53 protein-coding genes (1 of these 53 running past the window's edge) are annotated in these 56105 nt (G+C 71.1%); 26 read left to right on the forward strand and 27 right to left on the reverse strand.

Annotation, left to right across the window (positions count from 1 at the left end; all coding sequences use genetic code 11):
* The 3 genes from ACIRF9_RS44590 to glgB form a co-directional block, all read left to right on the forward strand.
* Window positions 1-699: alpha-glucosidase C-terminal domain-containing protein (locus ACIRF9_RS44590; RefSeq protein ID WP_403834986.1), on the forward strand; the 699-nt coding region annotated here is incomplete at its 5' end.
* A gap of 87 nt (window positions 700-786) precedes the next feature.
* Complete coding sequence (locus ACIRF9_RS44595; RefSeq protein WP_403834989.1) at window positions 787-2166, forward strand: maltokinase; 1380 nt, start codon at window positions 787-789, stop codon at window positions 2164-2166.
* Between the two features lie 13 nt (window positions 2167-2179).
* The gene (glgB, locus tag ACIRF9_RS44600; protein WP_403834991.1) at window positions 2180-4681 is read left to right on the forward strand and encodes a 1,4-alpha-glucan branching enzyme; all 2502 of its coding nucleotides are present in this window, start codon (window positions 2180-2182) and stop codon (window positions 4679-4681) included.
* A 139-nt stretch (window positions 4682-4820) separates the two neighbouring features.
* Here the strand turns inward: glgB and ACIRF9_RS44605 are convergent, their stop codons facing one another.
* The 5 genes from ACIRF9_RS44605 to ACIRF9_RS44625 form a co-directional block, all read right to left on the reverse strand.
* Window positions 4821-6224, reverse strand: a complete 1404-nt coding sequence (locus ACIRF9_RS44605) for a cytochrome (RefSeq protein ID WP_403834993.1) — start codon at window positions 6222-6224, stop codon at window positions 4821-4823.
* A gap of 75 nt (window positions 6225-6299) precedes the next feature.
* Window positions 6300-8579, reverse strand: coding sequence for a HelD family protein (locus ACIRF9_RS44610; RefSeq protein WP_403835182.1), 2280 nt, complete (start codon window positions 8577-8579; stop codon window positions 6300-6302).
* Window positions 8580-8698: 119 nt separating this feature from the next.
* Window positions 8699-9031: a thioredoxin family protein gene (locus ACIRF9_RS44615; protein ID WP_403834996.1), complete on the reverse strand. Its 333-nt coding sequence runs from the start codon at window positions 9029-9031 to the stop codon at window positions 8699-8701.
* Complete coding sequence (locus ACIRF9_RS44620; protein ID WP_403834999.1) at window positions 9028-9414, reverse strand: MerR family transcriptional regulator; 387 nt, start codon at window positions 9412-9414, stop codon at window positions 9028-9030. The genes ACIRF9_RS44615 and ACIRF9_RS44620 overlap by 4 nt, the downstream gene beginning before the upstream one ends.
* A gap of 29 nt (window positions 9415-9443) precedes the next feature.
* On the reverse strand, window positions 9444-9953 hold the full coding sequence (locus ACIRF9_RS44625) for an Lrp/AsnC family transcriptional regulator (protein ID WP_403835002.1): 510 nt from the start codon (window positions 9951-9953) through the stop codon (window positions 9444-9446).
* Between the two features lie 45 nt (window positions 9954-9998).
* On the opposite strand from ACIRF9_RS44625, the gene ACIRF9_RS44630 reads away from it, so the two are divergent.
* The gene (locus tag ACIRF9_RS44630; RefSeq protein WP_403835004.1) at window positions 9999-10913 is read left to right on the forward strand and encodes an NAD-dependent epimerase/dehydratase family protein; all 915 of its coding nucleotides are present in this window, start codon (window positions 9999-10001) and stop codon (window positions 10911-10913) included.
* A 1-nt stretch (window position 10914) separates the two neighbouring features.
* Window positions 10915-11835, forward strand: a complete 921-nt coding sequence (locus ACIRF9_RS44635) for an aldo/keto reductase (protein WP_403835007.1) — start codon at window positions 10915-10917, stop codon at window positions 11833-11835.
* Window positions 11836-11989: 154 nt separating this feature from the next.
* Here the strand turns inward: ACIRF9_RS44635 and ACIRF9_RS44640 are convergent, their stop codons facing one another.
* On the reverse strand, window positions 11990-13414 hold the full coding sequence (locus ACIRF9_RS44640; protein ID WP_403835185.1) for a cation:dicarboxylate symporter family transporter: 1425 nt from the start codon (window positions 13412-13414) through the stop codon (window positions 11990-11992).
* A gap of 122 nt (window positions 13415-13536) precedes the next feature.
* Here ACIRF9_RS44640 and ACIRF9_RS44645 point away from each other — a divergent pair, with 122 nt between their 5' ends.
* A complete protein-coding gene (locus ACIRF9_RS44645) occupies window positions 13537-15165 on the forward strand; it encodes an ATP-binding protein (RefSeq protein ID WP_403835010.1) in 1629 nt (542 codons plus the stop codon).
* A complete protein-coding gene (locus ACIRF9_RS44650) occupies window positions 15162-15878 on the forward strand; it encodes a response regulator (RefSeq protein WP_403835013.1) in 717 nt (238 codons plus the stop codon). Before ACIRF9_RS44645 ends, ACIRF9_RS44650 begins: the two co-directional genes overlap by 4 nt.
* A 45-nt stretch (window positions 15879-15923) precedes the next feature.
* Here the strand turns inward: ACIRF9_RS44650 and ACIRF9_RS44655 are convergent, their stop codons facing one another.
* The 3 genes from ACIRF9_RS44655 to ACIRF9_RS44665 are packed head-to-tail and all read right to left on the reverse strand — an operon-like array spanning window position 15924 to window position 18045.
* The gene (locus ACIRF9_RS44655) at window positions 15924-16475 is read right to left on the reverse strand and encodes a hypothetical protein (protein WP_403835016.1); all 552 of its coding nucleotides are present in this window, start codon (window positions 16473-16475) and stop codon (window positions 15924-15926) included.
* 47 nt (window positions 16476-16522) lie between these two features.
* On the reverse strand, window positions 16523-16972 hold the full coding sequence (locus ACIRF9_RS44660; RefSeq protein WP_403835019.1) for a PPOX class F420-dependent oxidoreductase: 450 nt from the start codon (window positions 16970-16972) through the stop codon (window positions 16523-16525).
* 47 nt (window positions 16973-17019) lie between these two features.
* On the reverse strand, window positions 17020-18045 hold the full coding sequence (locus ACIRF9_RS44665) for an ATP-dependent 6-phosphofructokinase (RefSeq protein ID WP_403835021.1): 1026 nt from the start codon (window positions 18043-18045) through the stop codon (window positions 17020-17022).
* A gap of 187 nt (window positions 18046-18232) precedes the next feature.
* Here ACIRF9_RS44665 and pta point away from each other — a divergent pair, with 187 nt between their 5' ends.
* The 3 genes from pta to pyk all read left to right on the forward strand — a co-directional run bounded on the left by pta (window position 18233) and on the right by pyk (window position 23048).
* Window positions 18233-20323 (forward strand): phosphate acetyltransferase, encoded by a 2091-nt coding sequence (pta, locus tag ACIRF9_RS44670; RefSeq protein ID WP_403835024.1) that lies wholly within the window; start codon window positions 18233-18235, stop codon window positions 20321-20323.
* Window positions 20320-21531 (forward strand): acetate kinase, encoded by a 1212-nt coding sequence (locus tag ACIRF9_RS44675; protein WP_403835027.1) that lies wholly within the window; start codon window positions 20320-20322, stop codon window positions 21529-21531. The genes pta and ACIRF9_RS44675 overlap by 4 nt, the downstream gene beginning before the upstream one ends.
* Before the next feature lie 89 nt (window positions 21532-21620).
* Window positions 21621-23048, forward strand: coding sequence for a pyruvate kinase (pyk, locus tag ACIRF9_RS44680; protein WP_403835030.1), 1428 nt, complete (start codon window positions 21621-21623; stop codon window positions 23046-23048).
* A gap of 104 nt (window positions 23049-23152) precedes the next feature.
* Here the strand turns inward: pyk and ACIRF9_RS44685 are convergent, their stop codons facing one another.
* The 4 genes from ACIRF9_RS44685 to ACIRF9_RS44700 all read right to left on the reverse strand — a co-directional run bounded on the left by ACIRF9_RS44685 (window position 23153) and on the right by ACIRF9_RS44700 (window position 27597).
* A complete protein-coding gene (locus ACIRF9_RS44685) occupies window positions 23153-24508 on the reverse strand; it encodes a hypothetical protein (RefSeq protein ID WP_403835033.1) in 1356 nt (451 codons plus the stop codon).
* Window positions 24498-25118, reverse strand: a complete 621-nt coding sequence (locus ACIRF9_RS44690) for a DUF6114 domain-containing protein (protein ID WP_403835035.1) — start codon at window positions 25116-25118, stop codon at window positions 24498-24500. The genes ACIRF9_RS44685 and ACIRF9_RS44690 overlap by 11 nt, the downstream gene beginning before the upstream one ends.
* A 194-nt stretch (window positions 25119-25312) precedes the next feature.
* A complete protein-coding gene (locus tag ACIRF9_RS44695) occupies window positions 25313-25957 on the reverse strand; it encodes a DUF6230 family protein (RefSeq protein ID WP_403835038.1) in 645 nt (214 codons plus the stop codon).
* Between the two features lie 662 nt (window positions 25958-26619).
* Complete coding sequence (locus ACIRF9_RS44700; RefSeq protein WP_403835041.1) at window positions 26620-27597, reverse strand: tetratricopeptide repeat protein; 978 nt, start codon at window positions 27595-27597, stop codon at window positions 26620-26622.
* Between the two features lie 251 nt (window positions 27598-27848).
* On the opposite strand from ACIRF9_RS44700, the gene ACIRF9_RS44705 reads away from it, so the two are divergent.
* A complete protein-coding gene (locus ACIRF9_RS44705) occupies window positions 27849-28478 on the forward strand; it encodes a TetR/AcrR family transcriptional regulator (protein WP_403835044.1) in 630 nt (209 codons plus the stop codon).
* Between the two features lie 43 nt (window positions 28479-28521).
* Here the strand turns inward: ACIRF9_RS44705 and ACIRF9_RS44710 are convergent, their stop codons facing one another.
* The 4 genes from ACIRF9_RS44710 to ACIRF9_RS44725 form a co-directional block, all read right to left on the reverse strand.
* A complete protein-coding gene (locus ACIRF9_RS44710) occupies window positions 28522-30222 on the reverse strand; it encodes a methylmalonyl-CoA mutase (RefSeq protein WP_403835047.1) in 1701 nt (566 codons plus the stop codon).
* A 103-nt stretch (window positions 30223-30325) separates the two neighbouring features.
* Window positions 30326-30664 (reverse strand): DUF3817 domain-containing protein, encoded by a 339-nt coding sequence (locus tag ACIRF9_RS44715; protein WP_403835050.1) that lies wholly within the window; start codon window positions 30662-30664, stop codon window positions 30326-30328.
* Window positions 30665-30727: 63 nt separating this feature from the next.
* Complete coding sequence (locus tag ACIRF9_RS44720) at window positions 30728-31237, reverse strand: MarR family winged helix-turn-helix transcriptional regulator (protein WP_403835053.1); 510 nt, start codon at window positions 31235-31237, stop codon at window positions 30728-30730.
* A gap of 64 nt (window positions 31238-31301) precedes the next feature.
* On the reverse strand, window positions 31302-32306 hold the full coding sequence (locus tag ACIRF9_RS44725; protein WP_403835056.1) for a matrixin family metalloprotease: 1005 nt from the start codon (window positions 32304-32306) through the stop codon (window positions 31302-31304).
* A 313-nt stretch (window positions 32307-32619) separates the two neighbouring features.
* On the opposite strand from ACIRF9_RS44725, the gene ACIRF9_RS44730 reads away from it, so the two are divergent.
* Entirely contained in the window at window positions 32620-33273 is a 654-nt protein-coding gene (locus ACIRF9_RS44730) for a TetR/AcrR family transcriptional regulator (protein WP_403835058.1), read from the forward strand.
* Here the strand turns inward: ACIRF9_RS44730 and ACIRF9_RS44735 are convergent.
* From ACIRF9_RS44735 to ACIRF9_RS44745, 3 genes are read right to left on the reverse strand one after another with little or no spacing between them, the layout of a single operon-like run.
* Window positions 33247-33414: a hypothetical protein gene (locus tag ACIRF9_RS44735; protein ID WP_403835060.1), complete on the reverse strand. Its 168-nt coding sequence runs from the start codon at window positions 33412-33414 to the stop codon at window positions 33247-33249. The two genes, ACIRF9_RS44730 and ACIRF9_RS44735, sit on opposite strands and share 27 nt — an antisense overlap.
* Before the next feature lie 4 nt (window positions 33415-33418).
* On the reverse strand, window positions 33419-33721 hold the full coding sequence (locus ACIRF9_RS44740) for an MTH1187 family thiamine-binding protein (RefSeq protein ID WP_403835062.1): 303 nt from the start codon (window positions 33719-33721) through the stop codon (window positions 33419-33421).
* Window positions 33718-34062 carry a DUF3817 domain-containing protein gene (locus ACIRF9_RS44745; protein WP_403835064.1) on the reverse strand — a complete coding sequence of 115 codons (345 nt, stop codon included), beginning with the start codon at window positions 34060-34062 and terminating at the stop codon, window positions 33718-33720. The genes ACIRF9_RS44740 and ACIRF9_RS44745 overlap by 4 nt, the downstream gene beginning before the upstream one ends.
* Before the next feature lie 179 nt (window positions 34063-34241).
* Here ACIRF9_RS44745 and ACIRF9_RS44750 point away from each other — a divergent pair, with 179 nt between their 5' ends.
* The 4 genes from ACIRF9_RS44750 (at window position 34242) to ACIRF9_RS44765 (ending at window position 36904) form a co-directional block, all read left to right on the forward strand.
* Window positions 34242-34874 (forward strand): AIM24 family protein, encoded by a 633-nt coding sequence (locus ACIRF9_RS44750; protein ID WP_055635098.1) that lies wholly within the window; start codon window positions 34242-34244, stop codon window positions 34872-34874.
* A 1-nt stretch (window position 34875) separates the two neighbouring features.
* Window positions 34876-35526 (forward strand): AIM24 family protein, encoded by a 651-nt coding sequence (locus ACIRF9_RS44755; protein WP_403835066.1) that lies wholly within the window; start codon window positions 34876-34878, stop codon window positions 35524-35526.
* 2 nt (window positions 35527-35528) lie between these two features.
* A complete protein-coding gene (locus tag ACIRF9_RS44760) occupies window positions 35529-36335 on the forward strand; it encodes an AIM24 family protein (protein ID WP_403835188.1) in 807 nt (268 codons plus the stop codon).
* Between the two features lie 92 nt (window positions 36336-36427).
* Window positions 36428-36904: a MarR family winged helix-turn-helix transcriptional regulator gene (locus tag ACIRF9_RS44765; protein ID WP_403835069.1), complete on the forward strand. Its 477-nt coding sequence runs from the start codon at window positions 36428-36430 to the stop codon at window positions 36902-36904.
* A gap of 35 nt (window positions 36905-36939) precedes the next feature.
* On the opposite strand, the gene ACIRF9_RS44770 is transcribed toward ACIRF9_RS44765, so the two are convergent.
* Together ACIRF9_RS44770 and ACIRF9_RS44775 are read right to left on the reverse strand one after the other, a co-directional pair.
* Window positions 36940-38310: a sensor histidine kinase gene (locus ACIRF9_RS44770; RefSeq protein WP_403835072.1), complete on the reverse strand. Its 1371-nt coding sequence runs from the start codon at window positions 38308-38310 to the stop codon at window positions 36940-36942.
* A complete protein-coding gene (locus ACIRF9_RS44775; protein WP_403835074.1) occupies window positions 38307-38975 on the reverse strand; it encodes a response regulator transcription factor in 669 nt (222 codons plus the stop codon). The genes ACIRF9_RS44770 and ACIRF9_RS44775 overlap by 4 nt, the downstream gene beginning before the upstream one ends.
* Before the next feature lie 175 nt (window positions 38976-39150).
* On the opposite strand from ACIRF9_RS44775, the gene ACIRF9_RS44780 reads away from it, so the two are divergent.
* On the forward strand, window positions 39151-39729 hold the full coding sequence (locus ACIRF9_RS44780; protein WP_403835077.1) for a PepSY domain-containing protein: 579 nt from the start codon (window positions 39151-39153) through the stop codon (window positions 39727-39729).
* Between the two features lie 61 nt (window positions 39730-39790).
* Here ACIRF9_RS44780 and meaB read toward each other — a convergent pair whose 3' ends face one another.
* Window positions 39791-40747, reverse strand: a complete 957-nt coding sequence (gene meaB / locus ACIRF9_RS44785; RefSeq protein ID WP_403835079.1) for a methylmalonyl Co-A mutase-associated GTPase MeaB — start codon at window positions 40745-40747, stop codon at window positions 39791-39793.
* Between the two features lie 32 nt (window positions 40748-40779).
* On the reverse strand, window positions 40780-41991 hold the full coding sequence (locus ACIRF9_RS44790; protein ID WP_403835081.1) for an acetyl-CoA C-acetyltransferase: 1212 nt from the start codon (window positions 41989-41991) through the stop codon (window positions 40780-40782).
* 151 nt (window positions 41992-42142) lie between these two features.
* On the opposite strand from ACIRF9_RS44790, the gene mce reads away from it, so the two are divergent.
* From mce to ACIRF9_RS44825, 7 genes are all read left to right on the forward strand, one after another.
* Window positions 42143-42583 (forward strand): methylmalonyl-CoA epimerase, encoded by a 441-nt coding sequence (gene mce / locus ACIRF9_RS44795; protein ID WP_403835083.1) that lies wholly within the window; start codon window positions 42143-42145, stop codon window positions 42581-42583.
* A 233-nt stretch (window positions 42584-42816) separates the two neighbouring features.
* On the forward strand, window positions 42817-46698 hold the full coding sequence (scy, locus tag ACIRF9_RS44800; protein ID WP_403835086.1) for a polarized growth protein Scy: 3882 nt from the start codon (window positions 42817-42819) through the stop codon (window positions 46696-46698).
* A gap of 183 nt (window positions 46699-46881) precedes the next feature.
* Window positions 46882-47820: a cellulose-binding protein gene (locus ACIRF9_RS44805; RefSeq protein WP_403835088.1), complete on the forward strand. Its 939-nt coding sequence runs from the start codon at window positions 46882-46884 to the stop codon at window positions 47818-47820.
* A 102-nt stretch (window positions 47821-47922) separates the two neighbouring features.
* Window positions 47923-48876, forward strand: coding sequence for an ABC transporter ATP-binding protein (locus ACIRF9_RS44810; RefSeq protein WP_403835091.1), 954 nt, complete (start codon window positions 47923-47925; stop codon window positions 48874-48876).
* A 2-nt stretch (window positions 48877-48878) separates the two neighbouring features.
* Window positions 48879-49649: an ABC transporter permease gene (locus ACIRF9_RS44815; protein WP_403835093.1), complete on the forward strand. Its 771-nt coding sequence runs from the start codon at window positions 48879-48881 to the stop codon at window positions 49647-49649.
* A 111-nt stretch (window positions 49650-49760) separates the two neighbouring features.
* Window positions 49761-51161: an ABC transporter ATP-binding protein gene (locus ACIRF9_RS44820; protein ID WP_403835096.1), complete on the forward strand. Its 1401-nt coding sequence runs from the start codon at window positions 49761-49763 to the stop codon at window positions 51159-51161.
* Window positions 51158-52060, forward strand: coding sequence for an ABC transporter permease (locus ACIRF9_RS44825; protein WP_403835098.1), 903 nt, complete (start codon window positions 51158-51160; stop codon window positions 52058-52060). Before ACIRF9_RS44820 ends, ACIRF9_RS44825 begins: the two co-directional genes overlap by 4 nt.
* A gap of 180 nt (window positions 52061-52240) precedes the next feature.
* On the opposite strand, the gene ACIRF9_RS44830 is transcribed toward ACIRF9_RS44825, so the two are convergent.
* Complete coding sequence (locus ACIRF9_RS44830; protein ID WP_403835101.1) at window positions 52241-52573, reverse strand: ATP/GTP-binding protein; 333 nt, start codon at window positions 52571-52573, stop codon at window positions 52241-52243.
* A gap of 232 nt (window positions 52574-52805) precedes the next feature.
* On the opposite strand from ACIRF9_RS44830, the gene ACIRF9_RS44835 reads away from it, so the two are divergent.
* Window positions 52806-53834, forward strand: a complete 1029-nt coding sequence (locus tag ACIRF9_RS44835; protein WP_403835103.1) for an LLM class flavin-dependent oxidoreductase — start codon at window positions 52806-52808, stop codon at window positions 53832-53834.
* Between the two features lie 101 nt (window positions 53835-53935).
* On the opposite strand, the gene ACIRF9_RS44840 is transcribed toward ACIRF9_RS44835, so the two are convergent.
* Window positions 53936-54328, reverse strand: coding sequence for an SCO5389 family protein (locus tag ACIRF9_RS44840; protein WP_403835106.1), 393 nt, complete (start codon window positions 54326-54328; stop codon window positions 53936-53938).
* A 266-nt stretch (window positions 54329-54594) separates the two neighbouring features.
* Between ACIRF9_RS44840 and nucS the strand changes: the two genes are divergently transcribed.
* Window positions 54595-55266 (forward strand): endonuclease NucS, encoded by a 672-nt coding sequence (nucS, locus tag ACIRF9_RS44845; RefSeq protein ID WP_403835108.1) that lies wholly within the window; start codon window positions 54595-54597, stop codon window positions 55264-55266.
* A gap of 71 nt (window positions 55267-55337) precedes the next feature.
* On the opposite strand, the gene ACIRF9_RS44850 is transcribed toward nucS, so the two are convergent.
* A protein-coding gene (locus ACIRF9_RS44850) for an ATP-binding protein (RefSeq protein ID WP_403835111.1) crosses the window boundary here: on the reverse strand, window positions 55338-56105 show its 3' end. It continues 1743 nt past the right edge of the window; 768 of the gene's 2511 nt are visible here — the last part of the coding sequence; its start codon lies off the right edge, out of view; its stop codon occupies window positions 55338-55340.

Consider the following 56105-nt stretch of genomic DNA (forward strand, 5'->3'; position numbering starts at 1 on the left):
GAAATGGTGACGGACGAGGAACGCGACTACATGTACGCGGAATACGCGAAGGACCCGCGGATGCGCGCCAACATCGGCATCCGCCGCCGCCTCGCGCCCCTCCTCGACAACGACCGCAACCAGATCGAGCTCTTCACCGCGCTCCTGCTGTCCCTGCCCGGCTCGCCGATCCTCTACTACGGCGACGAGATCGGCATGGGCGACAACATCTGGCTCGGCGACCGCGACGCCGTGCGCACCCCCATGCAGTGGACACCTGATCGCAACGCGGGTTTTTCGTCCTGTGACCCCGGGAGGCTGTTCCTGCCGACCATCATGGACCCCGTCTACGGCTACCAGGTCACCAACGTCGAGGCGTCGATGTCGTCGCCCTCGTCGCTGCTGCACTGGACCCGCCGGATGATCGAGATCCGCAAACAGAACCCGGCCTTCGGGCTGGGGACGTACACCGAACTGCAGTCCTCCAACCCCGCTGTCCTCGCGTTCCTGCGCGAATACGAGGACGACCTGGTGCTGTGCGTGCACAATTTCTCGCGTTTCGCACAGCCCACGGAGCTGGATCTGAGCCGGTTCAACGGGCGCTACCCGGTCGAGCTGTTCGGCGGGGTGCGTTTTCCGGCCGTCGGTGAGCTGCCCTATCTGCTCACCCTGGCCGGGCACGGCTTCTACTGGTTCCGGCTCCGCAGGGAAGCCGCCTAGAACTCCGATCGCGGGGCGGTTTCCCCCGCCCCGCCCGGGGCACGCATCAGTAGCACCCCGCCCTCCCGGGGAAAGGAATGTGACGCCATGGCGAAGACTGTCACACGTTCCGGCAGCTCCGGCACGACAAGCCCGGGCCTCCTCGCGTCACTGGACCCACTGCTGCGGGAGTGGCTGCCCCGGCAGCGCTGGTTCGCCGGCAAGGGGCGTCCGGTCACCGGGTTCTCGCTGGTCGCGGCCACCGAGCTGCTGCCGGCCGGCACCCGGCTCGGCCTGTACCACCTGCTGCTGCGGGCACACCAGCCGGAGAGCCCCGGCGACTGCTACCAGCTCCTGATCGGTGTGCGCGAGGCCCTGCCGCCCCGGCTGGCGCCCGCGCTGATCGGTCATGTGACGGACGGACCGCTCGCCGGACGGACCGTGTACGACGGCCTGTACGACACCCGGCCCGCCGAGCTGCTCCTGGAGGCGCTGCGCAGCCGGGCCCGGATCGGCGCCCTGCGCTGCGAACGGGACCCCGACCAGGAGATCCGGTCGGGTCTGGTGCCGCGGCTGATGACCGCCGAGCAGTCGAACTCGTCGGTCGTCTACGGAGATACGTTCATCCTGAAGCTGTTCCGCCGGGTCGCCCCCGGCGTCAATCCCGACCTGGAGCTCCCGCTGGCGCTGGCCCGCGAGGGCTGCCCCCGGGTGCCGGCGCCGACGGCCTGGATGGAGACGGACGTCGACGGCGACCCGTACGTTCTCGGTGTGCTCCAGCCCTACGTCCAGGGCGCCACCGACGGCTGGGAGCTGGCGCTGCGCGAGCTGGCCAAGGGGGAGGACTTCGGCGAGGAGGCGCGGGCGCTGGGGCGGGCCACCGCCGAGGTGCACGGGGCACTGGCCCGGGCGCTGCCCACGGCGACGCTCGGACCCGCGCAGATACAGCCGATGGTCGACGGCATGACCGTACGCCTCGACGCGGCGGCGCAGGCGGTGCCGGCGCTGCGGCCGTACGCGCCCGCGCTGCGCACCGCCTTCACCGCGCTCGCCGATCTCGCCGTCGAGGGGCACACCTGGACCGCCCAGCGCGTCCATGGCGACCTGCACCTCGGTCAGTGCCTGCGGGCGCCGACCGGGCAGTGGTCGCTGATCGACTTCGAGGGCGAGCCGGCCCGGCCGCCGGCCGAGCGCAGGATGCCGCAGCCTGCGGTGCGGGACGTGGCGGGGATGCTGCGGTCCTTCGACTACGCCGCCCACTCGGCCGACCCGCCGGCCCCCGGCTGGGCACACGCCTGCCGCGCGGCGTACTGCTCGGGGTACGCCGAGGTGGCCGGCCGCGACCCGCGCACCGATCCCGTCCTGCTGCGGGCCTTCGAGACGGACAAGGCGGTCTACGAGGTCGTCTACGAGGCCCGGCACCGCCCCGACTGGCTCCCCGTCCCGCTGTCCGCGATACACCGCCTCGCCGCTCCCGACCTGCCTTGAGGAGGCCCCGCACGTGACTCCCCCGAAGAAGAAGGCCACCGAGAAGAAAGCGGCAGCCGAGGAGGCGGCGGGCAAGAAGAAGGCGGTGGCGAAGAAGACAGCGAAGACCACAGCCGCGAAGACCACAGCCGCGAAGAAGACGGCGGCGAAGAAGGCCGCGCCGGCCAAGACGGCGACGGCCAAAGCGGCGGCGGCCAAGACGGCGACGGCGAAAAAGGCGACAGCCGACGCCGCTCCCGCCAAGACGACCTCCGCGGCGAAGAAGGCCCCCCTTGCCAAGAAGGCGCCCGCGGCGAGGAAGACGCCCTCCGCCCCGAAGCTCCCGAGCCGGCCGCCGGAGGCACCCGCCGCCGACCGTGGGCGGCTCCTGCACGGCACCCATCACGACCCGCACTCCGTGCTCGGCGCGCACCCGGTGCCGGGTGGGGTCGTCTTCCGTGCCCTGCGCCCGTACGCGCGGTCGGTCACGGTCGTCGCGGGCGGGCTGCGGGCCGATCTGCACGACGACGGGGACGGTTTCTTCTCCGGGCTGCTGCCCCTGACGGAGGTCCCGGCCTACCGGCTCCTCGTGGCGTACGAGGGCACGACCGTGGAGACCGAGGACGCGTACCGCTTCCTGCCCACGCTGGGCGAGCTGGACCTGCACCTGATCGGTGAGGGCCGGCACGAGCAGCTGTGGACGGTGCTCGGCGCGCACCCGACGGAACACGAGGGCGTGGCCGGCACGCGGTTCTCGGTGTGGGCGCCGAACGCGCGCGGGGTGCGGGTGGCCGGGTCGTTCAACTTCTGGGACGGCACGGGGTTCCCGATGCGGTCGCTGGGCTCCTCGGGGGTGTGGGAGCTGTTCGTGCCGGGGGTCGGCGAGGGCGAGCTGTACAAGTTCGACATCGCCCGCGCCGACGGCTCGCACACCCTGCGCGCCGACCCGCTGGCCCGGCGCACGGAGGTCCCGCCGGCGACCTCGTCGGTCGTGACCTCCTCGGCGTACGAGTGGGGTGACGAGGAGTGGCTGGCCCGGCGGGCCGAGACACCCGTGCACGAGGCGCCCTTCTCGGTCTACGAGGTCCATCTCCCCTCCTGGCGGCCCGGCCTGACGTACCGTCAACTCGCCGAGCAGCTGCCCGCCTATGTCAGGGACCTCGGCTTCACGCACGTCGAGCTGATGCCGGTCGCCGAGCATCCCTTCGGCGGCTCCTGGGGCTACCAGGTCACCGGTTTCTACGCGCCCACGGCCCGGCTCGGTGGCCCGGACGACTTCAAGTACCTGATAGACGCGCTGCACCGGGCCGGGATCGGCGTCCTCATGGACTGGGTGCCGGCGCACTTCCCGCGCGACGAATGGGCGCTGGCGGAGTTCGACGGGCGGCCGCTGTACGAGCACGAGGACCCGCTGCGCGCCGCCCACCCCGACTGGGGGACGCTGGAGTTCGACTTCGGGCGGCGCGAGGTGCGCAACTTCCTGGTGGCCAACGCGGTGTACTGGTGCGAGGAGTTCCACATCGACGGGCTGCGGGTGGACGCCGTCGCCTCGATGCTCTACCTGGACTACTCGCGCGAGCCGGGCCAGTGGACCCCGAACGAGCACGGCGGGCGGGAGAACCTGGACGCGGTGGCGTTCCTGCAGGAGATGAACGCGACGGTCTACCGGCGCTGCCCGGGCGTCGTGACCGTCGCCGAGGAGTCGACCGCCTGGGACGGGGTCACCCGGGCCACCCACCACCGGGGCCCGAGCGGCTTCGGCGGGCTCGGTTTCGGCCTGAAGTGGAACATGGGCTGGATGCACGACTCGCTGCAGTACATGAGCCACGAGCCGGTGCACCGCAAGTACCACCACCACGACCTGACCTTCTCGATGGTGTACGCGTACAGCGAGAACTACGTCCTGCCCATCTCCCACGACGAGGTGGTGCACGGCAAGGGCTCACTGGTGTCGAAGATGCCCGGCGACTGGTGGCAGCAGCGCGCCAACCTGCGGGCCTACCTGGGGTTCATGTGGGCCCACCCGGGCAAGCAGTTGCTGTTCATGGGGCAGGAGTTCGCGCAGGGCGCCGAGTGGTCGGAGGCGCACGGGCCCGACTGGTGGCTGCTGGACCCGGCGTACGGCGCCGAGGCCGACCACCGGGGCGTGCGCGACCTGGTCCGCGACCTCAACGCCGTCTACCGCTCGGCCCCCTCGCTCTGGCAGCGGGACACCGACCCGGCCGGCTTCCAGTGGGTGGTCGGGGACGCCGCCGACGACAACGTCTTCGCCTTCCTCCGGTACGACGCGGAGGGCACCCCGCTCCTGTCCGTCTCCAACCTCTCCCCCGTCGTCCGCCACGACTACCGCCTCGGCGTCCCCGACGACATCCCGGCCTGGCACGAGACCCTCAACACCGACGCGGAACGCTACGGCGGCGGCGGCATCACCCACCACGACCCCGTCAAACCGGAACCCCAGCCCTGGCACGGCCGACCGGCCAGCATCCGGCTGGCGCTGCCACCGCTGGCGACGGTGTGGCTGCGCCCGGCATAGGCGCTCCGCTGGGGGTGCCGTCAGGGGCCGTCGTTCGTCCGCGGCGTCATCGTGGCTGGTCGCGCCCCGCGGCGGGGCCGCATGATGTCAACGCCCCGCGCCCCTTCAGGGCGCTGCGCGCAGCGGCTTCGCCCCCCGCCTAGCTCTCCTTCTTGCCCCCGAACATCAGCCGTCGCAGTGCCGCCAGCAACCCCCGCGCCTGCCCTTCCTGATGGGGAAGGGCGGGGAGTCGATCCGGGTCGGGGCGGTGGAGGGACGGGGCGTCGTGGGTCAGTTCGTAGCGGACCGGGAGGACCTTCAGGCCCCGGACCACCGGGCCCGAGCGCCAGGGCAGCTGGTCGGGCGGGAGGGTGAGTTCGGCCTGGGCGAAGTGGTCGAAGACCCGGCCCACGGCGGTGGAGACGATCAGGGCGCCGAGTTCGCGGGCCGCGCTCGGGCACTGGTGGGAGCCCGCGCCCCAGCCGAGGTGGGCGCGGGTGGAGACGGTGGAGCCGACCATGTGGGACGAGCTGATGGCCAGCAGGTCCTGGTGGGCGGCGGCGGAGGACGGGGAGACGATGTCCCCGGCGCGGATCCAGAACCGGCCGAGTCGTACGTCCCGGGCGGCGAACCGGAAGCACATGTTGGCGACGGGAGGGTTGGCCAGGGCGGCCCGGTTGACCGTCTCGCCGAGCTGCCCCGCCGAGAGGCTGCGGCGGACCGTGGCGTTGCCGCGCAGCACCTCCAGCAGGGTGTTGAGGACCATGTTGCCGGTGATGTCGTTGAGGTAGACGGCGTTCATGAACAGCTCCCGGCCGAGCTGTTCGTCGCTGAGGTCCGGGTCGGCCAGCATCAGGTACGAGGTGAGGTCGTCGCCGGGGCGGGCCCGGCGGTGGGCGGCGAGCCGGGTGAAGGCGGCCAGCGCCCGGCCGGTGGCGGGGCCCGCGTCGGGGCCGCCGTCCAGCATCCGCCACAGGTCCATGACCAGTTCGTCGCCGAGTTCGACCGGGCAGCCGAACAGCTTGGTGGTGACCATCAGCAGCAGCGGCCGGGTGTACTGGGCGCCCAGGTCGGCGAAGCCGGAGCGGCCCGACTCGGCGGCGAGCAGGGCGACCAGCTCGTCGGCGTACCGGGCGACCGCCGTACGCAGTTCCCAGCCCTCGGGGCTCTTGGCGTCCTGGAAGGGGCGCAGGGCGCTGTGGTGGGTGCGGCGGGCGGCGCGGTGCTCCTCGTCGTCCATGAACATCATCTGGCGCACCTCGTAGCCCGCGAGCAGCGGCCAGTCGCGGGGCAGCTCGCCCTGCGCCCGCGCGCGCCAGTGCCGTACGTCCCGCCGCCACTGGCTCTCGTTCTTCAGGACCTCCAGGACCTCCCGGTAGTCCAGAACGAGCCACACCGGTACGCCCATCAGGCCGACGGGCGCGACGGGGCCGTACTGAGCCCGCAGCCGCCGGTACACCGCGCCGGGATCGGCGTCGAACTCCGCGGTGAGCAGCGGCTGGACGGGCAGCGCCCCGAGACCCGGGCTGTCGGCCGGTGCGGTGGCGTGGGGCTGGGCTTCCATACGGCAACGCTTACCGCACCGGCCGTGCACGCGCAGTGATCACGGCACGAACTGTTACGTCTTGGTGATCCCGCGTTACGTCAGCGCTGCCACCAGCGCCTTCGGCAGCTCCTTGGTATGGACCACACCGAGCCGCTGGGTGGCCCGGGTGAGGGCGACGTAGAGGTCGCTGGTGCCGTACAGGGCCGGCTCGACGACCAGCACCGAGTCGAATTCCAGCCCCTTGGACTGCCGCGGGTCGAGCAGGACGACGGTCCGCGTCAGATCCGGCTCGGCGCCCGCCGTCACCCCCTCCAGCCGTGCGGCCAGCTTGCGGTGCAGATGGCGCGGGGCGATGACCGCGAGCCGGCCCTCGGCGGGCGTCAGCTCCTTCACCGCCTCGGCGACGGCGCCGGGCAGGTCGTCGGTGGCGCGCACCCAGGGCCGTACCCCGGTCGACCGCACCGAGCTCGGCGGTTCGAAGCCGGGGTTCTCGGCGCGTACGACGGCCGCCGCGACGTCCATGATCTCGGCGGGCGTGCGGTAGTTGACGCCGAGCCGGGTGTGCTCCCAGCGGTCCTGCACGTACGGCTCGAGGATCTTCGCCCAGGAGCCGACGCCCGCCGCCTCCGCGGTCTGCGCCGGGTCGCCGACCAGGGTCATGGAGCGGGTCGGGCTGCGCCGCATGAGCAGCCGCCACGCCATCGGGGACAGCTCCTGCGCCTCGTCGACGATGATGTGCCCGAACGCCCAGGTCCGGTCGGCGGCTGCCCGCTCGGCGGCGCTGCGGTGGTCGTCCTCCTCCTGCCGCTCGGCGAAGCGTTCGGCGTCGATGATGTCGTGCGCCGACAGCACCTCGGAGGCATCCGGATCACCGTCTTCCTTGTCCTCGAACTCGTACGTCCGGGAGGCGTACGACACGTCCAGCACGCCCTGCGCGTACGCCACCTGGGTCTCGCGCTCCCGCTCCGCGCGGGCCCGGGCCACCCGCTCGTCCACGCCCAGCAGCTCGGCGGCCTCGTCGAGCAGCGGTACGTCGGCCACGGTCCAGGCCCGGGTCACCGGACGCCGGACGGCGGCCGCGTCCTCGTCGGGGAGGTGGCCGACGGGGTCGGCGAGGAAGTCCGCGACCAGGCGCTGCGGGGTCAGTCGCGGCCACAGCTGGTCGACGGCGGCCCAGACCTCGGGGTTCTCTGCGAGCTCGTCGCGGATCTGGGTGATGTCGGAGGCGTCGAGGAGGCTGGAGCCGTCGTAGGGGTCGGTGCCGACGCGCTCGGCGTACAGCTCGGTGAGCGTGTTGAGGATGTGGCCCTCGAAGTGTTCACGGGCCACGTTGTGCGGCAGCCGCGCTGCCCGGGTGCGCTCGCGGGCGACCCTCACCAGGCCGTCGTCGAGCATCAGGACCTCCCGGTCGTGCTCGATGGTGATCACCGGGTCCGGCAGCGACTGCCAGTCGCGTACGACCTCGGCGAGCACGTCCGCCATGTCGGCGCGGCCCTTCACGGCGGCGGCCTCGCGGGTGTCCGTCGCCGTCGCCCTGACGCCGGGGAACAGCTCCCCGACCGTCGCGAGCAGCACGCCGGTCTCGCCGAGCGAGGGCAGCACCTCGCCGATGTAGCCGAGGAAGGCGGGGTTGGGGCCGACGATGAGGACGGCGCGCTTGGCGAGGAGTTCGCGGTGTTCGTAGAGGAGGTAGGCGGCGCGGTGCAGGGCGACGGCGGTCTTGCCGGTGCCGGGTCCGCCCTCGACGACCAGGACCCCTCGGTGGGGGGCGCGGATGATCTCGTCCTGCTCGGCCTGGATGGTCTGCACGATGTCGTGCATACGGCCGGTGCGCGCGGCGTTGAGCGCGGCGAGCAGGACGTCGTCGCCGGCCGGGTCCTCGTGGCCGGTGCGCTCCCGGTCGCCGAGGTCGAGGATCTCGTCGTGCAGGGCGGTGACCGTGCGGCCCTCGGTGGTGAGGTGCCGGCGGCGGCGCAGGCCCAGCGGGGTGTGGCCGGTGGCCAGGTAGAAGGGGCGGGCCACGTCCGCCCGCCAGTCGATCAGGACCGGTGTGCGTTCGGCGTCGTCGGCGCGCAGCCCGATCCGGCCGATGTGGTGGCTGACCCCCGAGGTTAGGTCGATGCGGCCGAAGCAGAGCGAGCCGTCCACGGCGTTCAGCGCGGCCAGCAGCCCCGAACGTTCGGCGACCAGGATGTCCCGCTCCAGTCGGGCCTGCATGGGCGTGTTGCCCTGGGCGAGCGCGTCCGTGACGGAGGTCTCGGTGTCACCGCGCAGGGCGTCCACCCGGGCGTACAGGTCGTCGATGAATTCCTGCTCACGCCGCAATTCACTGTCTGGAAAGTCGGTGTTTGACAATTCCACTCCCGCCCGGATATACTGTGCTCACTGAACTTCTCTGCGACTCGATAATCTCGAAGTCGCAAAGCATCGAATATACGCAAAGAAATCCCCCGAGCGCAATTGCCCGGGGGATTTCTTTGGTTCGGTGCAGGTCAGAGCACGTCGGACAGCTCCTCCAGGAGTCGGCGCTTCGGCCGGGCACCCACCATGGCCTTCACCGGCTCACCGCCGCAGAAGACCATGAAGGTCGGCATCGACAGCACCTTGTAGGCGTTGGTCGTCCCCGGATTCTCGTCCACGTTCAGCTGCACCACCTTCAGCCGGTCGCCCTCCTCGAAGGCGAGCGCCTTCAGGACCGGTGCCATCTGCCGGCACGGCGGACACCAGTCGGCGGTGAACTCCACCAGGACCGGAAGATCCGCCCCCAGCACTTCCGCCTCGAAGTCCGCGTCCGTCACCGCGGCCACACCGTCCACTTCGATCACAGCTCCTGCCCTCCCAGTTCACACAACGGCGGTTCGCCCCCGGCCACGGCGAGCCGCACCCCGATCCGGGCCCTGATCTGCTGCAGTTCCCCGATCAGCGCGTCCAGCTCGTCGAGCTTGCGCCGGTAGACGGCGAGCGAGGCGGGGCACGTGTCGCCCTCCGGGTGACCGGCCCGCAGACACTCCACGAACGGCCGCGTCTCCTCCAGGTCGAACCCGAAGTCCTGGAGCGTCCTGATCTGCCGCAGCAGCTTCAGGTCGCTCTCGTCGTACGTCCGGTGTCCGTTCTCACCCCGCCGCGCGGGCAGCAGCCCCCGCGACTCGTAGTACCGCAGCGTCCGCGTGGTGGTCCCGGCCCGTGCGGCCAGCTCGCCGATTCGCATGCGTACGAACGTACGGCTTGACGCCGACGTCAAGGCAAGAGCGGTTTCCTCGCCACCGGAGAGGTGAGCACGATCGAGGTCGTCGTGCGGCCCAGCGCGGAGACCTCTTCCAGCACCTCCTCGAGGTGGACCGTGTCACGGACGGCGACCTTGAGGATCCAGCAGTCCTCGCCGACCACGTGGTGCACCTCGGTGATCTCCGGGCGGTCGATCAGCTCCAGGGTCCTCGGGTGCCTGAGGTTGTAGCCGCCGTGCGGGCTGACCCGGATGAACGCCTGGATGCCGTAGCCGAGCCGGGCCGGGACGACATGGGCGCCGTAGCCGCTGATCGCGCCGGCGGCCTCCAGCCGCCGCACCCGCTCGGTCACGGCCGCCGGGCTGAGCCGGACCCGGCGCCCGAGCTCGCTCAGCTTGATCCGGCCGTCCGTCTGCAGATGCTCCAGGATCTGCCGGTCCACCGCGTCGAAGGCCACCGAGGTTTCGTCGGCGGCGGCTCGCGGATACCGCTGTTCTTTCGGAGAGACGGCCTGAACTCCCATGGTTCCCCCTTCAGGACGGGCAGGTACGCCGAGAGAATTATGGTCATGGAAAAGCCACGAGAGGTACTGGTCATCGGAGGGAACCGCTACTTCGGAAAGCGGCTGATCGCACGCCTCCTGGCCGCCGGGGACCGGGTGACGGTGCTGAACCGCGGATCGTCGCCGCCGACGACGGGCGCCGAGCACCTCGCCGCCGACCGCGACGACGAGAACTCCCTGACCAAGGCCCTCGGCTCGCGCACCTTCGACGTCGTCGTCGACCAGGTCTGCTACACCCCGCGCCAGGCGGCGCTCGCCCTGCGGCTGTTCACCGGCCGCACCCGCCGGTACGTGATGACGTCCACGGTCGAGGTGTACGAGTACGAGGACTCCATCGCGCCCGTCCGGGAGACGGACCTCGATCCGCTCACCGTGCCCGTCGACCTCGGACTCCCCTGGCAGGACCCGGAGTTCCTCGACTCCCGCTACGGCGAGGGCAAACGGCAGGCGGAGGCGGTCTTCGCGGCCGCACCGGACTTCCCGTACGTCGCCGTCCGCGTCGCCCATGTCCTCGGCGGCGAGGACGACTTCACCGGGCGTCTGGAGCACTACGCGTCCCGCGTCCGCATCGGCGAGCCGGTCACCGTGCCGGTGGTCAACCGACCGGCCACGTACATCCACGTCGAGGAGATCGCCGACTTCCTGTTCTGGGCGGTGGGCGAGGACTTCACCGGCCCCGTGAACGCGGCCTCCCACGGCACGCTGCTCACCGGGGAGCTGGTGGCGGCGGTCGCCGCACGGGTGCCGGGCGGCACCCCGCGCTTCCGGGAGGTCGAGGTCGGGGAGGTCTCCCCCTTCGCCTTCCGCCGCTTCTACGGCATGGACAACTCCCGCGCCACCCGGCTCGGCTTCACCTTCGGCAACGTACGGCAGTGGCTGCCACGGGCCGTCGCCGAGACCCTCGCGAAGGGCGGCCACTGACATGCGGTACCGCACACTCGGCGGTCTGCGGGTGAGCGCGATCGGGCTCGGCGCCATGCCGCTGTCCGTCGAGGGCCGCCCGGACGAGGCCCGCGCCCTCGCCACCGTGCACGCCGCCCTCGACGCGGGCGTGACCCTGATCGACACCGCGGACTCCTACCACCTGCCCGGCGCCGCCCCCGGCCACAACGAGTACCTCGTGGCCCGCGCTCTCGCCGCCCGCGGCGGTGACACGGACGACGTGCTGGTGGCGACGAAGGGAGGCCGGGGCAGACCCGCGGACGGCAGCTGGACGGTGACCGGCACGCCCCGCCACCTCAAGGCGGCCGCCGAGGCCTCCCTGAGACGCCTGGGCGTCGAGGCGATCGGCCTCTACCAGCTGCACAAGCCCGATCCCCACGTGCCCTTCGAGGAGTCGGTCGGCGCACTGCGCGACCTCCTCGACGAGGGCAAGATCCGGCTGGCCGGCGTCTCCAACACGGACACCGCGCAGATCCGCACGGCTCACCGGATCCTCGGCGACCGGCTGGTGTCCGTGCAGAACCGGTACTCGCCCGCCGTGCGGGACAGCGAGGCAGAGCTGCGGCTGTGCGCGGAACTGGGCCTCGCGTTCCTGCCGTGGAGTCCGCTGGGCGGCATCTCCCGCAGCTCCCTGGACGGACCGTCCGCCGCGGCCGCCGAGACGCGCTTCGGCGCCTTCCACGCCGTGGCCGCCGAGCGCGGGGTCAGCCCCCAGCAGGTCTGCCTGGCCTGGCTGTCGGCCCGGTCGCCGGCCGTCGTCCCCATCCCGGGAGCGAGCCGCCCGGAGACGGTCCGGGACTCGGCGGGGGCGGCCGACCTGGTGCTGGAGGAGGAAGAGCTGGCCCGGCTGGAGGGTCCGGCGGGCCAGGGTGTTCACACACGAAAAAGACCGGGCGGCTGAGCTACGGGGGAGTACTCAGCCGCCCGGATCCTGGCCGGGTGTCCGGCCCCGGTTCAGGCGGGGCCGGACACCCGGGGTTCGGGGGTCCTGCGGGTCTTGCTGGTCTTTCGGGTCCTGCGGGTCCTGCGGGTCCTGCGGGTCCTGCGAGGACGGTTCAGGCCTTGGCGAGTTCCTTCTCGCCGTCCTCGCGCGGCTCGGGCACCTCGCCGCCGGTGACGGTCTCGCCCTCGTCGAGCAGGGTCTTCTCGTCGAAGGGCAGCTCGCCCGCCAGCACCTGCTGGACGCGGGCCTTGTCGATCTCCTTGGTCCAGGTGCCGACCAGGACGGTGGCGACCGCGTTGCCGGCGAAGTTGGTCAGGGCGCGGGCCTCGCTCATGAAGCGGTCGATGCCGACGATCAGGCCGACGCCGTCCACCAGGGCCGGCTTGTGGGACTGGAGCCCACCGGCCAGCGTGGCCAGACCGGCGCCGCTGACGCCCGCCGCGCCCTTGGAGGCGAGGAGCAGGAAGAGCAGCAGCGGGATCTGCTCACCGATCGACATCGGCGTACCGAGGGCGTCGGCGATGTAGAGGGACGCCATGGTCATGTAGATCATGGTGCCGTCGAGGTTGAAGGAGTAGCCGGTCGGGACGGTGATGCCGACGACGGGCTTGCTGACACCCAGGTGCTCCATCTTCGCGATGAGGCGCGGCAGCGCGGACTCGGAGGAGGAGGTGGACAGGATCAGCAGGAACTCACGGGCCAGGTACTTGAAGAGCGTGAGGATGTTCAGGCCGGCCACGATGCGCAGCAGCGCGGCGAGCACGATGAAGACGAACAGGAAGCAGGTCACGTAGAAGCCGAGCATCAGCACGGCGAGGCTCTTGAGCGCGTCCAGACCGGCCGAGCCGACCACCGCGGCGATGGCGCCGAAGGCACCGATCGGGGCGGCCCACATCACCATGGCGAGGATGCGGAAGACGAGCCGCTGGATGTGCTCGATGCCGCGCAGCACCGGCTGGCCGACACTGCCCATGGCCTGCAGCGCGAAGCCGGCGAGCAGGGCGACGAGGAGGGTCTGCAGGACCTGGCCCTCGGTGAAGGCGGACAGGAACGTCGTCGGGATGATCGACAGGACGAACTCGACCGGCGGCAGTGCCTCGTCGGAGACCTGGTCGTGGCCGGTCGCCTTGATCGCGTCGGTCAGGTGCAGTCCGTCACCCGGGTGGAGGATGTTGCCGACGACGAGGCCGATGCTCAGCGCGACCAGCGACATCACCAGGAAGTAGCCGAGCGCGATACCGCCGACGGCGCCGACCTTGGCGGCCTTCCGTACCGAGCCGATGCCCAGGACGATCGTGCAGAAGATGATCGGCGAGATCATCATCTTGATCAGGGCCACGAAACCGGTGCCGAGCGGCTTGAGCTCGACGCCGAGGTCGGGCCAGATCAGACCGACGGCGATGCCGAGCGCCACCGCGGCGATGACGGCGATGTAGAGATAGTGGGTGCGGTCCCGCTTCCCAGCGGGTGCGGCAGGTGCCGTATTCGGGGTGGTGCTGGCGGCCACGGCTGCCCTCCTTGACGTCTTCGTCGGCATCACCGGCGTGCGGCTCACGTCCGGGGAGATAAGGGGAATGCAGTGACTATCTCCGGGCCTGTGAGGGCGGTCACCCTTACGTTCATTTAGTTCGCGCTTAACACGGGAGGCACACTGACGACATGCGCATTCCCGTCCGTGTGCCGAGACCCCGCAGCCTGGCCGGCCAGCTGTTCGCCATGCAGGCGGTGCTGATAGCGGTCCTGGTGGCCGGGTACGCGCTGTTCACCTACGTCAGCGACCGCACCCAGGCCGAGGAGGCGGCGGGCCGCCAGGCCACCGCGGTGGCCCGCTCGGTGGCCGACTCCCCCTCGGTACGGGCGGCGATAGGCACCGCGAACCCCACCGCCGAGCTCCAGCCGTACGCCCTGCGCGTCATGAAGGACACGGAGGTCGACTTCGTGACGATCATGACCCCGGAGGGGATCCGCTGGACCCACCCGGACCAGGACCAGATCGGCCAGCGCTTCCGGGGCAACACGGCGAAGGCCCTGGCGGGCGACACCTTCACCGAGACCTACACCGGCACCCTGGGCGCGTCCGTCCGCGCGGTCACCCCGATCAAGGACGACCACGAGAAGATCATCGGACTGGTCAGCGCGGGCATCAGGGTCGAGGCGATCAGCAAGCGGGTCCAGGACCAGGTGACGACCCTGTTCGCGGCGGCGGCCGCGGCGCTGCTGCTGGGCGCGGTCGGTACGTACGTCATCAACGCCTCCCTGCGCCGCCACACCCACGGCATGAACGCGGGCGAGCTCAGCCGGATGCACGACTACCACCAGGCGGCGCTGCACGCGGTGCGCGAGGGGCTGCTGATGCTGGACGGGCAGTACAGGGTGGCGCTGATCAACGACGGCGGGCGGGAGCTGCTGGGGGTGTCGGAGGAGGTCGTGGGGAGGTCGGTGGCGGAGCTGGGCCTCCCGGCCCCGCTGACGGGCGCGCTGCTGGCCTCGGAGCCCCGGGTGGACGAGGTGCACCTGGCGGCGGACCGGGTGCTGGTGGTGAACACCTCGCCGGTGTCCGGCGGCGAGCGCCGGGGCACGGTCGTGACGCTCCGGGATGTCACCGAACTCCAGTCCCTGATGGGCGAGTTGGACTCGGAACGGGGCTTCACCCAGGCGCTGCGGTCGCAGGCGCACGAGGCGGCCAACCGGCTCCACACGGTGGTGTCGCTGATCGAGCTGGGCCGCGCGGACGAGGCCGTCGACTTCGCGACGGCGGAACTGGAACTGGCGCAGGCACTGACCGACCAGGTGGTGGCGGCGGTCAGCGAGCCGGTGCTGGCGGCCCTGCTGCTCGGCAAGACGGCCCAGGCGAACGAGCGGGGCGTGGAGCTGGTGGTGGCGCGGGAGAGCGGCCTGGACGACGGACTGCTCCCCCCGTCGCTGCCGGCCCGGGACCTGGTCACCATCCTCGGCAACCTCATCGACAACGCGGTGGACGCGGCGCAGGGGAGCGTGCGGGCGCGGGTCACGGTGACCGCGTGCACGAAGGGGGACGAGTTGCTCCTGAGGGTGGCGGACACGGGCGCGGGGGTGGATCCTGCCCACGCCTCCCTGGTCTTCGAACGGGGCTTCTCGACGAAGCCCTCGGGGCCCGGGGGGCGTGGTCTTGGTCTCGCCCTGGTCCGGCAGGCCGTACACCGGCACGAGGGGACGCTGTCGGTGGCGGAGGCGGAAGGGGGCGGGGCGGAGTTCGTGGTGCGGCTGCCGTTGCGGCGGGTGACGGCGGTGCCAGGAAGCGAGGGATGACGGAAGTGCCGGAAGTGCCGGGCGGTGAGCCCATCAGAGTGCTGGTAGTCGAGGACGATCCGGTGGCCGCGGACGCGCATGTCATGTACGTCGGCCGGGTGCCGGGTTTCGTCGCGGTCGGAAAGGCGCACACGGGCGCGGAGGCCCGGCGCCTCCTCGACCGCACGCCGGTGGACCTGCTGCTGCTGGACCTGCACCTGCCGGACGCGCACGGGCTGCAACTGGCCCGCTCGTTGCGGGCGGCGGGCTATCACGCGGACGTCATCGCGGTGACGTCGGCGCGCGATCTGACCGTCGTCCGGGAGGGTGTCTCCCTGGGGGTCGTCCAGTACGTGCTCAAACCGTTCACGTTCGCCACGCTGCGGGACCGGCTGGTCCGCTACGCGGAGTTCCGCGGCGCGGCCGGCGAGGCGAGCGGCCAGGACGAGGTCGACCGCGCGCTGGCGGCTCTCCGCGCGCCCAGTCCCGCGGCGCTGCCCAAGGGATTGAGCGCACCGACCCTGGAACGGGTGACGGAGGCGGTCCGCGAGGCGACGGAAGGCCTGACCGCGGCGGGCGTGGCCGAGGCGGTGGGCATCTCCCGGATCACCGCCCGCCGGTACCTGGAGCACCTGGTCGAGGCGGGGAGGGCGGAGCGAAAGCCGTTGTACGGGCAGGTGGGGAGGCCGGAGCTGGTGTACCGGTGGGTGAAGGGGGCGGGGAAGACACGCTGAGCCCGTCGGCGGCGCCACCGGGAAGTCGGCCGGCGCCGCCCCCGGTCATGCCGCCCCGCTCCCACCCCCGGACGGCACGGCATACCGCACCACGAACACCCCCAGGCCCACGAGCGAGCCCGCCTCCACCACGCTCAACACCAGCAGCCCCGACGTCACCTGGCCTCCGCCCCAGTACACGACCAGCGCGGCCAACGGCACGACACAGAAGGCGAGCAGGTCCACGACGCACTGCACGACCTTCCGGGACGTCCGACGGGAGTCACCGCGATGGAAGGTCTCCCAGCCGAACACCTCCGCAGAACCCGCCATCGCGGCCAGCCGAGGCCCCAACTCCCCCCGCACATACCGCCCGATCGCCGAGATCTTCTCGTCGTTGACCAGGTAGGTCCACCCGAGCACCACGCACACCGGCGGCAGCGCGAGCAGCATGGCCGTCTGCCTGGCCTGAGCGGCGGCGGCGATCACGGCCGCGACGACCGCCAGCGTCACGTACAACAGGTTGTCCCGGAACCCGATCCGAGCCTTCTGCTCGTCCTTCACACTCTGGTACTCGACCAGCAGCAACTGCCCCGCGTTGACGTCCTGTTCGGCCACACCGACCGCCCCTCCCCCGATGAACCCGGCAGTACCTCAATGGGTGTTCACAACACCCCGTCCCTGAACGGCTCCACCCCCACCACCCGCCGCACCTTCACCGGCTCGATGAGCAGCATCACCCGTCGTTCCCCCTCCAGCAGCCATGGATACCGGGGCTCCCCGATGTACTTCAGGGTCAGCCGGTCCATCGCGCGCTCCGCCTCCTCGCCCTCCACGAACCGCACCACCCGGCCCCGTATCTCCACCCGGTCATAGGGATTCGCGGTGTCGTGGTGGGACAGCGAAACCCAGGGGTTGCGCCGCAGGTTGCGCTCCTTCACGCGCCCGATCGACGTGTTGACCATGACGTACTCGCCCTCCAGGTCCGCCCACATGGGCGAGACCTGGGGGGCTCCGTCCGGCCCCACCGTCGCGAGGTGCCAGAAGTTGGGCGCGAGCACCCGTTCCCGTGCGTGGGCGTCCAGTGCGGCGTTGACTTCGTAGAGACCGTCCATGGGGCGACCGTCCCCCGAAAGCCCGACGGGGAAACGGGGCGACGGGACTAGAAGACGGACTCCGCCTCGTCCATGCGGTCCTTCGGGACCGTCTTCAGTTCGGTCACCGCCTCAGCCAGCGGCACCATCACCACGTCGGTGCCGCGGAGCGCCGTCATCCTGCCGAACTCGCCCCGGTGCGCCGCCTCCACCGCGTGCCAGCCGAAGCGGGTGGCGAGGACACGGTCGTACGCCGTGGGCACGCCGCCGCGCTGGACGTGGCCGAGGATGACCGGGCGGGCCTCCTTGCCGAGTCGCCTCTCCAGCTCGTACGCGAGGGCCGTGCCGATGCCCTGGAAGCGCTCGTGGCCGAACTTGTCGATCTCGCCCTTGCCGTAGTCCATGGTGCCCTCGGCGGGATGGGCACCCTCCGCCACGCACACCACCGCGAACTTCTTGCCGCGCGCGAAGCGCTCCTCGACCATCTTGACGAGGTCGGCGGGGTCGAAGGGGCGCTCGGGGAGGCAGATGCCGTGGGCGCCCGCCGCCATGCCCGACTCCAGGGCGATCCAGCCCGCGTGCCGGCCCATGACCTCGACCACCATCACGCGCTGGTGGGACTCCGCCGTCGTCTTCAGGCGGTCCATCGCCTCCGTCGCGACACCGACCGCGGTGTCGAAGCCGAAGGTGCGGTCCGTGGAGGAGATGTCGTTGTCGATCGTCTTGGGGACGCCGACCACCGGGAGGCCGGCGTCGCTCAGCATGCGCGCGGCCGTCAGCGTGCCCTCGCCGCCGATCGGGATCAGCGCGTCGATGCCGAAGTCGTGGATCATGTCCGAGGCGCTCTCGCATGCCTCGCGCAGCCGGTCGCGCTCCAGTCGCGAGGAGCCGAGGATCGTGCCGCCGCGGGCGAGGATGCCGCTCACCGCGTTGAGGTCGAGCGCGCGGTAACGACCGTCCAGGAGACCCGCGTAGCCGTCCTCGAAGCCGATGACCTCGTCGCCGTAGTTGTCGACCGCGCGGTGGACCACCGACCGGATCACTGCGTTCAGACCGGGGCAGTCGCCACCTGCGGTGAGAACTCCGATGCGCATCGTGCTGTGTCTCCTGCTCGCTGTCGGTACCGGTGAGCCAGGTCCGATTGTTTCACGCCGCCGAGGGCACTGTCTCTTGACGGGCGCCATATCCAGGCCCAGGGGTATTGTCAAGAGGGTTCTGCTCACCCAGGTGGGCGATTTTTGTACGCCCGGAGAACAAGACCAGAAGAAACGGAGAGCGCGCGTGACCCGCAGCGTGTACGTGACCGGTATCGACCGCGGCGACGGCCGCCAGGTCGTCGAGCTGGGGGTCATGGAGCTTCTGACCCGACAGGTCGACCGGGTGGGCGTGTTCCGCCCCCTCGTCCACGACGGCCCCGACCGGATGTTCGAGCTGCTGCGCGCCCGCTACCGGCTGGCGCAGGACCCGGCGACCGTCTACGGCATGGACTACCACGAGGCGTCCGCCCTCCAGGCCGAGCAGGGCGCGGACGAACTGGTGTCCACCCTCGTCGAGCGGTTCCACCTCGTCGCCCGGGACTACGACGTCGTCCTCGTCCTGGGGACGGACTACGCGGACACCCAGTTCCCGGACGAGCTGGCACTCAACGCGCGCCTCGCCAACGAGTTCGGCGCGTCCGTGATCCCCGTCGTCGGCGGCCGCAAGCAGACCGCGGAGTCCGTCCTGGCCGAGACGCGCAACGCCTACCGGGCCTACGAGGGACTCGGGTGCGACGTCCTCGCCATGATCGCCAACCGCGTCGCCCGCGAGGACCGGGAGGAGATAGCCGAGCGGCTCACCGGCCGGCTCCCCGTCCCCTGTTACGTCCTGCCCGACGAGCCCGCCCTCTCCTCGCCGACCGTCTCGCAGGTCACGCACGCCCTCGGCGCCAGGGTCCTGCTCGGCGACGACTCGGGCCTGGCCCGCGACGCCCTCGGCTTCGTCTTCGGCGGCGCGATGCTGCCGAACTTCCTCAACGCCCTGACCCCGGGCTGTCTGGTCGTCACCCCCGGCGACCGGGCCGACCTGGTCATCGGCTCGCTCGCCGCGCACAGCGCCGGCACCCCGCCGATCGCCGGGGTGCTGCTCACCCTCGACGAGGTCCCGAGCGACGAGATCCTCACCCTCGCCGCCCGCCTCGCCCCCGGCACCCCCGTCATCTCGGTGCCGGGCAACAGCTTCCCCACGGCCGAGCAGCTGTTCTCCCTGGAGGGCAAGCTGAACGCGGCGACCCCGCGCAAGGCCGAGACCGCCCTCGGACTCTTCGAGCGGCACGTCGACACCGGCGACCTGCTCAAGCGGGTCTCCGCGCCCAGCACCGACCGGGTCACGCCGATGATGTTCGAGCACAAGCTCCTCGAACAGGCCCGCGCCGACAAGCGGCGGGTCGTGCTCCCCGAGGGGACCGAGGAGCGGGTGCTGCACGCCGCGGAGGTGCTGCTGCGCCGCGGCGTGTGCGACCTCACCCTGCTCGGGCCCGTCGAGCAGATCCGCAAGAAGGCCGCCGATCTGGGGATCGACCTGGGCGACTGCCAGATCGTCGACCCGGCCACCAGCGAGCTGCGCGACGCTTTCGCCGAGAAGTACGCGCAGTTCCGCGCCCACAAGGGCGTGACCGTGGAGCTGGCGTACGACGTGGTCTCCGACGTGAACTACTTCGGGACGCTCATGGTGCAGGAGGGGCTCGCGGACGGCATGGTCTCCGGGTCCGTGCACTCCACGGCCGCCACCATCCGGCCCGCCTTCGAGATCATCAAGACCAAGCCGGACGCCTCGATCGTGTCGTCCGTCTTCTTCATGTGCCTCGCCGACAAGGTCCTCGTCTACGGCGACTGCGCCGTGAACCCCGACCCGAACGCCGAGCAGCTCGCCGACATCGCGATCCAGTCGGCCGCGACCGCCGCCCAGTTCGGCGTGGAGCCGCGGATCGCCATGCTGTCGTACTCGACGGGAACGTCCGGGTCGGGCGCCGACGTCGACAAGGTGCGCGAGGCCACCGGGCTGGTACGGCGCGAGCGCCCCGACCTCAGGATCGAGGGGCCGATCCAGTACGACGCCGCCGTCGAGCCGAGTGTCGCCGCCACCAAGCTGCCGGACTCCGAAGTCGCGGGCCAGGCCAGCGTGTTGATCTTCCCGGACCTCAACACCGGCAACAACACCTACAAGGCCGTGCAGCGTTCGGCCGGCGCGATCGCCGTCGGACCGGTGCTGCAGGGTCTGCGCAAGCCCGTCAACGACCTGTCCCGGGGTGCCCTCGTCCCGGACATCGTCACCACCGTCGCCATCACGGCGATCCAGGCCCAGACCCTCGACCAGAAGGTTCCCCAGCAGTGAGCGCAACCCGCGTCCTCGTCCTCAACTCCGGCTCCTCGTCGGTGAAGTACCAGCTGCTCGACATGAGCGACGGCATTCGGCTGGCGAACGGGCTCGTCGAGCGCATCGGTGAGCAGACCTCGCGGCTGAAGCACACCCCGCTCGCCGGCGGCGGCGAGGGCCGCGAGTGGACCGGGCCGATCGCCGATCACGACGCCGCCCTGAAGGCCGTCGCGGAGGAGCTGGCCAAGGACGGGCTCGGGCTGGACTCGCCCGAGCTGGCCGCCATCGGGCACCGGGTGGTGCACGGCGGGAAGTCCTTCACCGAGCCGACGGTCGTCGACGACAGGGTGCTCGCGGAGATCGAGCGGCTGATCCCCGTCGCACCGCTGCACAACCCCGCCAACCTGACCGGGATCCGCACCGCGCTGGCCCTGCGGCCCGACCTGCCCCAGGTCGCCGTGTTCGACACCGCCTTCCACACGACGATGCCGGAGTCCGCCGCCCGCTACGCGATCGACGTGGAGACCGCCGACGCGCACCGGATCCGGCGGTACGGGTTCCACGGGACCTCGCACGCGTACGTCTCCCGGGCGACGGCGAAGCTGCTCGGCAGGGCACCCGAAGAGGTGAACGTCATCGTGCTGCACCTCGGCAACGGGGCGTCCGCCTCCGCCGTACGGGGCGGCCGGTGCGTGGACACCTCCATGGGGCTGACGCCCCTGGAGGGGCTGGTGATGGGGACGCGCTCCGGGGACACCGATCCGGCCGTCATCTTCCATTTGGCGCGCGTTGGCGGAATGTCCATCGATGAAATCGACACTCTCCTCAACAAGAGGAGCGGGCTCGTCGGACTGTGCGGTGACAACGACATGCGGGAGATCCGGCGCCGGATCGACGAGGGCGACGCACGGGCGAAGCTCGCCTTCGACATCTACATTCACCGTCTGAAGAAGTACATCGGCGCCTATTACGCCGTACTCGGGCGGGTGGACGCGGTCGCGTTCACCGCGGGGGTGGGCGAGAACGCGGCCGAGGTGCGCGCGGCGGCCGTCGCGGGCCTGGAGACCCTGGGCCTGGCGGTGGACGGCGGGCTCAACGCCGTACGCGGTGACGAGCCCCGGCTGATCTCGCCCGCGGACGCCCGGGTGGCGGTCGCCGTGGTGCCGACGGACGAGGAACTCGAGATCGCCACGCAGACGTATGCATTGGTCGTACGGACAAACTGAGCCGGAAAGCAACTGAGCAACAACCCGCCCATTTGTATCTTCCGCCAGACGGAATATTCCGTAGCGAAACAAACCGATAGGATCGCCCCATGCGCCGTTCGAAAATCGTCTGTACTCTCGGCCCCGCGGTCGACTCCCACGAGATGCTCGTCGCCCTGATCGAAGCCGGCATGAACGTGGCCCGCTTCAACTTCAGCCACGGCACCCACGCCGAACACCAGGGCCGTTACGACCGGGTCCGGGCCGCCGCCAAGGAGACCGGCCGGGCCATCGGTGTCCTCGCCGACCTGCAGGGCCCGAAGATCCGCCTCGAGACCTTCGCCGAGGGTCCGGTGGAGTTGGTGCGCGGTGACGAGTTCACCATCACCACCGAGGACGTCCCCGGCGACAAGACGATCTGCGGCACGACGTACAAGGGCCTGCCCGGCGACGTCGACCGCGGCGACCAGATCCTGATCAACGACGGCAACGTCGAGCTGAAGGTCCTGGACGTCGAGGGCGCGCGGGTGAAGACGATCGTCATCGAGGGCGGCGTCATCTCCGACCACAAGGGCATCAACCTGCCCGGCGCGGCCGTCAACGTCCCCGCGCTCAGCGAGAAGGACGTCGAGGACCTCCGCTTCGCGCTGCGCATGGGCTGCGACATGGTCGCGCTGTCCTTCGTCCGGGACGCCAAGGACGTGGCCGACGTCCACCGGGTGATGGACGAGGAGGGCCGCCGGGTCCCCGTCATCGCCAAGGTGGAGAAGCCGCAGGCGGTCGACAACATGGAGGACGTCGTGCTGGCGTTCGACGCCGTGATGGTCGCCCGTGGTGACCTCGCCGTCGAGTACCCGCTCGAGAAGGTCCCCATGGTGCAGAAGCGCCTGATCGAGCTGTGCCGGCGCAACGCCAAGCCGGTGATCGTGGCGACCCAGATGATGGAGTCGATGATCACCAACTCCCGCCCGACCCGCGCCGAGGCCTCCGACGTGGCCAACGCGATCCTGGACGGCGCGGACGCGGTCATGCTGTCCGCGGAGTCCTCGGTCGGCGCCTACCCGATCGAGACCGTGAAGACGATGTCGAAGATCGTCGCCGCGGCCGAGACGGAGCTGCTCAGCAAGGGCCTGCAGCCCCTCGTCCCCGGCAAGAAGCCGCGCACGCAGGGTGGTTCGATCGCACGTGCCGCGTGCGAGATCGCGGACTTCCTCGGCGGCCGGGGCCTGGTGGCCTTCACCCAGTCCGGTGACACGGCCCGCCGGCTGTCCCGCTACCGCGCCCAGCAGCCGATCGTCGCCTTCACGACCGACGAGGGCACCCGCAACCAGCTGACGCTCAGCTGGGGCGTCGAGTCGCACATCGTGCCGTTCGTGAACACCACCGACGAAATGGTCGACATGGTCGACCAGGAGATCGCCAAGATCAGCCGCTTCAACCCGGGCGAGATCGTCATCATCACCGCCGGCTCGCCCCCCGGCGTCCCCGGCACCACCAACATGCTCCGCGTCCACCACCTCGGCGGCGCCACCGACTGAACTCAGGGCCCCGCGAAGGGCCTTGTACGGCACTGAGGGCGCCCCCTGCGAGACAGGGGGCGCCCTCGGTGTGTTGCGGCTCCCGGTGGGGTCCGTGCGGACGTTCAGTCCGTGTACACCTGCATGCCGGGCACGTGCAGCGTTCCGCCGAACTGGCCGGCCTGGGTGACCTTCACGTTGGTGAAGTAGATCAGCGGGATGTTCAGCGGCGGCGGGCTGTCCGGGGTGAAGGTGACCGGGATCAGTCCGAACAGGTTGCCCGAGATGCTCTCGGTGTACATGACCGTGTCGCCGTCGGTGATCGTCGAGGTCGTGCCCTTGCCCGCCTGGACGTGGTACGTCTTGCCGGAGTTCTTGTCGTTCACCGTCTGGTGCAGGTCACCGATGTCGGTGCCACCGGAGATGACGTACTTCAGCACCTTCTTCTTGGCGCCGCTCGCGGTCTTCACCTCGACGATGCCCTGGTAGTCCGCGCCCTTGAGCAGCAGCGAACTGGCCTGCAGATACCAGGGGTCGTCGGCCACCCGGATCTTGTTGTCGACGCCGCTCTCGTCGTCCGTGGCGACGGCGCAGTCGTCCGCGTCGGTGGTGGAGCTCGCGGAGGGGCTGGGCGAGGAGGTGGCGTCGGCGGCCTTCTCGGTGTCCTCGGCCGCTTCGTCGGCCGCATCGGCGGCGTCCTCGGCGGTGTCCTTCACCGCGTCGGTGACGGCGTCCGTGGTGTCCTTGACCGTACCGCCGTCGGAGTCGCTCGACCCGGAAGAGCCGGAGGACCCGGAGGAGTCCGAGGAGCCCGAGTCCGTCGACGAGTCCCCGCTGCCGGCGGAGGCCGAGGCGGACGGCGACGGGCTCGCCGTGGCGGTCGCGTCGTCGGAGGTGGAGCTGTCGCCGTCGAAGAGGTCCGTGATGGCGTCCCCGATGGTCTCCAGGACGTTCTTGCTCGTCTCGGACGGCGACGGGCTCGCGGTCGCGGTGTCGGCGGAGGACGACGACGTCGACTGCTCCGCCGAGGAGGCGGCCTCGGAGGACGCCGAGGGGGAGGGCTCGGCCGTGTCGTCGGAACCTGAATCCGACGAGGACGAACCGCCCGACGAGCTCTGGGAGTCCTGGGAGTCGGAGTCGTCGTCCGAGGAGTCGCTCTTGGAGTCGCTCGAGCTCTCGGAGGCCGACGGTGACGGCGAGGCCGAGGCGGAGGCGTCCGCGCTCTCCAGGGCCGTCACACAGTCCTGGTACTCGTCGGCCAACTGGCTGTTCGACGTCGGCTGGTCGTCGGCGACGGCGAGGGTCGGTGTGAAGCCCATGCCCATGAGGACGGCCGTGGGCATCGCGGCCATCGCTATCGCCTTGCCGGCCGGCATCTGGAACCGGGTGAACAACGGCTTCTTCGGGGCCGCGTGGCGGCCCCCGCCTCTCGCCCGGTGCTGGAAGGCCGAGCTGTCGCCGCGGACCTCGTCAGCCGACACGGTGCACTCCGTTCGGCTCGTCCGCCTCGGTGGTGTGCGGCGCGTCGCCCTGCGGCTGCTCGTACCCGGCGTGCGGCGCGTCGCCTTCCGGCTGCTCGTACCCGGCGTGCGGCAGACCCGCGGCACCGGCGTCGTAGCCGGCAGCCGGTTCCGGCGCGCCGTCGTCCGTGGGGGCCGGCTTGGCGCCCAGGCGCCCGGAGCCCTGGGCCGAGGGGTCGGCCGGCGCCCAGGAGGCGGCGAGCGCGCCGCCGATCAGCGCGAACAGGAAGCCCACGACGAAGCCGCCGATGTTGGCGACCACCAACGACACCAGCGCCAGGAGGATCGCGGCGACACCGGCGAAGACCCGGGTGGCCTGCTGGAACCACATGGTCAGGCCCAGCGTGAAGAGCAGGACGCCGATTATCAGCGAGCCCGCGCCCGCGGTGGTCGCCATGGTGAGCGACATGGTGCCCAGCTTGAGCGTGGCATACGGGAAGTAGGCGATCGGCAGCCCGCCCAGCAAGGTGAACAGGCCCGCCCAGAACGGTCGGCTGCCCCGCCAGTCACGGAAACGCAGGCGCAGCCGGGCGAAGGTCCCGGCGCTCTGGTCCGGAGTCTCGGCACTCATGGAAAACAGCTCCCTGGGTCCGGGTTGGAACTACATACCGGCTCGGCCGTGGCGTGGAGAAGCCGGAAGGGTCTCTGAGGTCTTGGATGCACCCGGTGCGTGGCACCGGATGGGTGTGCGGGGCGGAGAAGCGAGTCGCTTCTCCGCCCCCTCGGCGGCTCAGCCGGCCAAGGTCACCTCTGCGGCGTCAGCCGTCAGAAGCACTCCATGCTGGCGCTCGTGCCGAGACGCATCTTCAGGCCGCTGAGCTTGAAGGTGCCGGCCGTGGTCGCCCACGCCGTCTGCTCGACGTTGGTGAGGTCGGCCGACTCGGCCTGCTGGGCGAAGCCGCCCGGCAGGACGTTCTCGCCGTCCTTCACCGCGGGACCGCGGGTCTTGTCCTTCACCGCAACACCGATGTCGATGTTGGTGAAGGTGGCGTCCGCGTCCAGCTGAGCGACGTCGATGTAGAGGTTCTTGGCCTCGACCTTGTGATCGGCGTCCGGGCCGGCCTCGAGACGGAGGTAGATCGTCTTCCCTATGAGGGGAATCTCCGTCTTGACGGACTGGCACATGTTCGTGATCTTCGCCGTCTCGAACGACGAGATCGCGACGGGGCGGACCGTCTTGGTCTTACCGTCGGTCGACGTGTAGCCGGTGTCGATACCGCCGTACTGGGCGAAGCCGGTGCCCTCGAGGTGGCCGGCCTTGACCTTGAACTCCTGGCCGGAGACGCTGAAGGACGCCGCGAGGGCACCCTGCGCCAGACCGATACCCACACACGCCGCGGCGGCGACGCTGGGCACCATGACCACAGCGAACCGCTTCCATCTGGTCCCGCCACGCACCTGGGACTCCATATTTCCTCCTTCTCGGACGTACATCTCCTGGCCCCGACTCGCCCCACTTATGCGGCGGCCCAGCCGGGCAGGGATGGGAGAAGTGCTACGTCCTCGGGAAGGGGAGCGCCTGTCCCGGAGGCGCGAACCGCGCACCGATCACCGGCGATCACCCCCGAGCGACAACCACTGGTCGCGCCTGACACGCATCACGCACAACCTTGCTGGACAGGCTTCACCGAGCGGCGAAGACCCCCCTGTCCGAGAGCCGGCGGCATGTGCCGTTCGACTCTGCTCGGTGGGGACCCAGGAAAACCCGTTGACCCAACCGGCTGTCGGGGTACGGGAATGGACCGAGCGTGGCCGATCGTGGTCCATTCTCGCCGCCCGCACAAGGGGGTTCGTTACTCGCTAGTAACGGCCGTATAACCGAACAACGACCCAGAGGTCTCGGGTGGCGACACAGGGTGGCAACGGGGCCCAGAACAAAGCAGTTGATCGATGGACAGAACCCGACAGATCAACGCCCCCGTCTTACTTCCAGTAACAGCGGCCGCGATTACCAAGATTTGGTAAAGCGCGGCCGCAGGGGAACCATCTCGTCAGAACTTTCACTCGGGAACCACAGGCCCCGACGTTTAGCGACTGGTCAGAACCGGCCCCCGCCCGGATCCGACCCTCCCTCAGAACAAGGCGCGCGCCAGCGCCCGCCGCGCCGCCGCCACCCGCGGGTCGTCGGGCCCGACGACCTCGAACAGTTCGAGAAGCCGCAGTCGTACGGCGTCCCGGTCGTCGCCGGCCGTGCGCTGCACGGTGTCGATGAGCCGCCCGAACGCGTCCTCGACATGACCGCCCACCAGATCCAGGTCGGCGGCGGCGATCTGCGCCTGGACGTCCGCCGGCTTCTCGGCCGCGTCCTTGCGCACCTGCTGCGGATCCATACCGCCGACCCGCTGCAGCAACTCGGCCTGTGCCAGCCCGAGTTTCGCCTCCGTGTTCGCCGGGTCATCGGCGAGCACGTTCTTGTACGCCTGCACCGCACCGCCGAAGTCACCCGCGTCGAGGGCCTCCACGGCCGCCTCGAGGAGCGCGTCGTACGGACCGGCCGGCGCCGCTGCGGCGGGCTGCCCGCCCCCGGGCTCGGCGTCGGGGTCGACGGTCAGGCCGGTGAGCCCGAACCGCTCCTCGGCGACCTGCACCAGCTGGTCGAGGGTCTGCCGGATCTGCTGCTCCCCGGCGGCCCCCTGGAAGAGCGGCAGCGCCTGCCCCGCGACGACGGCGAACACGGCGGGGATGCCCTGCACCCCGAACTGCTGCATCAGCATCTGGTTGGCGTCGACGTCGATCTTGGCGAGCAGGAAGCGGCCGTCGTACTCGACGGCGAGCCGCTCCAGGACCGGGCTCAGCTGCTTGCAGGGCTGGCACCACTCGGCCCAGAAGTCGATGACGACCGGCACCTCGGCGGACCGCTGCAGGACATCGCGCTCGAAGCCCGCCTCGTCGACGTCGATGACGAGATCTGCCGGGGAGACGGCCCCCGCGCCGCCGCCCTGCCGGGCCGCTTCGGCACGCGCCTGCTCCGCTTTCGCCTTGGCCTCCTGGGCCGCCTTCACCGCGGCGAGGTCGACGACTCCGCTCATGGACATGTTCCGTGGCTGCATGCGTCTATCCTCCCCCGTCCGCGCGCGTACACGAAAAGCGTTCCGAAAGCGTTCCTGCCCAGGAGTCGGGGTCCCCACCCCACTCCCGTGTTCACAACCCGTGGTACGTCCGTCACGGGTGCCGCACCCACGCTTTCGCTACGAGTCGTAGCGTAATGGCACCGAGTGCCTCCGCAACACCCCGCCCCGGTGATCTCCCTCACGGCGACGGAGTCTCCGGCAGGCCGCAAACCGGCGGTTATGGTCGGGGCATGCAGAGCCGCACGTCCATTTGCCGCACCGGCGTCCGCACCGGTCGCCCGCGCAGCGCCGCCGCGGACGCCGCGATCCTGGCCGCGACCCGGGAGGCACTGGTCGAGCTGGGCTGGTCGAAACTCACCCTCGGGGACGTGGCGACCCGCGCCGGGGTGGCGAAGACCACCCTCTACCGCCGGTGGGCCGGCAAGAACGAACTGGTAGTCGACGCGGTGGCCGAGCTCTTCGCCGAACTCGAACTCCCCGACCGGGGCAGCCTGGCCGCCGACATCGAGGGCGTGGTGCTGCAGTTCGCGGCGATCCTGGCGCTCCCCGAGGCGCGGAGCGGTCTGATGGCGGTGGTCGCGGAGTCCACCCGCGACGACGCCCTGCGCGAACGCATCCGGGCCTCCATCGTCGAACCCCAGAAGCATCTCGTCCTGGAGGGCCGCACCCGCGCCCAGGTGCGCGGTGAACTCCCCCCGGAATCCGGCCCGGAGGACGCCGCCCGCACCGCCGACCTCATCTTCGACATCGTCGCGGGAGCGGTCGTCCACCGCACCCTGGTGAGCGCGGAACCGGCAGACGAGGACTGGGTGCGGAGCTTCACGAGCGTGCTCCTGACCGGCCTGGCGGGCGCGGCGTGACAGAGGCCGCCGGATCGCCCAAGGCCTGTCCGGCGGGCAGGGCCTAGAACCCGGCCGGCTCCGTGTGCTCCCCCCACTCGTCCCGCAGCGCGTCGCAGAGCTCGCCCAGCGTCGCCTCGGCGCGTACGGCGTCCAGCATCGGCCCGATCATGTTCGAGCCGTCGCGCGCGGCATCGAGCAGGGCGTCCAGCGCGGTCCGCACCAGGGCGTCGTCCCGCCGCGCCCTGCGCTCCGCCAGGACCCGCACCTGCTCCCGCTCCACCTCGTGGCTGACGCGCAGGATCTCCAGGTCCCCGGTGACCGACCCCTGGTGGCAGTTCACGCCGACGATCCGTTTCTCGCCCTTCTCCAGGGACTGCTGGTGACGGAAGGCGGACTCGGCGATCTCGCCGGTGAACCAGCCCTCCTCGATGCCGCGCAGGATCCCGGAGGTGACCGGCCCGACGGGGTGCCGTCCGTCGGGGTGGGCCCGCAGCCCCCGCTCCCCGATCTGCTCGAAGATCCGCTCCGCGGCGGCCTCGATACGGTCCGTCAGTTGCTCGACGTACCACGAACCGCCCAGCGGATCGGCCACGTTGGCGACTCCGGTCTCCTCCATCAGCACCTGCTGGGTGCGCAGCGCGATCTCGGCGGCCTGCTCGCTGGGCAGCGCGAGGGTCTCGTCCAGGGCGTTGGTGTGCAGCGAGTTGGTCCCGCCGAGGACCGCCGCGAGCGCCTCCACCGCCGTACGCACCACGTTGTTGTACGGCTGCTGGGCGGTCAGCGAGACACCGGCGGTCTGGGTGTGGAAGCGCAGCCACTGCGCCCTCTCGGACCGCGCGCCGTAGACGTCCCGCAGCCGGCGGGCCCAGATGCGGCGCGCCGCGCGGAACTTGGCGATCTCCTCGAAGAAATCGACGTGCGCGTCGAAGAAGAAGGACAGGCCGGGCGCGAAGACGTCCACGTCCAGGCCGCGGGACAGGCCCAGTTCCACGTAGGCGAAGCCGTCGGCCAGGGTGTACGCCAGCTCCTGCGCGGCCGTCGCACCGGCCTCGCGGATGTGGTAGCCGGAGACGGAGAGCGGCTTGTAGGCGGGGATGCGGGCCGCGCAGTACTCCATCAGGTCGCCGATGAGGCGCAGGTGCGGCTCGGGCGGGAAGAGCCACTCCTTCTGGGCGATGTACTCCTTGAAGATGTCCGTCTGGAGCGTGCCGTTGAGGACGGACGGGTCGACGCCCTGCCGCTCGGCGGCGACGAGGTACATGCAGAAGACGGGGACGGCCGGGCCGCTGATGGTCATGGACGTCGTCACGTCCCCCAGCGGGATGTCCCTGAAGAGGGCCTCCATGTCGGCGGCCGAGTCGACGGCGACCCCGCAGTGGCCCACCTCGCCCAGCGAGCGGCGGTCGTCGGAGTCGCGGCCCATCAGCGTCGGCATGTCGAAGGCCACCGACAGGCCCCCGCCGCCGTGGGCCAGGATCATCCGGTAGCGCTCGTTGGTCTGCTCGGCGTTGCCGAACCCGGCGAACTGCCGGATCGTCCAGGTGCGCCCCCGGTAGCCGGTCGAGTACAGCCCCCGGGTGAAGGGGTACTCCCCCGGCCAACCGATCCGCTCGAAGCCCCCGTACGTGTCGCCGGGCCGGGGCCCGTAGACCGGCTCCACGGGGTCCCCCGAAAGCGTCGAGAAGTCGGCCGCACGCTTGCGTGAGGCGTCGTACCGGGCCTGCCAGCGGCGGCGGCCCTCCTCGATGGCGTCAGCGTCCATACCTCAAATTTACTAGGACATCCTAGTAAACGCCGGACGCAAACCGCCGTACGCGCGCGTACGGCGGTCCTGACCGTGCCCTCGGGGCTGCGCCTCTACGCCTCTACGCCTTGACGACGCCCGGCGCGCCGTCGGCGACCCGCGCCTCGAGCTCGTGGGTGATCCTGCGCTCGACGAAGAAGGCGGCCGTCGGAATGGTCCCGGCCAGCAGCACCCACAGCTGCTTGGCGACCGGCCACTTCGCCTTGGAGCCCAGGTCGAAGGCGAAGACGAGGTAGACGACGTACAGCCAGCCGTGCGCGATGCCCACGGCGCGCGTGAAGCTGTCGGCGCCGTCCAGTTCGAGCACGTACTTGGCGATCACGCCCAGGGTCAGCAGGACCAGCAGCACACCGGTGACGTAGGCCATGACGCGGTAGCGGGTCAGCACGCTCTTCTTCATGCCGTCGAGCGTAACGACCCGTTCCGGGAGATCTTGCCCCGGGTCACCCCTCGGCGGAGCGTGTCACTCCTCTTCGAAGTCGTGGGCCGCCACCCGCAGCGGCCGCAGCATCGCGAAGATCTCCGCGCACTCCTCCGCGTCGTACACCCCGAGCCCGAAGTCCATCGCCATCAGGTCGCGGGTGGCCGCCTCGACGACCTCGCGGCCCTTGTCGGTGATGGAGGCGAGGGTGCCGCGGCCGTCGTTCGGGTTGGGCCGCTTGGCGACCAGCCCCGACTTCACCAGCCGGTCGACCGTGTTCGTCACCGACGTGGGGTGCACCTGGAGCCGCTCGCCGATCTTCGACATGGTGAGCTCGCCCTCCTTGGAGAAGGTGAGCAGCACCAGTGCCTCGTAGCGGGCGAACGTCAGCCCGTACGGCTTGACCACCGCGTCGACCTCGGCGAGCAGGATCTGGTGTGCCCGCATGATCGAGGTGATCGCGGCCATCGACGGCACGCTGCCCCACCGCTGCTTCCAGAGTTCGTCGGCGCGGGCGATCGGATCGAAGGGGAGACTGAGCGGCTTCGGCACGGCACCAGACCCTACCCGTCGGTCATATCCTGGTCAGCCCTGTCTCGACTTTCGGTCAGCGGAGTCAATAGAGGCTGCGCAGGCCCAGCACGTCACCCTTGCCGAGCGTACGGGCGGTGGTGGAGCAGGCGAACGAACTCGGGTACATCGTGAGGTTCTCGTGGCCGGGGCCGGCGTGGCCCAGGCCGAAGACGTGGCCGGCCTCGTGGGTGGCGACGCTGCGGATGTCGTAGGCGTCGTCGCAGCCGCCGGAGGGGCTGTCGGTGAACCGGTAGTCCTCGATGTTGAAGCGGACGTCGGCCTCGATCAGCCGGTCCGGGCCGCGGGAGACCGGGCGGCTCCATGAGCAGGTGGTGGCGACGCTGTCGCTGCTGAGATCGCCCGCGTCCCAGACGCTCAGACCGTCCCGCGCGGTGCAGCGGGCCCGGTGGTCGATGCCGGCCTCGTGGCCGGTGGCGGCGAGGAACCGCGCCCTCGCCCTGATGGTGTCGGGGAGCCCGCAGTCGTTGGTGCCGTGGATGATGGCGGCGATGCCCTCCTCGAAGGCCCGGCGGACCTCGCGGCGGGGCAGGTCGCCCGGCTGGGGGCCGTCGCCGATGAACCACTCGTACGTGCCGTACTCCTTGCGGTCGGCGACGGAGTAGGCGGTGTCGACGCAAGGGGCGGGGGCGTCGGCGCGGTTGCCGACGGGGCGGGAGTCGTCCCCCGTCGCCGTGTGCGTGTCGCCGTCGTAGGAGTAGGACACCGTGCCGTCGGCGGCGACCTGAAGGGTGAAGCCATGGGTGGAGCCGTCCGACGTCAGGGAGTCGACGCTGACCTTCGTGCCGGGTTCGGGGACCGTGAGGCCCGCGCCGCCATGGGTGACCAGGCGGCCCACGGCGCGGCAGCGGGTCACGGAGGACCCGGCGGGCAGGTCGTCGACGGTCAGCTCACCCGGCGCGAGCACGCACGCGTGGCCGGAGCGCTCCGCACGCACGTGTGCGGCGCCCCCCGCCCCGAGCAGGGCCAGCGAGGCCACCAGCAGCACGGCAGCCGAACAACGGTTCATCACACAGGACTTGATCGACACCGGGAGAGATTAGCCAGCGCCCGCCGCGTCGAAACCCTTCCCCCGGTCGCCTCATTGAGCGACTGCTCAAACAGGTGTATCGCCCCCTCCGGGGCATTTGAGCGATCGCTCAAACAGCCCCCCACCTGGGGGATTCATATGAAGGTCTACACGGAGACCCGGATCCGCGCCGCCCTCGACGACGTCCGGACACGGACACAGGACCCGTCCGAGCGCCACCGGTAGAACTTGCGTTTCACCCGGATCGACCACGTTCCGCGCGCGGATGGGGGGTCCGTACGGTGGACCCCTTCGCCCGTGAGGAGGCGCGCGCGTGACCCCCGACCCGAAGACGGCGCAGGACACCAGGACCAAGCTGCTGGAAGGCGCCCTGCGCACGCTCACCGAGCAGGGCATCGCCAAGACGTCGGCGCGTACGGTCGCGGCGGCCGCCGGCGTCAACCAGGCGCTGGTCTTCTATCACTTCGGCTCGGTGGACGAACTGCTCGCGGCGGCCTGCCGGTACGGCGCGGAGCGCACCGTTTCGCGCTACCGCCCCCGCTTCGCGACCGTCGCCTCCCTGACCGAACTCCTCGCCCTGGGCCGCGAGATCCACGACCAGGAACGCGCCGGCGGCCACGTCGCGCTCCTGGGCCAGCTCCTGGCAGGCGCCCAGACCCACGAGGCGCTCGGCCCGGCCACCGCGGCGGGTCTCGACCTGTGGATCGTGGAGATCGAGAAGGTCCTCGACCGCGTCCTCGCGGGCACCCCCTTCGGCGAGTTCACCGACCCACCGGGCCTCGCCCGGGCCGTCGCGGCGTCCTTCGTCGGCATCGAACTGTACGAAGGCGTCGACGCGACCGGCGCCACGGCCGCACTGGACGCCCTGGAACAACTGGGTCTCCTGGTCGCCGCCCTCGAGGAACTAGGCCCGGTCGCCCAGCGAGCGGTCCGCCAGTACCTACGCCGAGCCTCGGCCCGCCGCTGACTCCCCTTGCCCGGCCGTCCCGACGCCGTCCGCCCCGGACCACTCCAGCACGGTCAGCCCGGGCTCGTACACCTCGCCCGAGGCGGCCATCGACTCCTTCGCCGCGACCATCTGCCGCCTGGGGCGGCTTGGCGCCCGCACCCGGCTACTCCCCCCGCTCCGCCAGGTGTCGTTCCACCGTCTCGACCTTCGTGGTCAGGGCGTCGGTCACGCCGGGGCGGATGTCCGCCTTGAGGACGAGGGAGACGCGGGGGGCGCGTTCCTCGACGGCGGCGACGGCGCGTCGGACGACGTCCATGACCTCGTCCCACTCGCCCTCGATCGAGGTGAACATCGCGTCGGTGCGGTTCGGCAGGCCGGACTCGCGGACCACGCGGACGGCGTCGGCGACGTACTCCCCGACGTCCTCGCCGACGCCGAGCGGGGTGACGGAGAAGGCGACGATCATGCGTTCACGACCCCTTCCTTGCGGGCGCGGGAGGCGATCACCGCGTCCTCGGCCTCACGGCGCAGCCTGCGCTCGGCGAAGAAGCCGCCGGTCGGGAGGACGGAGAGGACGAAGTAGAGGGACGCGGTCTTCAGGGACCACTTCGTGCGGTTCCAGGCGTCGGCCCAGAAGAGCAGGTACAGGATGAACAGCACGCCGTGGACCATGCCCATCACGGGGACCGCGTTGAAGTCCGTGGTCCGCTTCAGCACCGAGCAGACGAGCAGCAGCAGGAAGGAGATGGCCTCGGGGGCGGAGACCAGGCGGAGGCGGCGGAGGGCGGAGGCTGTCTTCAGGTCCACGGGTCACCTTCGGGTGAGACGGCGATGTTCTGGGGGTTGGTCCGGGCGGCTTGTGAACGTACGCACAAGCGTTCGTCCATTGTGGCAAACGGTCCACCTAAGGGTGCGCTCAGGGTCGTTCTCCACCCCCGGGTGCTGTTCCGCGCACCCGTCCGGCCGCTACCTTTCGCAGCGTGGCGATGTTCCGACTGCAAGGCAGCAAGGTGCTCGCCGTCGACATGACCGGGGACGCCGTGAAGGCGAAGAACGGCTCGATGGTCGCGTACGACGGGCAGATGGCCTTCAAGAAGCTCAGTGGCGGGGGTGAGGGCATCCGGGGGATGGTGACCCGGCGGCTCACCGGAGAGCAGATGACCGTGATGGAGGTGAGGGGACAGGGGACCTGCTGGTTCGCCGACCGCGCGTCGGAGATCAACCTGGTGAGTCTTCAGGGGGACAAGCTGTTCGTGGAGTCGAGCAATCTGCTCGCGACGGACGCGGGGCTCAGGACGGGGACCAGCTTCACCGGCCTGCGCGGGGCCTCCCAGGGCAACGGGCTGTTCACGACGACCGTCGAGGGCCACGGCCAGGCGGCGATCACCTCGGACGGGCCGGCCGTCGTGCTGCGGGTCAGCCCGCAGTACCCGCTGACCGTCGACCCGGGCGCGTACATCGCGCACCAGGGCAACGTCCGCCAGTCCTTCCAGTCCGGTGTGACGTTCCGCACGCTCCTGGGTGAGGGCGGCGGCGAGGCCTTCCAGATCCGCTTCGAGGGGGACGGCCTGGTGTACGTCCAGCCGAGCGAGCGCAACACGATCGCGGGGGACGTCTGACATGGCCTTCCGTGAGATCAACTCCAAGATGGTCGAGGGGACCGTCGTCCCCGGGCAACGGCTCTTCAGCCAGCGCGGCGCCATGCTCGCCTACCGCGGCGACGTCTCGTTCACACCCAACATGCAGGGCGGCCAGGGCGGCGTGATGTCCATGATCGGCCGCCGGCTGGCCAACGAGGACACGCCCCTGATGACGGTCGAGGGCAGCGGCACGGTCCTGTTCGGGCACGGCGGCCACCACGTCCAGGTCATCCGGCTCACCGGCGACACCCTGTACGTCGAGGCGGACCGCCTCCTCGCCTTCGAGGGCACCCTCCAGCAGGGCACGATGTTCCTCGGCTCCCAGGGCGGGGTCATGGGCATGGTCCGGGGCCAGATCAGCGGCCAGGGCCTGTTCACCACCACCCTGAAGGGGCACGGCGCCGTCGCCGTGATGGCCCACGGCGGTGTCTTCGAGATCCCCATCACCCCCCAGCGCCCGGTCCACGTCGACCCGCAGGCCTACGTCGCCCACCACGGCGACGTGCGCAACAAGCTGTCGACCGCGCTCGGCTGGCGGGACATGGTGGGGCGCGGCTCCGGCGAGGCGTTCCAGCTGGAGCTCAGCGGCAGCGGTGCGGTGTTCGTCCAGGCGTCGGAGGAGAAGCTGTGAGCATGTACGGGGCTCCGGGCGCCGGCCCGACGGTCTACGACCCCATGACCCTGCCGGTCGACGACAACGTCAACAACTACACCTTCTGCGTGGAGCTCAAGGGGAGCCAGTGGTTCCTGCAGAAGGGGAAGATGATCGCCTACTACGGCTCGATCGAGTTCAACGGCATCGGGCACGGCCGGCTGGACCGTCTCGTCCGTACGTCGTTCCATTCGCCTCTGCACGCGAGCGACTGGGTCGTGGCGGAGGGCTCGGGCAAGATGCTCCTCGCCGACCGGGCCTTCGACGTGAACTCGTACGACCTGGACGACGGCAATCTGACCATTCGCTCGGGCAATCTGCTCGCTTTTCAGCCAAGCCTGTCGCTCAAGCAGTCGATCGTCCCGGGATTTCTCACGCTGATCGGAACCGGAAAGTTCGTCGCGGCATCTAACGGTCCGGTGGTGTTCATGGAACCTCCCATCCGGGTGGACCCGCAGGCACTTGTCGGCTGGGCCGACTGCCCGTCCCCGTGCCATCACTACGACCACGGGTACATGACGGGCGTGATGGGCGGTCTACGTGCACTGACGGGCCTCGGCGGGGTCTCCGGCGAGGAGCACCAGTTCGAGTTCGTCGGGGCCGGCACGGTGCTGTTGCAGTCGAGCGAGACCCTCATGGCCGAGCAGGCCACCGGGGTGGTTCCGCAGGAGCCGGGGGTACCCGGCTCGGGCGGGATTCCCGGTGTTCCGGGCGGGCACGGTGGGCAGAGTGGGGTACCACGCCTTCCCGGACAGCTGGGGGACCTCCAGCGTCGCTTCGGGCTGTGAGCGGTAGTCTGCGGAGTGTGACATCGAACGCGTGCGCACCGTCACACCACCCTCACTAGTTCGCCTTTCAACATTTTAGGTAGACTTCACATATGGAGACCGAAACGGCCACGCGCTGGCTGACCGATGCGGAGCAGTGCGCCTGGCGCACCCACCTGGAGGTCAACAGGCTGTTGACGTACCAGCTCGAGAAGGATCTGCAGCCGTTCGGCCTGACCATGAACGACTACGAGATCCTGGTGAACCTCTCCGAGTCGGAGGACGTCCGGATGCGGATGAGCGATCTCGCGTCCGCCACCCTCCAGTCCAAGAGCCGTCTCTCGCACCAGATCACCCGCATGGAGAACGCGAACCTGGTCCGCCGTGAGAACTGCGAGTCCGACCGTCGCGGCCTCTACGCGGTCCTGACCGAGCACGGCATGGAGACGATGATGAAGGTCGCGCCGCATCATGTGGCGTCCGTGCGCCGGCACTTCATCGACCTCCTCTCCCCCGAGGCCCTCGCGGACCTCGACAAGTCCCTGAAGCCGATCGCGGAGCACCTGCGCGGCCAGCGGGGACGCCCGTAGGCACACCCGTACCAGCACGCCCCCCGGGGCAGCGGCTACGGGACCGGAAGGCGGAGCTCGAACAGGGCTCCGCCTTCCGCCGTCTCCCGGACCGTGAGGGTGCCGCCGTGCCGGAGGGCCACGTCCCGGGCGATCGCCAGGCCCAGCCCCGCCCCGCCCTCGTCCCGGCTGCGGGCCGCGTCGAGCCGTACGAACCGCTCGAAGACCCGCTCCCGGTCCGCCGCGGGCACCCCGTCCCCGTCGTCGGCGACCGCGACGACCGCCCACGGCCCCTCCCGGGCCGACTCCCGCCGCACGGTCACCGTGACGGCCGAGCGGGCGTGCCGCTGGGCGTTGTCGAGCAGGTTGGCCAGCACCCGGCCCAACTGCCCCCGCGATCCGGCCACCTCCGCGGCCTCCGCGGCCACGCTCACGCCCGCCCGCCCGGCCGCCTCCTCCCGAGCCAGCGCCGCCAGGTCGACCCGGGCGTCCGCCACCGGCCCCTCCCCCGCGTCCAGCCGCGCGAGCAGCAGCAGATCGGCGGCCAGCCGCTGCAGCCGTACGGTGTCCTCCACCGCGCCCGCCACGTCCAGCAGCTCGGGATGCGCCGCGCCCACCTCCAGCTGGGTGCGCAGGGAGGCGAGGGGGCTGCGCAGTTCGTGGGAGGCGTCGGCGACGAACCGGCGCTGGCGTTCCACCGAGGTCTCCAGGGCGGCCAGCGTCTCGTTCGTGGTCCGGGCGAGCCGGGCGACCTCGTCGTGGGTGTCCGGCTCGGGCACCCGGCGGGCGAGATCGGCGGAGGCGGTGATCGCGGCCATCTCCCGCCGGATTCCCTCGACCGGCCGCAGCGCCCGCCGGGTGACCAGCCAGGTCACGCCCGCGACGACCGCGAGCAGCAGCGGAAAGCCGATCAGCAGGGCGGTGAGGGCGGTGCGTACGGCGCTCTGCTCGGCCTCCAGGGGGGCGCCGGCGCAGACGGTGAGCGGGCCCTTCTCCGGGTCCCGCACCTCGACGGCGGCGAACCGGTAGTCGGCGGTCTCGCCGTCGACGGTCGCGGAGCCGTCGCCGAAGCGGGTCTCGTCGTCGATCTCACCGGGACCGAGATCCTCCTCCGCGTCCTCGTCCGTCCCGGCGCAGCCGATGCGCTCCAGGTCCTCGCTCGCCGCGACCTGACGGCCCTGGGCGTCGACGATCCGCACCGGCCGTTCGTCGTCGTCCAGGGAGGAGAGGTCCTCGTACGGCGTCCCGACGGCGAGCTGGGCGGCGACGGCCCGCGCGGAGCGCTCCGCCTGGGTGCCGGCCTGCCCGGTCAGACTGGAGCGCAGGGACAGCAGGACGGCCGTGCCCGCAGCGAGGAGCGCCACGGCGACGACGAGGGTGGCACCGAGTGTCGCCCGGGCCCGGACAGAACCGAACCGGCGTCTCATCGCACCCGCTCCAGCCGGTACCCGGCGCCGCGGACCGTCCGGATGAGGCCGGCGCCCAGCTTGCGGCGCAGGGCACTGACGTACACCTCGACGATGTTGGGGTCGCCGTCGTAGGCGAAGTCCCAGACGTGGTCGAGGATCTCGGCCTTCGACACCACCTCCCCCGCCCGCACGGCCAGTTGCTCGAGGACGGCGAACTCCTTGGCGGTGAGCGCCACCTCGTCCTCGGCGAGACGGACCCGGCGGGCGGCCGTGTCGACCCGCAGCTCCCCCACGGCAAGCACCGGCGAGGCCCCGGCGCCCTGCCCGCGCCGCCGCAGCAGCGCCTTGATCCGGGCGACCAGGACGACGTACGAGAACGGCTTGGTGAGGTAGTCGTCGGCCCCCGTGTCCAGGCCCTCCGCCTCGTCGTACTCGCCGTCCTTGGCGGTGAGCATGAGGATCGGCACGTCGTTGCCGGCGGCACGCAGGGTGGAGCAGACGCGGTAGCCGTTCATGCCGGGCAGCATGATGTCGAGGATCAGCAGGTCGTACGGCGCTTCTCCCGCCCGGTGCAGCCCCTCCAGGCCGTCGTGGACGACGTCCACGGCGTAGCCCTCGGCGGTCAGGCCCCTGGCCAGGGACACGGCCAGGCGTTTTTCGTCCTCGACGATCAAGAATCTCAAGCGGCGGCGCGAAGCGCCTCGAGTAGGGCGGTGGTGGGTGACGGGCGGGCGCATGCGGTTCAGGGTGCCAAACGGAACCTGAAGTGATCTTCAGGCGGCTTCAGCCGGCCTTCAGCCGCGGTTCGGCAGCGTGGGTCCCGTCGAAAGCGAACGACCCGAACCGGAGGAAACCCCCATGAAGCGCAAGCTCGTCATCGCCGCCGTCGCCACGTCCGTCGTGATCGGCGCAGGCACCGCGGTCGCCTTCGCGGAGGGCGGCACGCGGACCGGCGCGACGGAGACGCGGGTCGCCGACGCACGGACCGTGACGACGACCGACACCGACACCGACGTGCGGGTCACTCCCGCGAAGACCGGCGTCGCCGAGGCGATCGCGGCCGCGCTGCGGCACACGCCGGGCACCGCCGTCGGCGCCGACCGGGAGGACGACGGCGCCGACGCGGGCCGTTGGCACGTGGACGTCGTCAAGGGCGACGGCACCGCGTACACGGTCACCGTCTCCCCCGACACCGGCAGGGCCCTCGGCGCCCACCGCGACACCGACGACGACGGGGACGACGCCGCCGAGGGCCTCGAGGGCACGGACGTCGACGTCCTGGAGGCCGTGCGAGCCGTCGCCGCCAAGGACACGGTGACCGACGTCGACCTGGACGACGCGGGCCGCGCCACGATCTGGAGCGTGGACACCGCGCAGGACGGCGAGTGGACGGTCGACGCCCGCACCGGCAAGGTCACCCAGGACGTCGACGACTGACCCGGACGGACGGACCGTCAGGCGAGGGGCAAGAGTCCGCTCGTGCCCCTTTTGGCGGGGTTCACCCCTCCGTGAGCCCCGCCACCAGCTCGTCCGCCGCGCGGTAGGCGTCCAGTTCGCCGGCGACGATCCGCTCGGCCAGGGCGCTGAGGCGGCGGTCGCCGTGCAGGTCGCCGATGCGTTCGCGCAGGGCGGTGACGGCGATCGTCTCGACCTCGTGGGCGGCGCGGGAGCGGCGGCGCTCGACGAGGACGCCCCGCTCCTCCATCCACGCGCGGTGCTTCTCCAGCGCCTCCAGGACCTCGTCGACGCCCTCGGCGCGGGCCGCGACCGTCTTGACGATCGGCGGACGCCAGTCGCCGGGCTTGCGGGACTCGCCGAGGCCCAGCATGTGGTTCAGTTCGCGGGCGGTGGCGTCGGCGCCGTCCCGGTCGGCCTTGTTGACCACGTACACGTCGCCGATCTCCAGGATCCCGGCCTTGGCTGCCTGGATGCCGTCACCCATGCCGGGGGCGAGCAGTACGACGCTGGTGTCCGCCTGCGAGGCGATCTCCACCTCCGACTGGCCGACACCGACGGTCTCGACGAGGATCACGTCGCAGCCCGCCGCGTCCAGCACGCGGATCGCCTGCGGAGCGGCCCACGCGAGGCCGCCCAGATGGCCGCGGGTGGCCATGGAGCGGATGTAGACGCCGGGGTCGGAGGCGTGCTCGGACATCCGCACGCGGTCGCCGAGGAGGGCGCCGCCGGAGAACGGCGACGACGGGTCGACGGCGAGCACGCCGACCCGCTTGTCCTGCTTGCGGTACGCCGTCACCAGCGCGGACGTGGAGGTCGACTTGCCGACGCCCGGGGAGCCGGTGAGGCCGACGACGTAGGCGTTGCCGGCGAGCGGAGCCAGGGCCGCCATGACCTCCCGGAGCTGCGGGGACGCCCCCTCCACCAGGGAGATCAGCCGGGCCACGGCCCGTGGCCGGCCTTCCCTGGCCTGGGCGACCAGCGAGGAGACGTCCTGCATCACAGCTCCGTTCGCGAAGGGGCGTACAGCGGTCAGGCCTTGGGTACCCGCACGATCAGCGCGTCACCCTGGCCGCCGCCGCCGCACAGCGCGGCCGCGCCGACGCCGCCGCCGCGCCGCTTGAGCTCCAGCGCCAGGTGCAGGACGAGCCGGGCGCCGGACATGCCGATCGGGTGGCCGAGGGCGATCGCGCCACCGTTGACGTTCACCTTTTCCGTCGACACCCCGAGGTCCTTCATTGACTGGACCGCGACGGCGGCGAAGGCCTCGTTGATCTCGACGAGGTCGAGGTCCTCGACGCCCAGGCCCTCCTTCTTCAGGGCGTGCGCGATGGCGTTGGAGGGCTGCGACTGGAGCGAGTTGTCCGGCCCGGCCACGTTGCCGTGGGCGCCGATCTCGGCGATCCACTCCAGGCCCAGCTCCTCGGCCTTGGCCTTGCTCATGACGACGACCGCGGCGGCGCCGTCGGAGATCTGCGAGGAGGTGCCCGCGGTGATCGTGCCGTCCCTGGTGAAGGCCGGACGCAGCTTGCCGAGGGACTCCACGGTGGTGTCGCCGCGGATGCCCTCGTCCTTGCTGAAGACGACCGGCTCGCCCTTGCGCTGCGGGATCTCGACCGGGGTGATCTCCGCCTCGAAGATCCCGTTCTTCTGCGCGGCCGCGGCCCGCTGGTGGGACAGGGCGGCGATCTCGTCCTGCTCGGGGCGGGCGATGCCGAGGCGCGTGTTGTGCTTCTCCGTGGACTCGCCCATGGCGATGTTCTCGAAGGCGTCGGTGAGACCGTCGTAGGCCATCGCGTCGAGCATCTCGATCGCGCCGTACTTGTAGCCCTCGCGGGACTTCGGCAGCAGGTGCGGGGCGTTGGTCATGGACTCCTGGCCGCCCGCGACCACGATGTCGAACTCACCCGCACGGATCAGCTGGTCGGCCAGCGCGATCGCGTCGAGGCCCGACAGACACACCTTGTTGATGGTGAGCGCCGGGACGTTCATCGGGATGCCGGCCTTGACGGCGGCCTGGCGGGCGGGGATCTGGCCCGCGCCGGCCTGGAGCACCTGGCCCATGATCACGTACTGCACCTGGTCGCCGCCGATGCCCGCACGGTCCAGGGCGGCCTTGATCGCGAAGCCGCCGAGGTCGGCCCCGGAGAAGGACTTCAGCGAGCCCAGCAGCCGTCCCATGGGCGTACGCGCGCCCGCGACGATCACCGAGGTCGTGCTGTTCGTTCCAGTCGATCCAGTCATGAGCTGCGATTCCCCTTACCGGCCTGCACTGGCCGAGGAGTGAACGAGGGTTTACTTCGAATGTACTGAGTGGCACTCCGTGCCGTCATCGGGCCGTCAGTGTGATCGCGCGCACGTTGCGTAACCATGACAGCCGCGCTCCACTAACACCATGCTGACGCGAATCGACCACATCGGGATCGCCTGCCACGACCTCGACGCGACCGTGGAGTTCTACCGGGCCACCTACGGCTTCGAGGTGTTCCACTCCGAGGTCAACGAGGAGCAGGGTGTCCGCGAGGCCATGCTCAAGATCAACGATACGTCCGACGGCGGCGCCTCGTACCTGCAGCTCCTGGAGCCGACGCGGCCGGACTCGACCGTCGCCAAGTGGCTCGACAAGAACGGCGAGGGCGTCCACCACATCGCTTTCGGTACGGCGGATGTGGACGGCGACGCCGAGGACATCCGCTCCAAGGGCGTACGCGTTCTGTACGAAGAGCCGCGACGCGGCTCCATGGGGTCACGAATCACCTTCCTGCACCCAAAGGATTGCCACGGAGTACTGACAGAACTGGTCACTTCGGCGCCTGTTGAGTCACCTGAGCACTGACCCTCGTACATATGGGCCGGTAGGGTTGGGGGCGGTCGTCGCTCCAACCAGGGCGGCCGGTCCTGCTGCCTTGGACGGCGGGACATTGCCGGGGTCCGGGTTTCGGGGGACGAGCGTCGGGGCAGCAGCCCATGCTCCGTCGTTGATCTGACACCATTCCCCGGGGGCCCCGTTCGGCGGATGGACGGAGCTCGTTCGGGAAGCTTGCGACCAGGGACGGATGGGACCGCGCAGTGCGGGGCTACGAGAGCCAGGAGCGGGAGCCGGCGGCTGACGTCGACCACCTGACACGGTTCGAAGCCGAGATGAAGCGGCTGAAGACCGAGCGGGAAAAGGCGATCCAGCATGCCGAGGACCTCGGCTACCAGGTCGAGGTGCTGCGCGCCAAGTTGCACGAGGCGCGCCGCACACTCATGTCCCGGCCGTCCTTCGACGGCGGCGACCTCGGGTACCAGGCCGAACAGTTGCTGCGCAACGCGCAGATGCAGGCCGACCAGCTGCGGCAGGACGCCGAGCGCGAGCTCAGCCAGGTCCGGGCGCAGACCCAGCGCATCCTCCAGGAGCACGCCGAGCAGGCGGCCCGGCTCCAGGCGGAGCTGCACCAGGAGGCGGTCGCCCGCCGTCAGCAGCTCGACCAGGAGCTGGCCGAGCGCCGGCAGAACGTCGAGTCGCACGTCAACGAGAACGTGGCCTGGGCGGAGCAGCTGCGCGCCCGGACCGAGGCCCAGGCCCGGCGTCTGCTGGACGAGTCGCGCGCCGAGGCCGAGCAGGCCATGGCCGCCGCGCGCGCCGAGGCCGAACGGGTGGCCGCGGAGGCCCGCCAGCGGCTCCAGGCCGACGCCGAGCAGACCCGCGCGGAGGCCGAGCAGCTGCTGCTGCGCGCCCGCACCGACGCCGAGCGGATGCTGAACGCCGCCTCCACCCAGGCCCAGGAGGCCACCGACCACGCCGAGGCGCTGCGCAACTCCACGGTGAACGAGTCGGACTCGGCCCGCCGCCAGGCCGGTGAGCTCAGCCGCGCCGCCGAGCAGCGGATGGCCGAGGCCGAGGAGGCGCTGCGCAAGGCGCAGTCCGAGGCCGACAAGGTCGTCGCCGAGGCCAAGGCCGCCGCCGAGAAGGCGCTCGCGAGTGCCGAGTCGGCCAACGAGCAGCGCACCCGCACGGCGAAGGAGCAGGTCGCCCGGCTGGTCAGCGAGGCCAGCCAGGAGGCGGAGACCACCAAGGCGGACGCCGAGCAGGTCGTCGCCGACGCCCGCGCCGAGGCCGAGAAGATCGTCGCGGAGGCCTCCGAGAAGGCCCGCACGATCACCGCCGAGGAGAGCGCGACCCAGCTGTCGAAGGCGGCCAAGACCGCCGAGGACGTCCTGAACAAGGCGCAGGAGGACGCGCAGAGGACCACCAAGGCCGCCTCCGAGGAGGCCGAGCGGATCCGCCGCGAGGCGGAGACCGAGGCGGACCGGCTGCGCGCCGAGGCGCACGACATCGCCGAGCAGCTCAAGGGCTCCGCGAAGGACGACACCAAGGAGTACCGCGCCAAGACGGTCGAGCTGCAGGAGGAGGCCCGCCGGCTGCGCGGCGAGGCCGAGCAGCTGCGCGCCGACGCGGTCGCCGAGGGCGAGAAGATCCGCGCGGAGGCCCGCAAGGAGGCCGTCCAGCAGATCGAGGAGGGCGCCCGGTCCGCCGAGGAGCTGCTGTCCAAGGCGAAGGCCGACGCGGACGAGCTGCGCCAGAAGGCGACGACGGACAGCGAGAAGGTCCGCACCGAGGCCATCGAGCGCGCCACCACCCTGCGCCGGCAGGCCGAGGACACCCTGGAGCGCACCCGCGCCGAGGCCGAGCGCCAGCGCGACGAGGCGGTGGAGCTCGCCGAGACCATCACCTCCAACGCCGAGCGGGCCGCGAGCGAGCTGCGCGAGGAGACCGAGCGTGCGGTCGAGGCCCGGCAGGCGGAGGCCGCCGAGGAGCTGACCCGGCTGCACACCGAGGCGGAGGCCCGCCTGGCGTCCGCCGAGCAGGCGCTGACGGAGGCCCGGGAAGAGGCCGCGCGGATCCGCCGCGAGGCCGCCGAGGAGACCGACCGGCTGCGCGCCGAGGCCGCCGAGCGGATCCGTACGCTCCAGCAGCAGGCCGCCGACGAGGCGGACCGGCTGCGCACCGAGGCCGCCGCCGACGCGTCCGCCTCGCGGGCCGAGGGCGAGGCCGTCGCCGTACGGCTGCGGTCGGAGGCCGCCGCCGAGGCCGAGCGGCTGAAGTCGGAGGCCCAGGACACCGCCGACCGGGTGCGGGCGGAGGCGACGGCCGCCGCCGAGCGGCTGGCCGACGAGGCGACCGAGACGCTGGACGCCGCCCAGGAGGAGGCCGTCCGCCGGCGCCGCGAGGCCGAGGAGCTCCTCGGTTCCGCCCGCCAGGAGGCCGACCAGGAGCGCGAGCGGGCCCGCGAGCAGTCCGAGGAACTGCTGGCGTCGGCGCGCAAGCGCGTGGAGGACGCCGAGGCCGAGGCGTTCCGGCTGGTCGAGGAGGCCGACCGGCGCGCCGGCGAGATGGTCGGCGCGGCCGAGCAGCACGCCCAGCAGGTACGGGACTCGGTGTCCGGGCTGCACGAGCAGGCCCAGGAGGAGATCACCGGGCTGCGCTCGGCCGCCGAGCACGCGGCGGACCGTACCCGGCGGGAGGCCGAGGAGGAGGCGGACCGGGTCCGCGCCGACGCCTACGCCGAGCGGGAGCGGGCCAGCGAGGACGCGAGCCGGATCCGCCGCGAGGCGAACGACGCGGCCGAGGCCGCCCAGGAGCTGGCCGAGCGGACCGTCGCCGAGGCGATCGCGGAGGCCGAGCGGCTGCGCGCGGAGTCGTCCGCGTACGCCCAGCGGGTGCGCACGGAGGCCTCGGACGCGCTCGCCGAGGCCGACCAGGCCGCGGCCCGCACCCGCGCAGACGCCCGCGAGGACGCCAACCGCATCCGTTCGGACGCGGCCACGCAGGCCGACACGCTCATCACCGAGGCGCGCAACGAGGCCGAACGCCTGCAGACGGAGACCATCGCCGAGGCGGACCGGCTGACGAACGACACCGTCGCCGAGGCCGAACGGGTCCGCGCCGAGTCCGTCGCCAAGGCGGAGAAGCTGATCCAGGACGCGAGCGGGGACGCGGAGCGGCTGCGCGCCGAGGCCGCCGAGACGGTGGGTTCCGCGCAGCAGGCCGCCGAGCGGATCCGTGTCGAGTCGGAGCGGGTCAGGGCGCAGGCGGCGGCGGAGGCCGACCGCATGCTGAGCGTGGCCCGCGACGAGGCCGACGAGACGCTGGACTCGGCCCGCAAGGACGCCAACAAACGACGCTCCGAGGCCGCCGAGCAGGTCGACACGCTCATCACGGAGACCACGGCCGAGGTCGACAAGCTCCTCACGGAGGCGCAGGAGCAGGCCCTGCAGACCACCGCGGACGCCGAGTCGCAGGCCGACGCGATGGTCGGCGCGGCCCGCAGCGAGGCCGACCGGGTGGTGTCCGAGGCGACCCGCGAGGGAAACGCCCGGGTGGAGAAGGCCCGTACGGACGCGGACGAGCTGCTCGTCGGCGCCCGCCGGGACGCCACCGCGATCAGGGAGCGGGCCGAGGAGCTGCGCGACCGCATCACGGCCGAGATCGAGTCGCTGCACGAGCGGGCCCGCCGCGAGGCCGCCGAGACGATGAAGTCGACCGGCGACCGCTGCGACGCGCTCATCAAGGCCGCCGAGGAGCAGCTGGCCAAGGCTCAGGCCAAGGCGAAGGAGCTGGTGTCGGAGGCGAACTCCGAGGCCGGCAAGGTCCGTATCGCCGCCGTGAAGAAGGCGGAGGGCCTGCTGAAGGAGGCCGAGCAGAAGAAGTCGGCGCTCATTCGGGAGGCCGAGGAGCTCAAGGCCGAGGCGATCCGCGAGGCGCGCCGCACGGTCGAGGAGGGCAAGCGCGAACTGGAGGTCCTGGTGCGCCGGCGCGAGGACATCAACGCCGAGATCTCCCGGGTCCAGGACGTCCTGGAGGCACTGGAGTCCTTCGAGATCCCGTCCGGGAACAAGGACGGCGGGGTCAAGGCGAGCGCCAGCATCGGCGGCCCTCGATCGGGTGGGAAAGCCACGGACGGCTAGCGGAATGTGTGGATTGCGTTAAAGTCTGGCCTCTTTGCCTGAGTTTTTGGCAAGGGGTGCGCCGTGCAGCCACCCAAAAGGGGTGTCATTCCTCAGATCAAACACGCATACGCTCGATGACACAGCGCTCTGGCCCCTAGGATTCCACCTATCACCTCACCGGTCTCATTCGACAGGAACCCCATGAGCGACACTTCCCCCTACGGCTTCGAGCTTGTGCGGCGTGGGTACGACCGCGCTCAGGTGGACGAACGGATCTCCAAGCTCGTCTCCGACCGTGACAGCGCTCTCACCCGCATCACAGCTCTGGAAAAGCGCATCGAGGAGCTCCACCTCGAGACGCAGAACGCCCAGGCTCAGGTAAGCGACGCGGAGCCGTCGTACGCCGGTCTCGGCGCGCGTGTCGAGAAGATCCTCCGCCTCGCCGAGGAGGAGGCCAAGGATCTGCGCGAGGAGGCCCGTCGCGCGTCCGAGCAGCACCGTGAACTCGCCGAGTCGGCGGCCCAGCAGGTGCGCAACGACGCAGAATCGTTCGCTGCGGACCGCAAGGCCAAGGCCGAGGACGAGGGCGTCCGGATCGTCGAGAAGGCCAAGAGCGACGCGTCGCAGCTGCGCCAGGAGGCGCAGAAGGACGCGCAGTCGAAGCGTGAGGAGGCCGACGCCCTCTTCGAGGAGACCCGCGCCAAGGCCGCGCAGGCCGCCGCCGACTTCGAGACCAACCTGGCCAAGCGCCGCGAGCAGTCCGAGCGCGACCTGGCGTCCCGTCAGCAGAAGGCGGAGAAGCGTCTCGCGGAGATCGAGCACCGCGCGGAGCAGCTGCGTCTCGAGGCGGAGAAGCTGCGCACGGACGCCGAGCGCCGCGCCCGCCAGACCGTCGAGACGGCGCAGCGCCAGGCCGAGGACATCGTGGCCGACGCGAACGCCAAGGCGGACCGGATCCGTTCGGAATCCGAGCGCGAGCTGGCGGCCCTCACCAACCGCCGCGACAGCATCAACGCCCAGCTGACGAACGTCCGCGAGATGCTCGCCACGCTGACCGGCGCCGCGGTGGCCGCGGCCGGCACGCCGTCCACGGACGACGAGCCGATCTCCCGTGGGGTTCCGGCGCAGCAGTCCCGGTAGTCATCGGTGCGTGTGAGGGGCGGCGGGCCCGGGCCCGCCGCCCCTTTCGTGTGCGCGACGCTCGGGTGGCAGGCGCCGCGCGCCGGTCTTAGCGTGGCCGACATGATCGAGCTCCAAGGTCTGACGAAGCGGTACGGCGAGAAGGTCGCGGTCAACAACCTCACCTTCACCGTCAGACCGGGCATCGTCACGGGCTTCCTCGGTCCCAACGGCGCCGGCAAGTCCACGACGATGCGGATGCTGCTGGGCCTGGACCGGCCGACGTCCGGGGACGTCCGGATCGACGGCCGGCACTACGACCGGCTGAAGGATCCCCTCACGTACATCGGCGCCCTGCTGGACGCCAAGGCCGTGCACGGCGGGCGCAGCGCCTTCAACCATCTGCTGTGCCTGGCGCAGAGCAACGGCATCCCGAAGAGCCGGGTGCACGAGGTGCTGGACACCGTCGGGCTGACGGCCGTGGCGCGCAAGAAGGCCAAAGGGTTCTCGCTGGGCATGGGACAGCGGCTCGGCATCGCGGGCGCGCTCCTCGGCGATCCCCGGATCCTGATGTTCGACGAGCCGGTGAACGGCCTCGACCCCGAGGGCATCCACTGGATCCGCAACCTGATGAAGTCGCTGGCCGCGCAGGGGCGGACGGTGTTCGTGTCGTCCCACCTGATGAGCGAGATGGCGCTGACCGCCGACCACCTCGTCGTCATCGGGCAGGGCAGGCTGCTCGCCGACACCTCCATGGCCGATTTCATCGCCCGCAATTCCAGGGCGTACGTGCGCATCCGCACCCCGCAGCGCGAGCGGCTGCTCGACGTGCTGCACGACGCCGGGGTGACGGTAGTCGAGAGCGGCAGCGGGGTGCTGGAGGTGGACGGGGGCAAGGCCGAGCGGATCGGGGAGCTGGCCGCGCGGCACGGCGTGGTGCTGCACGAGCTGAGCCCCCAGCAGGCCTCCCTGGAAGAAGCGTTCATGCAGCTCACCGCCGAGTCGGTGGAGTACCACGCGCACAGCGACGAATCGCCCGGCCGGCAGTGGGGCGACGACTGGACGAGGAGGGGCTGACCATGGCGGCGATCCAGGTCGTGCGGTCCGAGTGGACCAAGATCCGGTCGGTGGCGTCCACCGTATGGACGCTCTCCCTCGCGGTGGTCGTCACCGTCGCCCTCGGCATGCTGATCTCGGCGCTGTCGAAGCACGAGTTCGACAACCTGAACGCCGCGGACCGGCTGTCCTTCGATCCGACCTACATCAGTTTCGCCGGGATGAGTCTCGGCCAGCTCGCGATGATCGTGTTCGGGGTGCTGGTGGTCTCCAACGAGTACAGCACCGGCATGATCCGCACCTCGCTGTCCGCGGTGCCCCGGCGCGGCGCCTTCCTCGCCAGCAAGATCGCGGTGGCGAGCGGGCTGGCGCTGGCCGTCGGGCTGGTGACGAGCTTCGTCACCTTCTTCCTGGGGCAGGCGATGCTCGGCACGCACCGCGCGCAGCTCGGGGACCCGGGCGTGCTGCGGGCGGTGATCGGCGGCGGGCTCTACATGACCCTCATCGCGGTGTTCTCGATGGGCGTGGCCGCGATGCTGCGCTCGCCGATGCTGTCGCTGGGCATCCTGATGCCGTTCTTCTTCCTGATCTCCAACATCCTGGGCCATGTGCCGGCCACGGAGAAGGTCGGCCGTTATCTGCCCGACCAGGCCGGCAGCAAGATCATGCAGGTGGTCGTCCCGGTCGACGACAGCACTCCGTACGGGCCCTGGGGCGGACTGGCGATCATGGTGGCGTGGGTGGTCGCGGCGCTCGCCGGCGGATATGTGCTGCTCCGCAAACGCGACGCGTGAAGTTCGGGGCTTTACTTTCATTTGAGCGGAACCGTCAGCGCCTCGCTAAGCTCCTAACCCTTACGGGGGCGTGTGCCCTGTTGTCCTGAGACCTGTCGATGGGTGCGGAGCATGATCGAGGCAGTCGGCCTGACCAAGCGCTACGGCGACAAGACCGCTGTGTACAACCTTTCCTTCCAGGTACGGCCGGGCGCCGTCACCGGCTTCCTCGGGCCGAACGGCTCCGGCAAGTCGACGACCATGAGGATGATCCTCGGCCTGGACAACCCCACCGCCGGGACGGTCACCATCGGCGGCTACCCGTACCGCAGGCTGCCGAACGCGGCCCGGCAGGTCGGCGCCCTGCTCGACGCCAAGGCCGTGCACGGCGGCCGGCACGCCCGCAACCATCTGCTGAGCCTGGCCCAGCTGTCGGGCATCCCGGCCCGGCGGGTGGACGAGGTGCTCGGCGTGGTCGGCCTCCAGGACGTGGCGAAGAAGCGGTCCAAGGGCTTCTCGCTCGGCATGGGCCAGCGGCTCGGCATCGCGGCGGCGCTGCTCGGCGACCCGCAGGTGCTGCTGTTCGACGAGCCGGTCAACGGCCTCGACCCCGAGGGCATCCTCTGGGTGCGCAACCTGATGAAGTCCCTCGCGGCGGAGGGCCGCACGGTCTTCGTCTCCTCCCACCTGATGAGCGAGATGGCGCTGACGGCGGACCATCTGATCGTCATCGGGCGCGGCCAGCTGCTCTCCGACATGAGCGTGCAGGACTTCATCGCGGCCAATTCCGCCGGTTTCGCGCGCGTCCGCACCCCGCACACCGAGCCGCAGCTGCGCGAGAAGCTCGCCGCGGCGCTGACGGCGGCGGGCGGCCATGTCCTCCCCGAGCAGGACGGCGCGCTCCGGGTGACGGGCCTGGTGCTGCCGCAGATCAGCGACATCGCCCACGACACCGACGTACGCCTGTGGGAGCTGTCGCCGCACCAGGCCTCGCTGGAGGAGGCGTACATGCGGATGACCCAGGCCGCCGTCGACTACCGCTCGACCATCGACCAGAAGGCCGGCCTCCAGCAGCCCCTGCCGCCCGGCACCACACCCCCCGTGCCGGTCCCCGGCCAGGGCCAGCCCGGCTGGTACGCCCCGCCCCCACCGCACCAGGGCTACGCCCCACCGCAGCCCGCACAGGGCGCCTACGCCGGTTACGCCGCCCCGGCCCCGGCCCCGAACGACGCCAACCCGTACGCCCAGCCCCCGGGCCGGCCCCCGGCACCGGTGGCCGCGCCCGCACAGCCCACCATGTCCCTGACGGCGCCCGCGCCGACGGCACCGGCCCTGGCGGGCCCGGCCACCGCCCCCGCCGCACCGGCGAGCCCCCCTGCGACCGCAGGCCAGACGGAGCCCGCCCCGGCAGCTCCCGCTGCCCCCGCGCCGCCCGCCCCTCAGGACCAGCCGCCCCCCGCATCCGCCTCCCTCACCAAGGCGCCCGCCGCTCCCTCCGCCGCCCCGACGAACCAGCCCGAGGACGCCCGATGAGTACGCCGCAGCACCCGTCCCCGCAGGCCGCCGCGCCCGCCGCGCCCGTCTGGCAAGGGGCGGCCGGTCCCGCGTATGCCGCAGGGCCCGGCGCGCTGCCCGGCTACACCTCGCCGATCCCGGTCGTGCGGACGCACCTCGGGCACGCCATCGCCTCGGAGTGGACGAAGATCCGGTCGGTGCGGTCGACGATGTGGACGCTGGGGGTGTTCGTACTCCTCGTCGTCGGCATCGGACTGCTGGTCGCGCTGATCGTCGACGCGAACGCCTCGGAGGGCGACCTCTCGGGTGAGAACCCGCTGTCGTTCGGCTTCTTCGGAGTGCTGCTGGGCAGCATGCCGATCATCACGCTCGGCGTGCTCACCACCGCCTCCGAGTACGGCACCGGCATGATCCGCACCACGATGGTCGCGTGCCCCTCGCGCGGCCGGGTCCTGGCGGCGAAGGGCATCGTGTTCTTCACGCTCGCGTTCGTCGTGACGCTGGTGTCGACGGGCTTCGTCGCCATGGTGGACGCGGCGATGTTCACCGTGGCGCGCGAGCCGTCCGGCGGCGAGTGGCTGAAGGCCACCGTCGGCGTGTCCCTCTACATCGCGCTGCTGGGCCTGCTGTCCCTCGCCGTGGGCTCGGTCATCCGGCACTCGGCGGGCGCCATCACCATCATGATCGGCCTGCTGCTGGCCCCGCTGGTCATCGCGATCTTCATGTTCTCGGAGTCCCTGGACGGGCTCCGCCAGGCCCTGTTCGAGTACTCGATCCCCAGCCAGCTGGGCGTCTGGTACTCGGCCTCGCTCAGCGACACCGGCCCGTCCGGCTGGGACCCGCTGTGGATCGCGCTGGGCGTCACGGCCGCCGTGTTCGGCGCCGCGTTCGCCCTCCTGGAGAAGCGGGACGTCTAGGGGGTGTTCTGAAAGTCCAGTGCGGTGCCCGCGGTGTCCGGTGCGTGCCCTCGGCGTGCCGGACGAAGGCCCTCGTAGCGGAGCTACTTGGGCCTTCGTCCGGTGCAGCGAGGGTGCGTGCCGGGCGCCGCGGGTGCTGTGCGGGACTTTCACAACACCCCCTGGGCCCGCGAAGGCCGCTCAGAAGCGAGGAGCGTTACGGGACCGCTGCGCCCCCGGGTTGCGGCGGTCCCGCGCGTTCCAGCAGGCCTTGTGCCAGTGCCGGCGGTCGTCGACTCCCGAGTGCTCGGGCCACGCGACGACGTGCGGGACGCCGTCCGGGATCATCTGGTCGCAGCCGGGGCACCGGTACGTCTTGCCCTGCGCGCTCGCGCCGGCCACATGCCGCACGTTCCACTCGTCGCCCTGCCAGCTCACCGAGGACTGCCAGCCGCCGTAACGGCTCGAGCGGTCGTCCTCGGCACTCCGGCCGGACGAGCCCTCACCCTTGGGTCGGTTGCGACGCGGGGACACGGGACACCTCACGGGGCTATACAGGAAGCAGGATTCCTGTCCAGCCTACGCGGCGCCGACGCGGGTACCCGTAGGGGAACGATCCTCACCGATCGGCCCAAGTCCCCCTCCCTGACACCCCATTCTGCAGACAATCGGCAAATCTCTCCGCCAGGCCGTGTCCTCGGCACGTGTCAGACGGTTATGCCGGGTGGGGGAGCTCCGTGTCGGAGCCAAGGAAGCAGGAAAGTCCATGCGCGTTGGTAGTTTCGTGTTGGGTGCCCAATTCCCCGGGCAGGGCCACGGGGAGGCGCTGCACCGGGCCGTCCGGTCGGCCGAGGTCGCCGAGGAGGCGGGTCTCGACACCGTCTGGCTGGGCGAGCACCACTTCGTGCCGTACGGCACATGCCCGTCGGCGGTCACCCTGGCCGCTTTACTGCTGGGCCGCACCCGGCGCATCCGGGTCGGTACGGCGGTGAGCGTCCTGCCCACCGCCCACCCCGTCGCCCTCGGCGAACAGGCCGCGCTGCTGCATCTGACGAGCGGCGGCCGGTTCTCGCTGGGCGTGGGCCGCGGCGGGCCGTGGGTCGACCTGGAGGTGTTCGGCCCGGGCCTGGCGGCGTACGAGAAGGGGTTCCCGGAATCACTCGATCTGCTGGTGCGCTGGCTGCGCGAACCCTCCGTGGGCGCCGACGGGGAGCGCTTCCGCTTCCGTGAAGTCCCCGTCGTACCACGCCCGTCGGAGGCACTGACGGACGCCGCGGGCCCGGAGGTCGTCGTCGCGTGCACCTCGCCCTCGAGTGTGCGGCTGGCCGCCGAGCGCGGGCTGCCGATGCTGCTCGGCATGCACGTCGGGGACGAGGAGAAGGCCGAGATGGTCGCCCTGTGGCGGCAGTACGCGCGCGCTGCGGGGCGCTCCGGGGACGAGATCCGGGCCGCGGCCCATGTCTCGGCGGGCGTCTGCCAGGTCGCGGACCGGCGTACGGACGCGGTGGAGACCCTGGTGAAGGCGATGCCGGGCTGGCTGAAACAGGGGCTGGACGCCCATGTGACGGTGGACGGCCGCGCCCGCTCGATGCGGGACCCGGTGGCGTACACCGAACTGCTCTGCGGGCTGCACCCGGTGGGCACTCCGCGGTTGTGCGTCGACCGCCTGGCGGCGACCAGCGAGCGGACCGGCATCTCACGCTTCGCCCTGCTGGTCGAGGGCTCGGGCGATCTGGCGGCCACCGAGGAGAACGTACGGCGGCTGGGCGCGGAGGTACTCCCCCACCTCCGCTGACACCCATGCCGAACGGCCCCACCGGGCCGGGAGCTTGCCGCTCCGGTACTGATGGCACCTCCCACGTGAGGAGCGGCAAGCAACAGGCTCACACCGATGCCTCAGCAGTCCCGGAACTCCGGCGACTGGTTCAGCACCTGGCTGCGCACGGAGGTGAAGCGGGCGAGCTTCTCGTCGACAGCCGGGTCCAACGGGAACACCGCCACCCGGTGGCAGTTCTGGAAGGCCAGCCGTACACCGAAGTGCCGCTGCAGGGCGCCGCGTATGGCGTCACTCGCGAGCGCGCGCAGCAACTGCCCGCGCGCCCGCTCGTCCGGCGGGGGCGTCTGGTTGTCGGCGAAGGCTCCGCCGTCCACCTTCAGCTGGGCCACCAGGGAGCTGATCATCTCCCATGCGTAGGGCAGGGAGGTCCGGACGCAGTCGACGAATTCAGCTTCGTCGACCTCGCCTCGCTCGGCCTGTTCGAGTAGGGCCGGTGAGACGTCGAGCGACATGGGTTCTCCTCTCGCACCCCCGGAACAGCAGGGGTTGCCGGACAGGGCAGGGGGAGTTCGCCATGCCGAAACCACCGCAACGCTGAGTACACGCATCGCGACCTCCCGTTCACTACGGTAGGCAACGGACCGTGACCGCACCAGGAGAATGGGCACATAGGGGAGTCCTATGTGGCACACAATCGGCCAGATACGGTGCAGGTTCGAACGATCGGTTTCCAGGGCGAATCGCGTGGGGCCTTTGGTGTCGGATAGCGTTGCGGACCATGCGTCTCGTCATCGCCCGGTGCTCCGTCGACTACGCCGGCCGGCTCACCGCCCATCTCCCCTCCGCCCCCCGTCTCATCCTGGTGAAGGCGGACGGCAGCGTCTCGATCCACGCGGACGACCGGGCCTACAAGCCCCTGAACTGGATGTCGCCGCCCTGCACGCTGAAGGAGGGCACGGGCGACGAGGAGGGCGTCTGGACGGTCGTCAACAAGGCGGGCGAGAAGCTCATCATCACGATGGAGGAGATCCTCCACGACTCCTCGCACGAACTGGGCGTCGACCCGGGCCTGATCAAGGACGGCGTGGAAGCGCACCTCCAGGAGCTGCTCGCCGACCGTATCGAGACCCTCGGCGAGGGCTACACCCTGATCCGCCGCGAGTACATGACGGCGATCGGCCCGGTCGACATCCTGTGCCGGGACGCGGAGGGCCGGACCGTCGCGGTCGAGATCAAGCGGCGCGGCGAGATCGACGGCGTCGAGCAACTCACCCGCTATCTGGAGCTGTTGAACCGCGACCCCCACCTCGCCCCGGTGCGCGGCATCTTCGCCGCCCAGGAGATCAAGCCCCAGGCCCGCGTCCTGGCCACGGACCGCGGCATCGGCTGCCAGGTCCTGGACTACGACGCGATGCGGGGCATCGAGGACGACAAGCTGCGGCTGTTCTGAGCGACGCCGCTACGACGACGAGGGCCGGGTCCGTGTGACGGACCCGGCCCTTCGTGCCGTCCGGGGGTGTCTCAGATCACCGACTCCGACGAGGAGGACGACGAGGACGCGGAGTCCGCCGAGCTCGGCGAGACCGGAACGCTGGAGCTCGTACCGCTGGCCGAGGTGCCGGTGGACGGGGAGCTGCTCGGGCTGGGGGACGTCGAAGCCGACGGTGAGGGCGACTGCGAGCCGCCCGTGCCCGAGCTGTGCGAAGCCGACGGGCTCGGCGAGGTGGACGTGGACCGCGTCGGCGACGGAGACGTGGACCGCGTCGGCGAGGGAGACGTCCCTCCGCTCGATCCCTGCGAGCTGCCCGACCCCTGCGTCGCCGTCGCGGACGCGCTCGGTGTCGGATCGTCCGACGTCCCCATCGTCCCGTCCGGTCCCGGATCCGACGGCCTGCTGGTGGCCGTGCCCGTGTCGCCGGTGCCGGTGTCGGCGCCGGGGGTGTCCGAGTCGAGGCCGCCGTCGTCGAGGCCGGTGCTGGCGGAGGGGTTGACGCCGCCCCGGTCGGAGGGGTCGTTGGCGTCGTTGTTGGAGGTCGCGCCGAGCGTGACGACCGTGCCGAGCACGGCGACGAGCAGCGCGCCCGCGCCGGCCGCGACGAGGTTGCGCTTGGCGAGGCCCTTGAGGCCGCCGCGGCGCTGGTTGTGCTGGGCCGGGGCCGACGGGGTCACCGGGCGGTGGACGAGGGTCTCGGCCTCCGGCGGGTAGGTGGGGAGCGCCGCCTGGATGCCACGCGGCGGTGACACCGACTCCTCGTGGCGGGCGTCGGGCACCTCCTCGCCGACGGTGGC

This window comes from Streptomyces sp. NPDC096132, from assembly GCF_044763345.1.
Taxonomy (GTDB): domain Bacteria; phylum Actinomycetota; class Actinomycetes; order Streptomycetales; family Streptomycetaceae; genus Streptomyces.

Coding starts and splice junctions, on each gene's coding strand:
- ACIRF9_RS44620 (WP_403834999.1), bottom strand. CDS start 9,414: ATGCGAATCGGCGAGCTGGCCGCACGGGCCGGGACCACCACGCGGACG.
- ACIRF9_RS44695 (WP_403835038.1), bottom strand. CDS start 25,957: ATGGAGTCCCAGGTGCGTGGCGGGACCAGATGGAAGCGGTTCGCTGTG.
- ACIRF9_RS44665 (WP_403835021.1), bottom strand. CDS start 18,045: ATGCGCATCGGAGTTCTCACCGCAGGTGGCGACTGCCCCGGTCTGAAC.
- ACIRF9_RS44740 (WP_403835062.1), bottom strand. CDS start 33,721: ATGATCGTCGCCTTCTCCGTCACCCCGCTCGGCGTCGGCGAGGACGTC.
- ACIRF9_RS44765 (WP_403835069.1), top strand. CDS start 36,428: ATGGAGACCGAAACGGCCACGCGCTGGCTGACCGATGCGGAGCAGTGC.
- nucS (WP_403835108.1), top strand. CDS start 54,595: ATGCGTCTCGTCATCGCCCGGTGCTCCGTCGACTACGCCGGCCGGCTC.
- ACIRF9_RS44780 (WP_403835077.1), top strand. CDS start 39,151: ATGAAGCGCAAGCTCGTCATCGCCGCCGTCGCCACGTCCGTCGTGATC.
- ACIRF9_RS44705 (WP_403835044.1), top strand. CDS start 27,849: ATGCAGAGCCGCACGTCCATTTGCCGCACCGGCGTCCGCACCGGTCGC.
- ACIRF9_RS44690 (WP_403835035.1), bottom strand. CDS start 25,118: ATGAGTGCCGAGACTCCGGACCAGAGCGCCGGGACCTTCGCCCGGCTG.
- ACIRF9_RS44660 (WP_403835019.1), bottom strand. CDS start 16,972: ATGGACGGTCTCTACGAAGTCAACGCCGCACTGGACGCCCACGCACGG.
- ACIRF9_RS44700 (WP_403835041.1), bottom strand. CDS start 27,597: ATGCAGCCACGGAACATGTCCATGAGCGGAGTCGTCGACCTCGCCGCG.
- ACIRF9_RS44755 (WP_403835066.1), top strand. CDS start 34,876: ATGGCCTTCCGTGAGATCAACTCCAAGATGGTCGAGGGGACCGTCGTC.
- meaB (WP_403835079.1), bottom strand. CDS start 40,747: ATGCAGGACGTCTCCTCGCTGGTCGCCCAGGCCAGGGAAGGCCGGCCA.
- ACIRF9_RS44815 (WP_403835093.1), top strand. CDS start 48,879: ATGGCGGCGATCCAGGTCGTGCGGTCCGAGTGGACCAAGATCCGGTCG.
- ACIRF9_RS44810 (WP_403835091.1), top strand. CDS start 47,923: ATGATCGAGCTCCAAGGTCTGACGAAGCGGTACGGCGAGAAGGTCGCG.
- ACIRF9_RS44760 (WP_403835188.1), top strand. CDS start 35,529: ATGTACGGGGCTCCGGGCGCCGGCCCGACGGTCTACGACCCCATGACC.
- ACIRF9_RS44640 (WP_403835185.1), bottom strand. CDS start 13,414: ATGCCGACGAAGACGTCAAGGAGGGCAGCCGTGGCCGCCAGCACCACC.
- ACIRF9_RS44715 (WP_403835050.1), bottom strand. CDS start 30,664: ATGAAGAAGAGCGTGCTGACCCGCTACCGCGTCATGGCCTACGTCACC.
- ACIRF9_RS44710 (WP_403835047.1), bottom strand. CDS start 30,222: ATGGACGCTGACGCCATCGAGGAGGGCCGCCGCCGCTGGCAGGCCCGG.
- ACIRF9_RS44645 (WP_403835010.1), top strand. CDS start 13,537: ATGCGCATTCCCGTCCGTGTGCCGAGACCCCGCAGCCTGGCCGGCCAG.
- ACIRF9_RS44840 (WP_403835106.1), bottom strand. CDS start 54,328: ATGTCGCTCGACGTCTCACCGGCCCTACTCGAACAGGCCGAGCGAGGC.
- ACIRF9_RS44835 (WP_403835103.1), top strand. CDS start 52,806: ATGCGCGTTGGTAGTTTCGTGTTGGGTGCCCAATTCCCCGGGCAGGGC.
- ACIRF9_RS44650 (WP_403835013.1), top strand. CDS start 15,162: ATGACGGAAGTGCCGGAAGTGCCGGGCGGTGAGCCCATCAGAGTGCTG.
- ACIRF9_RS44630 (WP_403835004.1), top strand. CDS start 9,999: ATGGAAAAGCCACGAGAGGTACTGGTCATCGGAGGGAACCGCTACTTC.
- ACIRF9_RS44790 (WP_403835081.1), bottom strand. CDS start 41,991: ATGACTGGATCGACTGGAACGAACAGCACGACCTCGGTGATCGTCGCG.
- ACIRF9_RS44595 (WP_403834989.1), top strand. CDS start 787: ATGGCGAAGACTGTCACACGTTCCGGCAGCTCCGGCACGACAAGCCCG.
- ACIRF9_RS44605 (WP_403834993.1), bottom strand. CDS start 6,224: ATGGAAGCCCAGCCCCACGCCACCGCACCGGCCGACAGCCCGGGTCTC.
- ACIRF9_RS44750 (WP_055635098.1), top strand. CDS start 34,242: ATGTTCCGACTGCAAGGCAGCAAGGTGCTCGCCGTCGACATGACCGGG.
- mce (WP_403835083.1), top strand. CDS start 42,143: ATGCTGACGCGAATCGACCACATCGGGATCGCCTGCCACGACCTCGAC.
- ACIRF9_RS44625 (WP_403835002.1), bottom strand. CDS start 9,953: ATGGGAGTTCAGGCCGTCTCTCCGAAAGAACAGCGGTATCCGCGAGCC.
- ACIRF9_RS44820 (WP_403835096.1), top strand. CDS start 49,761: ATGATCGAGGCAGTCGGCCTGACCAAGCGCTACGGCGACAAGACCGCT.
- ACIRF9_RS44805 (WP_403835088.1), top strand. CDS start 46,882: ATGAGCGACACTTCCCCCTACGGCTTCGAGCTTGTGCGGCGTGGGTAC.
- ACIRF9_RS44635 (WP_403835007.1), top strand. CDS start 10,915: ATGCGGTACCGCACACTCGGCGGTCTGCGGGTGAGCGCGATCGGGCTC.
- ACIRF9_RS44770 (WP_403835072.1), bottom strand. CDS start 38,310: ATGAGACGCCGGTTCGGTTCTGTCCGGGCCCGGGCGACACTCGGTGCC.
- pyk (WP_403835030.1), top strand. CDS start 21,621: ATGCGCCGTTCGAAAATCGTCTGTACTCTCGGCCCCGCGGTCGACTCC.
- ACIRF9_RS44825 (WP_403835098.1), top strand. CDS start 51,158: ATGAGTACGCCGCAGCACCCGTCCCCGCAGGCCGCCGCGCCCGCCGCG.